At 44.1% G+C, this 45,348-nt stretch carries 41 protein-coding genes and 5 riboswitches (1 of these 46 cut by a window edge); of the genes, 16 read left to right on the top strand and 25 right to left on the bottom strand.

The annotated features are described in order from the left end of the window. Positions 1–295: 295 nt before the first annotated feature. From KNQ11_RS13150 to KNQ11_RS13120, 6 genes are all read right to left on the bottom strand, one after another. The gene (locus tag KNQ11_RS13150; protein WP_214772223.1) at positions 296–1,207 is read right to left on the bottom strand and encodes a proline dehydrogenase family protein; all 912 of its coding nucleotides are present in this window, start codon (positions 1,205–1,207) and stop codon (positions 296–298) included. A gap of 83 nt (positions 1,208–1,290) precedes the next feature. Further along, positions 1,291–2,595, bottom strand: coding sequence for an NCS2 family permease (locus KNQ11_RS13145; RefSeq protein ID WP_214772221.1), 1,305 nt, complete (start codon positions 2,593–2,595; stop codon positions 1,291–1,293). 135 nt (positions 2,596–2,730) lie between these two features. Then, positions 2,731–2,832: riboswitch (purine riboswitch) on the bottom strand. A gap of 231 nt (positions 2,833–3,063) precedes the next feature. Continuing rightward, positions 3,064–4,068: a YsnF/AvaK domain-containing protein gene (locus KNQ11_RS13140; RefSeq protein ID WP_214772213.1), complete on the bottom strand. Its 1,005-nt coding sequence runs from the start codon at positions 4,066–4,068 to the stop codon at positions 3,064–3,066. 279 nt (positions 4,069–4,347) lie between these two features. After that, a riboswitch (purine riboswitch) is annotated at positions 4,348–4,449 on the bottom strand. Between the two features lie 122 nt (positions 4,450–4,571). Next, the gene (locus tag KNQ11_RS13135) at positions 4,572–5,123 is read right to left on the bottom strand and encodes a hypothetical protein (protein WP_214772211.1); all 552 of its coding nucleotides are present in this window, start codon (positions 5,121–5,123) and stop codon (positions 4,572–4,574) included. A 506-nt stretch (positions 5,124–5,629) separates the two neighbouring features. Further along, complete coding sequence (locus tag KNQ11_RS13125) at positions 5,630–6,388, bottom strand: abortive infection family protein (protein ID WP_214772209.1); 759 nt, start codon at positions 6,386–6,388, stop codon at positions 5,630–5,632. Between the two features lie 344 nt (positions 6,389–6,732). Then, complete coding sequence (locus tag KNQ11_RS13120) at positions 6,733–7,314, bottom strand: recombinase family protein (RefSeq protein WP_133208373.1); 582 nt, start codon at positions 7,312–7,314, stop codon at positions 6,733–6,735. 233 nt (positions 7,315–7,547) lie between these two features. Between KNQ11_RS13120 and KNQ11_RS13115 the strand changes: the two genes are divergently transcribed. Further along, entirely contained in the window at positions 7,548–7,754 is a 207-nt protein-coding gene (locus tag KNQ11_RS13115; RefSeq protein WP_214772207.1) for a hypothetical protein, read from the top strand. Between the two features lie 2 nt (positions 7,755–7,756). Here KNQ11_RS13115 and KNQ11_RS13110 read toward each other — a convergent pair whose 3' ends face one another. From KNQ11_RS13110 to mtnK, 16 genes are all read right to left on the bottom strand, one after another. Further along, positions 7,757–9,112: a restriction endonuclease subunit S gene (locus KNQ11_RS13110; protein WP_214772205.1), complete on the bottom strand. Its 1,356-nt coding sequence runs from the start codon at positions 9,110–9,112 to the stop codon at positions 7,757–7,759. Further along, on the bottom strand, positions 9,109–10,536 hold the full coding sequence (locus KNQ11_RS13105) for a type I restriction-modification system subunit M (RefSeq protein ID WP_214772203.1): 1,428 nt from the start codon (positions 10,534–10,536) through the stop codon (positions 9,109–9,111). Before KNQ11_RS13105 ends, KNQ11_RS13110 begins: the two co-directional genes overlap by 4 nt. A gap of 123 nt (positions 10,537–10,659) precedes the next feature. Then, positions 10,660–13,869 (bottom strand): type I restriction-modification system endonuclease, encoded by a 3,210-nt coding sequence (gene hsdR, locus KNQ11_RS13100; protein ID WP_214772201.1) that lies wholly within the window; start codon positions 13,867–13,869, stop codon positions 10,660–10,662. A gap of 147 nt (positions 13,870–14,016) precedes the next feature. Continuing rightward, the gene (locus KNQ11_RS13095; RefSeq protein ID WP_214772199.1) at positions 14,017–15,396 is read right to left on the bottom strand and encodes a hypothetical protein; all 1,380 of its coding nucleotides are present in this window, start codon (positions 15,394–15,396) and stop codon (positions 14,017–14,019) included. Positions 15,397–15,652: 256 nt separating this feature from the next. Then, positions 15,653–16,165 (bottom strand): GIY-YIG nuclease family protein, encoded by a 513-nt coding sequence (locus KNQ11_RS13090; RefSeq protein ID WP_133208367.1) that lies wholly within the window; start codon positions 16,163–16,165, stop codon positions 15,653–15,655. A 585-nt stretch (positions 16,166–16,750) separates the two neighbouring features. Beyond that, positions 16,751–17,350: a GIY-YIG nuclease family protein gene (locus KNQ11_RS13085; protein WP_214772197.1), complete on the bottom strand. Its 600-nt coding sequence runs from the start codon at positions 17,348–17,350 to the stop codon at positions 16,751–16,753. 65 nt (positions 17,351–17,415) lie between these two features. Next, complete coding sequence (locus KNQ11_RS13080) at positions 17,416–18,348, bottom strand: tyrosine-type recombinase/integrase (RefSeq protein WP_133208365.1); 933 nt, start codon at positions 18,346–18,348, stop codon at positions 17,416–17,418. A 158-nt stretch (positions 18,349–18,506) separates the two neighbouring features. Next, positions 18,507–20,027, bottom strand: a complete 1,521-nt coding sequence (gene guaA, locus KNQ11_RS13075) for a glutamine-hydrolyzing GMP synthase (RefSeq protein WP_214772219.1) — start codon at positions 20,025–20,027, stop codon at positions 18,507–18,509. A gap of 129 nt (positions 20,028–20,156) precedes the next feature. After that, positions 20,157–20,258: riboswitch (purine riboswitch) on the bottom strand. 40 nt (positions 20,259–20,298) lie between these two features. Further along, positions 20,299–22,371: a transglutaminase TgpA family protein gene (locus KNQ11_RS13070; RefSeq protein WP_214772195.1), complete on the bottom strand. Its 2,073-nt coding sequence runs from the start codon at positions 22,369–22,371 to the stop codon at positions 20,299–20,301. Beyond that, positions 22,368–23,450, bottom strand: coding sequence for a DUF58 domain-containing protein (locus KNQ11_RS13065; protein ID WP_023467046.1), 1,083 nt, complete (start codon positions 23,448–23,450; stop codon positions 22,368–22,370). Before KNQ11_RS13065 ends, KNQ11_RS13070 begins: the two co-directional genes overlap by 4 nt. Beyond that, positions 23,447–24,403 carry an AAA family ATPase gene (locus tag KNQ11_RS13060; RefSeq protein WP_023467045.1) on the bottom strand — a complete coding sequence of 319 codons (957 nt, stop codon included), beginning with the start codon at positions 24,401–24,403 and terminating at the stop codon, positions 23,447–23,449. The genes KNQ11_RS13065 and KNQ11_RS13060 overlap by 4 nt, the downstream gene beginning before the upstream one ends. Before the next feature lie 365 nt (positions 24,404–24,768). Continuing rightward, positions 24,769–25,773: an ABC transporter permease gene (locus KNQ11_RS13055; protein WP_029340729.1), complete on the bottom strand. Its 1,005-nt coding sequence runs from the start codon at positions 25,771–25,773 to the stop codon at positions 24,769–24,771. Beyond that, the gene (locus tag KNQ11_RS13050) at positions 25,770–27,278 is read right to left on the bottom strand and encodes a sugar ABC transporter ATP-binding protein (protein WP_214772193.1); all 1,509 of its coding nucleotides are present in this window, start codon (positions 27,276–27,278) and stop codon (positions 25,770–25,772) included. The genes KNQ11_RS13055 and KNQ11_RS13050 overlap by 4 nt, the downstream gene beginning before the upstream one ends. Further along, positions 27,275–28,357 (bottom strand): sugar ABC transporter substrate-binding protein, encoded by a 1,083-nt coding sequence (locus tag KNQ11_RS13045; RefSeq protein ID WP_029340727.1) that lies wholly within the window; start codon positions 28,355–28,357, stop codon positions 27,275–27,277. Before KNQ11_RS13045 ends, KNQ11_RS13050 begins: the two co-directional genes overlap by 4 nt. An 11-nt stretch (positions 28,358–28,368) precedes the next feature. Then, positions 28,369–29,418: an S-methyl-5-thioribose-1-phosphate isomerase gene (gene mtnA, locus KNQ11_RS13040; RefSeq protein WP_214772191.1), complete on the bottom strand. Its 1,050-nt coding sequence runs from the start codon at positions 29,416–29,418 to the stop codon at positions 28,369–28,371. Next, on the bottom strand, positions 29,415–30,581 hold the full coding sequence (gene mtnK / locus KNQ11_RS13035; RefSeq protein WP_058265590.1) for an S-methyl-5-thioribose kinase: 1,167 nt from the start codon (positions 30,579–30,581) through the stop codon (positions 29,415–29,417). Before mtnK ends, mtnA begins: the two co-directional genes overlap by 4 nt. A 78-nt stretch (positions 30,582–30,659) precedes the next feature. Further along, positions 30,660–30,763, bottom strand: a riboswitch (SAM riboswitch). Between the two features lie 205 nt (positions 30,764–30,968). After that, positions 30,969–31,070, top strand: a riboswitch (SAM riboswitch). Between the two features lie 70 nt (positions 31,071–31,140). Here mtnK and KNQ11_RS13030 point away from each other — a divergent pair. The 6 genes from KNQ11_RS13030 (at position 31,141) to KNQ11_RS13005 (ending at position 35,586) form a co-directional block, all read left to right on the top strand. Next, a complete protein-coding gene (locus tag KNQ11_RS13030; protein ID WP_058703763.1) occupies positions 31,141–32,331 on the top strand; it encodes a 2,3-diketo-5-methylthiopentyl-1-phosphate enolase in 1,191 nt (396 codons plus the stop codon). Further along, entirely contained in the window at positions 32,328–32,987 is a 660-nt protein-coding gene (locus KNQ11_RS13025) for a 2-hydroxy-3-keto-5-methylthiopentenyl-1-phosphate phosphatase (protein WP_058714037.1), read from the top strand. Before KNQ11_RS13030 ends, KNQ11_RS13025 begins: the two co-directional genes overlap by 4 nt. Further along, the gene (locus KNQ11_RS13020; RefSeq protein ID WP_023467033.1) at positions 32,984–33,604 is read left to right on the top strand and encodes a methylthioribulose 1-phosphate dehydratase; all 621 of its coding nucleotides are present in this window, start codon (positions 32,984–32,986) and stop codon (positions 33,602–33,604) included. The genes KNQ11_RS13025 and KNQ11_RS13020 overlap by 4 nt, the downstream gene beginning before the upstream one ends. A 16-nt stretch (positions 33,605–33,620) precedes the next feature. Further along, positions 33,621–34,157 carry a 1,2-dihydroxy-3-keto-5-methylthiopentene dioxygenase gene (locus KNQ11_RS13015; RefSeq protein ID WP_214772189.1) on the top strand — a complete coding sequence of 179 codons (537 nt, stop codon included), beginning with the start codon at positions 33,621–33,623 and terminating at the stop codon, positions 34,155–34,157. Positions 34,158–34,281: 124 nt separating this feature from the next. Further along, a complete protein-coding gene (locus KNQ11_RS13010; protein WP_149426785.1) occupies positions 34,282–34,770 on the top strand; it encodes an arsinothricin resistance N-acetyltransferase ArsN1 family A in 489 nt (162 codons plus the stop codon). Positions 34,771–34,830: 60 nt separating this feature from the next. After that, the gene (locus tag KNQ11_RS13005; RefSeq protein WP_149426784.1) at positions 34,831–35,586 is read left to right on the top strand and encodes an MBL fold metallo-hydrolase; all 756 of its coding nucleotides are present in this window, start codon (positions 34,831–34,833) and stop codon (positions 35,584–35,586) included. A gap of 67 nt (positions 35,587–35,653) precedes the next feature. Here the strand turns inward: KNQ11_RS13005 and KNQ11_RS13000 are convergent, their stop codons facing one another. Continuing rightward, positions 35,654–36,292 (bottom strand): pentapeptide repeat-containing protein, encoded by a 639-nt coding sequence (locus tag KNQ11_RS13000; protein ID WP_149426783.1) that lies wholly within the window; start codon positions 36,290–36,292, stop codon positions 35,654–35,656. 176 nt (positions 36,293–36,468) lie between these two features. On the opposite strand from KNQ11_RS13000, the gene KNQ11_RS12995 reads away from it, so the two are divergent. The 8 genes from KNQ11_RS12995 (at position 36,469) to KNQ11_RS12960 (ending at position 43,021) form a co-directional block, all read left to right on the top strand. Further along, positions 36,469–37,791 (top strand): Y-family DNA polymerase, encoded by a 1,323-nt coding sequence (locus KNQ11_RS12995; protein ID WP_149426782.1) that lies wholly within the window; start codon positions 36,469–36,471, stop codon positions 37,789–37,791. Then, positions 37,775–38,104 (top strand): YolD-like family protein, encoded by a 330-nt coding sequence (locus KNQ11_RS12990; protein WP_023467027.1) that lies wholly within the window; start codon positions 37,775–37,777, stop codon positions 38,102–38,104. The genes KNQ11_RS12995 and KNQ11_RS12990 overlap by 17 nt, the downstream gene beginning before the upstream one ends. Before the next feature lie 51 nt (positions 38,105–38,155). Further along, entirely contained in the window at positions 38,156–38,968 is an 813-nt protein-coding gene (locus KNQ11_RS12985; protein WP_023467025.1) for a ZIP family metal transporter, read from the top strand. Between the two features lie 357 nt (positions 38,969–39,325). Continuing rightward, complete coding sequence (locus tag KNQ11_RS12980) at positions 39,326–40,162, top strand: undecaprenyl-diphosphate phosphatase (RefSeq protein WP_149426781.1); 837 nt, start codon at positions 39,326–39,328, stop codon at positions 40,160–40,162. 107 nt (positions 40,163–40,269) lie between these two features. After that, positions 40,270–40,863: a LemA family protein gene (locus KNQ11_RS12975; RefSeq protein ID WP_214772187.1), complete on the top strand. Its 594-nt coding sequence runs from the start codon at positions 40,270–40,272 to the stop codon at positions 40,861–40,863. Then, positions 40,860–41,597: a TPM domain-containing protein gene (locus tag KNQ11_RS12970; RefSeq protein ID WP_149426780.1), complete on the top strand. Its 738-nt coding sequence runs from the start codon at positions 40,860–40,862 to the stop codon at positions 41,595–41,597. The genes KNQ11_RS12975 and KNQ11_RS12970 overlap by 4 nt, the downstream gene beginning before the upstream one ends. An 18-nt stretch (positions 41,598–41,615) precedes the next feature. After that, positions 41,616–41,879, top strand: coding sequence for a DUF1294 domain-containing protein (locus tag KNQ11_RS12965; RefSeq protein ID WP_023467021.1), 264 nt, complete (start codon positions 41,616–41,618; stop codon positions 41,877–41,879). A 179-nt stretch (positions 41,880–42,058) separates the two neighbouring features. Beyond that, positions 42,059–43,021 (top strand): EAL domain-containing protein, encoded by a 963-nt coding sequence (locus KNQ11_RS12960; RefSeq protein ID WP_055970200.1) that lies wholly within the window; start codon positions 42,059–42,061, stop codon positions 43,019–43,021. Between the two features lie 54 nt (positions 43,022–43,075). Here KNQ11_RS12960 and KNQ11_RS12955 read toward each other — a convergent pair whose 3' ends face one another. Then, entirely contained in the window at positions 43,076–44,101 is a 1,026-nt protein-coding gene (locus KNQ11_RS12955; RefSeq protein WP_149426778.1) for an iron-containing alcohol dehydrogenase, read from the bottom strand. A 132-nt stretch (positions 44,102–44,233) separates the two neighbouring features. Between KNQ11_RS12955 and KNQ11_RS12950 the strand changes: the two genes are divergently transcribed. After that, positions 44,234–45,049, top strand: coding sequence for an aldo/keto reductase (locus KNQ11_RS12950; RefSeq protein ID WP_214772186.1), 816 nt, complete (start codon positions 44,234–44,236; stop codon positions 45,047–45,049). 111 nt (positions 45,050–45,160) lie between these two features. On the opposite strand, the gene KNQ11_RS12945 is transcribed toward KNQ11_RS12950, so the two are convergent. Next, on the bottom strand, positions 45,161–45,348 hold the 3' portion of the coding sequence (locus tag KNQ11_RS12945) for a general stress protein (RefSeq protein ID WP_133208351.1). The gene runs 556 nt beyond the window's last position; the window shows 188 of its 744 coding nt (coding positions 557–744); its start codon lies beyond the right edge, outside the window; its stop codon occupies positions 45,161–45,163.

Below are 45,348 nucleotides of genomic sequence, written 5' to 3'. Positions count from 1 at the left end.
ACCGAAGTCACGATTGACGAAGCTTGCGCTTCATTCGTTTTTGTATTCCGTAGAATACGATTTTTGCCTCATCGTTCAGTTTTCAAAGTTCGTCTGCCACCTTAGCGACTTTAATAGATTAACAGGTTGTTTTGATTATGTCAACCATGCTTTTTAAAAAACTTTTCAGCCCCAACGAACCGTTTATAAAAGGCGTCTCGCTGGAACATTTATTAATATAACAACAAAATTCGACAAACACAAGCATTATTTTAAAAAAACTTTGCAAAGAGTTTAAATCCTCTTCGCAAAGTCTTTACCTTCTTAACATGGCTCCTACTGTAAACGCGATATTCGCTGGGCGTTCTGCTAACCGTCTCATCAAATACGTATACCAGTCCACACCATGCGGAACGTAGATGACGACACGATAACCTTGTCGAACTAACTCTTGTTGTCGTTTCGGTCGCATGCCTTGAAGCATTTGAAATTCAAACCGTGATGGATCAATCTGTTTCATTTGAGTAAAGTCGATGATTTGCTGAATGATCTGTTCATCATGTGTCGCGATTTGCGTGTAGTTCCCATTTAACAAATTGACTTTTACTAATTGAAGGTACGTCTCATCGACGGTCTTCTTCGGTTGAATATAGAGTTCATCGTCTCCATCGTATGCCCCTTTGACGACACGTACTGTTGCCTGAAGACGTTCTAGATCAAAACGACTACGGAATACATTTGCCTGTAGCGCAATCCCAACGTTTGGATAATGTTCATGTACGCGTTCGAAGACTCGGACGATCGACTCGACCATCATCGCTTCTTCCATGTTGACTGTCACGCGCATCTTTTGTTGATCTGCAACCTCTGCAATCCGTCTCAACTGTTGATAGGCGATATCCGGATCGATTCTTAATCCGATCGATGTTAGCTTTAGAGATACTTGTGCATCTAGATCATGTTCTTTGATTTGCCCGATGACTTTAATACATTCATTTGCGATGTCTACCGCGTCCTGCTCCGTCTCAATGAACTCTCCTAAACAATCTACTGTCGCGGCTCGTCCATCTTGATTAAATTGTTTCACGGTATCGAGTGTCTCTTCTGCGCCCTGTCCTCCGACGAATAACGTTCCACCAAGCGGTAATCCAACTTTTCTCGCTAATTGAATCAGTAACCTATTCTCAGCCAAGTATTCGAATACAGGTCCAGTAATCTGCTGTAACATCTGAATCACCCTCTCTCTTCTCCCTTACCCTCTCCCAATAAAAAAACGTCTTTCTTCTATATAGAAGAAAGACGCAGTTTGGATTAATGCAACCAGATGAAGTAACCGAGGAATCCGAGTGATAATACATACATGATCGGATGCACTTCTTTTGCTCGTCCTTTCGCGATCATCGTGACCGGGTAGAAGAGGAAACCGAATGCAATCCCTGTTGCGATTGAATACGTTAACGGCATCATGATGACGGTCAAGAACGCGGGAACCGCATACTCGAATTTTTTCCAATCGATCTGGAGCAGTGAAGCTGCCATCAATACACCGACGATGATTAATGCAGGTGCCGTGACCGGCGCTGTGATGATTGCAAGTAATGGTGAGAAGAATAAAGCAAGACCGAAGAACAATGCTGTGACGATTGCCGTCATACCTGAACGACCACCTGCTGCAACCCCTGCACTGGATTCAACGTAAGAAACCGTTGTTGATGTTCCGAGAATCGAACCTGCTACCGTCGCTGTTGAGTCAGCGATTAATGCGCGACCAGCACGCGGTACTTTATTTTCTTTAATCAGACCAGCTTGGTTTGCTACTGCAACCAACGTACCTGCTGTATCGAAAAAATCAACGAAGAAGAAAGTTAGGATGACGATCATCATTTGAACCGTGAAGATTTCATCGAAGTGAAGGAATGCCTGTCCAAATGTTGGCGCAATACTCGGTGGTGCTGAAACAATCTCACCAAGACTTGTTGGGACTGGAATCAAACCGAAGATCATTCCAGCAATCGCCGTCACGATCATTCCGAAGAAGATTGCGCCTTTGACACCACGTGTCATTAAGATCGCCGATACGACAAGACCAAATACCGCGAGAAGTGTTGTTCCTTTACTTAAATCACCGAGTGAGACGAGTGTCGCTTCATTCGCAACGACGAGACCACCTGTTTTTAAACCGATGAACGCGATGAACAATCCGATACCTGCTGCAACAGCCATTTTCAACGGCTCTGGAATTGCGTTGATGATGACCTCACGAATACCTGAAGCCGTCAATACCATGAAAACAAGACCTGAGACGAGAACGCCTGAGAGTGCAGTTTGCCACGGAATACCCATTCCGATAACGACGCTATAGGCGAAGAAAGCATTTAGTCCCATTCCTGGTGCGAGCGCGATCGGATAGTTTGCCAGTAACCCCATCGTGATGGAACCGATGATCGCAACGAGTGCTGTGGCACCGAAGACTGCTCCTGCGTCCATTCCTGCTTCGGCTAATGTATTCGGGTTAACGAATAAGATATACGCCATCGCGAAGAATGTCGTCATGCCGGCGATGAACTCTGTACGCATGTTCGTACCAAGCCCATTGAAATCAAAGAAACGCGCAATCGCATTTTCTTTTGCTTTCGGTTGGTGTGGCTGTTTCAATTGTGTGCTCATGATTGCCTTCCTTCCAAATAAGCCGTCTCCTTGAAAACAAAAAACGGCCCTTACCTAAGCGGTAAAAGCCGTTTCAATAAGCGCACGATGCTGCGTGTGCGCCGTAGTAGGAACCTTTACGGTGTTCCTGTAGAGACTTCCGGGCCCTATCCCCAGAATTATACGGCATTATTTATGTTTTTTTAGTGGTATGAAAATAAGAACAGACACATCGTAGCATGGTCAAATTCATGGGTCAACCATAAAAACGAAATTTAACTACTTAATTTATCCGAACGTTCGTCTTTGGAAGCGTTTTTTTAAGAGCTATCTTTGAGCTGCAGTAAAAAGACCTAATGGATGAGACAACTGTTATTCTTTTTAAATTCCTTAAAAAAAGGGGATAGCTGTTCGCTATCCCCTCTCTTATATGATCCATTACAGTCGTTTATGATCGTCACGATCTACGTCCGTTCTTGTATCCGTACCTTCATCAATATCTGCTTCCTCGCGTCGGACCGTTTCAGATACAGTTTCTGTATCTCGCACTTTACGTTTTCCGACAACAATTTCTTCAGAGACTACATCTTCTTTTGATACTACTACTTTTTCTTCTGAAAGCGGTACGTGGATGGAGTCGTTTTCATCTACAAATGCATCTGTTCCCGACGCATTTTGATCCACTTTACGTCGTTCCACGTAAACTTCTTCCCGCTCTACCGGTACTTCGATCGATTGTTGATCTTCGACTACGTGTTTGCTGACGTTTACTTCCCCGGTCTGCACTTTTTCTTTATCTACATTTAACCGTTCTTCATGCAGGCGAAGACTCTCTTCTTCTGTATCACTGTTCGTTCCAGTAACGCCAGTACGATCTACATCAGACTGATCGATGCTTGAAGTATCGTCATAGTCTCGGCTTCGATTTGCACCTAGAGTGTTGTCGTAGCCTAGGTCTCGATTTATACCGGAAAGAGAACCATTATCAGAAAGATGGTCGTTGTGATCCCGATTTGCTTCGACTCCAGTGCGATCATATTGATTATTGTTTACTCCAGAAGTTTGGTTGTAGCTTTGATTATGCTTTTCGTAAGAATCGCCGTAGTCGCTGTCTACATATAAAACCAACTTGCCGCTTTCTACCTGACGACGGTATTCTTCTGATTCATCATGCGATAAGCCCATTCCGCGGAATGCTTCTGTAGAAGAGTCGTCTGAAAAGGCAGCCATGAATTTCCCCATAAATCCTTGGTGCTCTTGTTCACCGGCAGTGTCTACATTGACGTTTGTCTGATTCTCTACCATAGAGAAGGAATGTTTATCTTGAGCCACGACATACATATCTCTTTCGTCATATCCCTGCGCTTTTAATTCGTTTACTTTACTCAGTACTTCCGCTTGGGTATTAAATACTTGGATAAATGTATCTTCTTTTCTCGTCATGATCTCTTCCTCCTTTTTAATAAATGCCACAAAAAATAATAATTAGCTCTTGAAAATCAATCTTATATGCCAATAGTTTGAATTTCCCCTACTTTTTTTCTGATTAAACCTGAATTTTTCGTACATCTTTTTTAATTACTGAAGCCTTTTTGGAATGTATTGATCCTGTTTACTAGAGCATGCTCATTATTAAAATTTTTCCTGTTTAAAACGTTTTAGTCATGCTACACAACAAGAAAAGACCCTTACCTAAGAAGTAAAAGCCGTTTCAATAAACGTACGATGTTGTATGTGCACAGTAGTAGAAATCATTACGGTGTTCCTGTAAAGCCTTCCAAACCCTAATCCCAGAATTATACGGCATTATTTTTTAGTAGGATGAAAAATAAAGAAAGACACATCATAGCACGGTCAAATTTATGACTAAACCATAAAAACAAAACTTAACTACTCACTTCATCCGAAGGTTCGGAATTAAAAGTTTTTTTGATGACTATTCGTTACTATTTCAAATCAAGTCTAATGTTAAACACCATACTTTTAAAGTATTCGGATAATAGTCTTTCACCTTTAAATCGATCTTCTAGAACCTGTTGTATATGTTGTGATTCATTTTCAAGTAGTCCATGAGTATTAAGGAAAGATCCGAAATAAGAATATGTATAGATCGGTTCATCTGGATACAATTCATAAGCACGTCGTAACATGGATATACCTTTTTCTTCCCACTCGTCATCCTCTCCAAAATAATAAGGAGTCATCGAAATCATATAACCAAAACACCATAGAAAATCCTCATGGTTCATAAAATGACGTAAACCATCATGCGTAACTTCCTTTAGTAAAGATTCCAAGTCTTCAATATCTATATCTTTCTCTGTAATTTCTAATGGTCCATGTTCAAAGGTGACGTACCAACAAAAAAAGCCAAGTCGAATAACTGTTTTAATATCTTCAGGATGTTGTCTCCAAGATTTTAAAAGATATACTTTGGCTTCATTCCATTTCTTTTGTTTTTCTAGTCGATCCACTTCAGCCCATGTCCAATCTATCATGAGAGCGTGCCTCCTATCCGTTTAATGATTTATTATATATTTCAGCAAAAGCTAACAGAACATCTTGATACATCTTAATTGAATCTCTCGAATAAATTGGTTTTGTCTAATGTCATCTAACAGTTCGATACGATTAGTTACAAAAAAAGCTCACTTCCATTCATAAATCATGTGAATAGAAGTGAGCTTCATTTTAAAATCGAATTGTTGAAGGTGAGACAGACTTCCTTTCATCTCTCCCCTTTAACACGTTGGTAGGACAGGTTTCATGAGACGATTTTTTTCTCAGCAAGTCCAGTACTTATTCCCACTCAATCGTTGAAGGTGGTTTCGACGTCACATCGTACAGGACGCTTCAAAAAACGTTGGTATTAAAGGGTTTATCAATATATTTAAGTTATGAATCCACTGAATTTATCGCATTATTTATTTATATAATTGTAGCAGGTGAAGGGCTTATTTTCAAACAATAATACAGAAAAAACTACAATTTTACGGGGTAGTAATTACTTACTTTCTCGCCCCTTCTTTTCTTCCCATGAAGAGATTAAAAACTCAGCTGTAGATCCAGCTATATTAACTGCAAACTGAGCATGCCTAGATGAAGGAGATGGGACTTTACGACTTCTGCCATGTGCGTCACTCAGTTTATTTCTTAATGATCCGAGACCTTTTACTACAGATACACACCCCGATAGAATTTCTTTAAATATTTGTTCCGTATGTTCACTAGGCGCTAGGTTAAGTAGTTCTTGAACTCCTTTATAGAGTTGTGGTAATTCGGCTTTATCATTATATTCATATTCAGCCTCATCCATAATATGTTTACATGTTGCCTCTAGCAAAGTCCTCGCAATAGTGATTGCTCCATCAGGATCTGTCGTCCGCCTTACTAAAGCTTTTTGCCAAACTTGTTGAACATATTCGTAATCGATATGCCCATCTATAGTGTCAGAAACAACACTATCTACTGGAGAAGTAGTAATTATACTTTCTTCTATTATAGTCAGAGCATGATTAAACTCATCACGTAAATAATCACGTCTTCCTTGATATGTAGGTGATTGATTTTTAATATGACCCCAAAACTCTGTTAACGAGCGACAATCCCTCAAAAATTTTGGTAAATAACTATTTATATAGGTATTTCTTATTAACTCCTGACGTAAATCTTTGTATTCAGCATCATCAGCATCTTCTCCAGTTGCATGAGAAACGAGTAAATATTTTAATTTTTCTACTTTAATATATAGCCCGTCATTCATCGTAGCATCCCCTCTCGATTCCATATTTAACAACAAGCCGTTCATAGTAACTTATACAATTTATAATTACGAAGAAGATGATTTCTAAGCAATAAAGCAACACCATAATATTTGTATCGTGTGGATGTACCTACCTATGCGATTATAAGAGTTATTTCGACTTTTGTAAGTGACAATAACCCCCCCTTCCATTAGAATTTTAAGTCTGTATAAAATAAGCAATGATTCTTTTAAATAGCTACATTCAATCAATGTCTTTAGAGTAAAGATCTTTCACACTTAAGTTGTTTAAACAAATTAAACTAATCGAGTAATTAACTAGAGACTCTGCTCTCAGATTGAAATCACTGAGTCAATTCTGAACTTTCTTTAATAATTTTATAGACAGTCGCTCTTCCGATTCCATATTCTTTGGCAATATCGCTTGCACTTTCTCCAGCTTCAAAGAGGGTGCGTACACGCTTTTTCACTTTTTCATCTATAGTAGGTCTACCGCCAATTCTCCCTCGCTTACGAGCTGCAGCTAGTCCAGCTTTTGTACGTTGCTGAATAATATCACGCTCAAACTCAGCAAAGACAGCCAACATACCAAACATAGCTTTCCCAGTTGGAGTGGATGTATCAAATGCATCACTGATTGATACAAAATCAACTTGTTTCTCTTTTAGTTGCTCAGTTAATTCGTATAACTCTTTAGTGCTTCTGGCTAGCCGATCTAGTTTATAGACAACGAAAAGATCTCCTTGAGTAGCAGCTTTCATTGCATTCAATAGCTCGACCCTCTCACTCTTTCGACTTGATACTTTCTCAACATACATCACCAACCGCAGTCCTTTTTCCTCCGCATACTTCTCAATAGCTCTTTCTTGCATATCTAAGTTCTGATCTTCCGTACTCACACGACAATATCCGATGATTCGATGCATTCATTTAACCTCTATTCTTTTTTCTCATATGTTTTATATACAAACTACATTAGACGAGTTTATAGACAAAAACAACAAAAAAGAGAGAGCATAAATGTTAATTTATACTCTCTCGGTATTTCGTCTATAAAACGACGGTTTAACAGAATTTTTTCTCTAAAAGAATTAAAATGAAATTTATCTTTATATGCTACTATTAGATAAAATTAATTGTAGTGAAAGGAAATGATACCATGAATGATATCAAAGAGTATTGCCCTTACTGTAATGCTGACCTTCAAGGAGAACCAATTCCAGAAGAATCACAAAAGTTTTATGGAGCAACTCATTTCACACGAAAAATCGGAATTACAAGTATTGAGTTTGATAGTATTCGTAAATGGCAATGTCCAGACTGTCAAAGAGAATGGAACCGAAAGTCCAATAAAACAATGAAATGATATTAATTCATCTGTTGCTGAAATGAACTTGTTAAGAACTCAATAGCATTATCTTCCGCTAAAATGTTTGTTCCTAATTCTCCTTTGAAAGCTTTTAAAAGTACAGATTGTTTCATCTGATGTAGTTGACTGATGTTATCCTTCAAATGAGATAATATATTTTCTTCCTTAACAAAGATTTTTCCAAGTAAATTCGTAATTTGTTCCATTTCTTTTTTAGGAGGCAACGGGATTTTTATTTTCCCTAAACTCAATTGACTTATAGTATTTTGTCCTGCAGATGAAACTATCATTCCTTTTAGTTGATCACGAACTAAGGAGCTTTCAAATAAATATTTCAAATAAGAGGCACTTATTAGCTTTTTATCAAAAGTCGCACGAATCAAATGATCAGAAAACGCTGCATCATGTGACAAATTAAAGTGAATAGCTTTTCCAACCAAATCAAAACTACCGTTGACTCTTATGAATAATATATCATCTAAGTCAAGACAATATTTTCTATACTCTTCTTCAGAAAGTTTTATCTCTCTTAAATTTGAATCATTAAACTTAGTTCCTTTAATATCTGAAAGTCTTAGAACAGGAATTGATTTCCCATTCTCACCCTTTCTCTTTGATAATCCATTTTGCATTTGTAAAATTTCTCTTAATTCAACGATTCTCCAATTAAGGGGTAGATCAGAAGAATTTATTTTATTTGTTTCTCTACTATCTTCCCCATATATTTCACTTCTCCACTCACTAGTAAGATCACCACTAAATGCTCTATTAAAAATAGCTGATCTTCGTAATTTAGAAGATTCTTCAGTTTTCTCAATTAATAACTTAGCTTCATCAATTTTTTTTAGAAAGTTCTCAACTTTTCCAACAATTCGTTTTTGTTCTTCTAAGGGAGGAACTGGTAATACACTATCCCTAAGGTATTTAAAATGTCTACTATAACCTTTGTTTGGTAGATTAATTGTTTTCAATAAATAGTAAAAGTACTTTGGATAAAGGTGTTCCAAGGGTTTTAATAGTTTTGTTCCATCTGCTCCTTGGGCAAAATTAAAATCTATCCATTTTATACATCTTGTATGATCACCAAAAACAATAACTGGTAATTCACCTGTATATTTATGTTCTTGATTATTAGTAAATCCAGAAATTAATCTCATCCCTTGATCAATTACTGGTATTTCCCCTTCTTCTTCATAATTTGCTTGTTTAATAGCAGTTGCTCGATTACTATTTGTCTTTATCACACTATCAAATCTCATCCATACCCAATTTTCAGGTACTTCATATGGCTGTTCTTCATCTGATATTATAGATTCTTTTAAAATTTTCTCAATGGTCTTCTTTTTTTTACTCACTGCTTGACCACCTCTTCTTCAATAGAACGTAACTCATTAGCAACCTCATTCAATAAATTCATAGCTTTCTGAAGCTTTAAAATTGCTTCTTCTGCTGACTCAATAGGATTTGGTAAATCTTCATACAAAGACATTGAATCATCTGCAATCAACCCAATATCCAGATTCTCATTATTTTTAACGACATCTTCTCGAGTAAATTTATTCCAACGCTCATCTTTAACTTCCGAACGATCTTCTGATACATAAGCCTTCATGAAGTTTTCAAAGTGTGCCATAGTCAACTGGTTTCGCTTGCCGAATGAACTCATATTTGTACGCAGATCATAAACCCAAATATCTTTCGTATTATCCTGATCAGTTTTCCCTCTAGTAAAAAATAAAACATTTGTTTTAACGCCTTGTGCATAAAAAATACCTGTTGGCAAACGTAAAATGGTATGCAAGTTACACTTATTCATTAAGTCCTGACGAATTTGTGCTCCTATCCCACCTTCAAACAAAACATTATCAGGTAGAACAACTGCAGCCCTCGCTTCCCCACTATCATTTAATCCATTGTAAATAAGTTGTAAGAAGTTTAATTGTTTATTAGAAGTTCCAAATGTTAAGTCATCCCTAGTAGCCCGTTCTCCCCCTTTTTTTGTCCCAAATGGTGGGTTGGTAAGAATAACATCAAAATTCTTCATCCATTTCCCATTACTTGATAAGGTATCACCATGCTCTAAACGTCCTTCAATATCATGTAAGAGTGCATTCATCAAGGCTAAACGATGCGTGTCTTTTACAAGCTCCATTCCAGAAAAAGCTTCTTTTTTTTGAAACTCAATTTCTTCAATATTTAAATCAAAGTGATTATCTGTTTTTTCTTTTATATGCCGATCTGCAGCAATCATAAAACCAAATGTTCCTGCTGCAGGATCAGCACAACGTTCCCCTACTTTAGGATCAATCAATTGCACCATTACATCAATTAATGGTCGAGGTGTGAAGTATTGACCTGCACCTGACTTTGTTTCACTTGCATTTTTCTCAAGAAGTCCTTCATACAAGTCGCCTAATCCTTCTTCTTTAGCATTGTACCAATCGAGCGCATCGATAGATTTAATAATTTTTTCTAAGTTCTTAGGCTCTTCAATACTGGTAGAAGCATCACTGTAAACAAGTCGCAATTTATCATTTTCGTTGCTACCTAATTCAAGAAGAAGCTTTTGATAAAACTGTTTTAATGGAAGCCCTTCTTTTTCTACAAGCTCATTCCAACGATATTCTTCTGGAATTATTGCTTCAGTCTCTTGTTCTTTCATCATTTTTAAGAACAATAAATAAGTTAGTTCTGTTACATACTGTTGATAATTGATTCCGTCATCTCGTAATACGTTACATAGATTCCATAGTTTTTTTACGATTTCCTGGTTTGTCATGTTGTTCCTCCAATGTATTTCTATTTATCTGTTTTCTTATTAAATATCAATTAATAAGTAGTCAATTTTATAATTATAACTCAAAAAATACCGCTATATTGAATTAGCGGCATTTTAATTTAATTATCCTACATACAAGTTATCATTGATTGTTGAAACAATCGGATCAATCAAATCACCAAATTCTCTTTTCAGCGTTTTATATCCTCCGCTGCTTTTAAAGGGCTCTTCAATAAATGCAGCTTCCGGAGTAGGAGCTAAGACAGGGACTAATAGTAGTTGTTTTTCGATCCGTTCTAGCCAGTTCTTTTGTCTCGGTGTCCAATCATGAAGAGAATAGACTTTTTGCATTGCATATTTGATTCTTGTTTCATGATCAACTAATGCTACACCAAGAGCAGCCTGACGAATAAAACTAATAATGTCCGCAGCAATTTCCTCATTTTTCGTTTGCTTCCATGCAATTTGTAAATGAGACTGCTTAAAGCCTTTTGTTTCTAAAATCGTAATCAACTCTCGTAAGTCTTTACGAGTTAAGTCTTTTGGTCGAGTACAAACTAGTTGCAAAGCGGGGATTTCGTTTATGTTGGCTTTAATAAATTGTACGAATCCATCTAAATAATCTTCTGGGCGCTCATTACCTTCTCCATAGCCTCTGGTTACATGCGTAACCTTATCCTCTTTATCAGAAATGTAACGCTTTTCTCCTTTGATTCTATACTCTCCCATGTATTCAAATAGAATCGAATATTGACTAGCTTCTTCAGGAGAATAGTTCTTTACTTCACTAATCCATTCATCGACACTTTTCCCTTGAGATAGCTCTTCAAATTTCTTTTTGTCTGTCTCAGTTAGTTTTTGTTTACGTCGCTGTAACTTAGCTGTCAGTTGTTCTCCGTAAAAGCTTGCTTCGTCTTTTGTTTTAGCATGCGCTAGACGATCATGAAGTTCTTGTATGCTTTGAATTTGGTTCTTTACGACGGGCTTCATTTCCGTGTAACTTTGTAGTTTGTCATAAATCCCTACTGCATCATAGATATTAAAATGCGTTTTATTGATGTCAGGGCAAAGGCGTGTGGCACGTCCAAGCATCTGATCATACAAGATACGTGATTGTACACGTCGCATGAAGACGACATTAGTAATAGCAGGCACGTCGATTCCTGTAGTCAAAAGGTCAACAGTAACCGCTACGTTCGGCAAGCGTTCGTTTTTAAATCGCTTAATTGATTCAAGGGGTTTATAAATTGAACCCGTAATCTTGACGATTGCATCGTCTTCCACTTCATCACCTAACTCTTTGAATGCTTCTTTTAGCAATCGTACAATCAAATCTGCATGTTGATCCGTAGCAGCAAAGATTAATGTTTTTTCTTTTCCCATTGGATCAATATACTGAGCGAGTGTATTTAAAATCGCTCGGTTGAATGGCTCAGTAATTACTCGCTTATTGAATTGCTCGACTTCGAAATGAACATTATCTTCTACTTTTTCAAGTTGAATTTCATTGTTATCCACATCATAGACTTCAACTTCATCATCTTTTTCAAACGTGATTCCTAAAGTAGATAGCTCTGTTGCAAAAACATATGGTGGTTCATGGTCAGTCAAGAAACCATCGAGCACAGCTTCACTATAGGAATATTTAAAGATTGGCATTCCAAATATCTCTGTTGTGTGAAGAGCAGGTGTTGCTGTGAGACCCAAGCAAGCTGCATCAAAGTAATCAATTACCCGTCGATACTGACTAATATAGTCATTTTGATCTTGGAACAACAACTCTTCGTCAGACATTTCACGATCACTGGTATAACCTCGGTGCGCCTCATCAACAATAATAAAGTCATATTGACCGACACTTGGTATCCGCTTGTCTTCACTGTAAAACAGTCGATGTACCATACCTTGCACTGTTGCAATGTGTACTCGAGTTGCAATCTCCGGAGACATGTCTTCTAATGATTTAACATCATAGATACTTGAGAAAGGAAGCCCTTCGATTTCTGTATCTTTTAATGCATTTTCTGTTTGAACACCGAGAGATTTTCGATCAACTAAGAATAAGATACGTCGACTTTTTTTAGCTTTAATTAAGCGATACATAAGTGCAATCGCAGTTCGAGTTTTCCCTGTTCCGGTTGCCATAGCAATGAGCATTTTTCGTTGTCCCTCTTGCATAGCTTGCTCAGCCGCTAATACTGCATTCTGCTGATAAGAACGTAGACCAAACTTAGTAATATCTTCTTCTTTCAACTGTTCATTAGCAGCTTCATCATCCTGACTCAGAAGAAGTTGCAAGTCTTCTGGAGAATGCCAACCTTCTAATGGACGTGCATGCTCTGTCGGTTTTCGAGCATCCCAAAACCAGATTCCTGACTCTTCTTTTAACTGGCGTAAAAATGGTCTGCCATTTGTAGCATAAAGAAACGGTACTTTATATTGACCGTTGGCAGACAGCAATTGTTCATTCCCCATCGAAGTAGCATTTCTAGCATACGTTTTCGTTTGGCTATCTAAAACAGCAGGTATGTTCTTATGCTTTGCTTTCGCTTCTACCAAACCAACTAGTTGTAATCCAATAAAGAGCGCATAATCCACTCTTCCTCTTCCAACTTTCCACTCAGCAATTGCCATATTTCGATTCTTCTGCGGAATCGTTCCTTTTGTATAGGAGTTTAAATTATTCGTATCTACTTCCCAGCCTGCCAAGCGCAGTTTTTCGTCTATAATTGTTCGTGTTTCTGATTCTGATAATCGCTGATTATGAACAAAACTACGTGATATTTTTTTGCGTTCTCTCTTTATTTCTGGACTTTCTAAATTTGAATCTTTACGAATGCTCTTTAGTTCATCCTCTAACTTTTTAACTTTAAAATCGTATTCTTTTTGCAACTCATAAATCTTGTTTTCTTCTTCCTGTTCGACGGGTTCAATGTATTCTGGTGCTTGGAAGTTCCAATCGTTGTACACTTCCATAAACCATATCGATATACGATAAGTTAAATGGAGCATTGCTTTCGCTTCTGCAACTTGTCCATAGTCTGCGCCATGCACTGCCTGATTTCCTTTTCGACGCAACGCATGGAAGATTTCTATTAACTCAGGAGCTAGTAGCTCTTCTCTTCTTAGTAAGTTAATTCGTTCAATTTGCTTTTTATTATCAGGTTCTTCTAAATTCTCAAGTGCTAAAATGTATTTAGTCATTGTCTCTGCAAATAAACGCAGCTTCATCAACGTTGTATGTGGATCAATGTAAACGTTCCGTTCTGCTGATTCACCTAAATTAGCGAGAACATCCCATTTACCAAGAAAGAATGCAAAATTACTTTTCATGATTACCACCACTTTATATAGTATTTTTCACTATTATACCATCATGGTGTATGTATTTTACAATTCAACCATTTTCTAAAATAATGCAAAGAAGAGTATCAATCACGCATTGAACATAATCGACACTCTTTCACTATATTGTTCTTTTCATTCAGCAATACTGTATGAAAGATGAGTTTTATTAATTATATTTTTTCTTTCTTCTGTCTTCGCACGTATAGCTTTAAATTGTGCTAAAGGATCAATTTTCGGTCTGTTTTTAGGTACATCTATCTTCATTTCACCAATTTCTATAGTAATCATTTCTTCAATCTCTTCCGGCACTTTAGTAATTTCTTCTGATTCATAGACAAGATTTTCATGAATACTAGACCCTCTTTGTGTAACGACCGAAATTTTGGGATTCATTGATTTTTCTTTTTCAAGCACGTTTCGGCTTGATTTCAGTACGTTATAACACCCAAAATACTTTAGCAAACATTCCCACATTAAGGCATACTGCTTATTTAGTTTTAAAAAATTAACCCTACTGAATTTAGAATAATTTTTGACTGTACTTTCTTCACGTTTTTTAGCGAGCGATAAAGAACGTTCACTATACAGTTCCTTATACTTTTCTAATTCTATATCAAAATATATACCAGTTAATCTATGAAAGAATGGAGAATCTTCTTTTTCTTGTTTTTGATCAAGAAACTCTATAAGGTTCATTCCTTTATTATTAATTGAACAATAATGAGCATCGTAATAGTACTTCAAGCCTAATTGATCTTTTAACTCCTTAACTAAGTCTTGGTTATATGCTTTGACTTCTTTTTTATCTTTTTTAACAAATACATCTTGAGCACTTATATTATATAAATAAAGCAATTCTTGTCTAATAGTATCGATTTTTATGACTTCATCTTTTTTTAGTCTTCTGTGTATATCGTTTACTGTATGCCCCCATCGTTGCTTTTGATAAACAATAACCCCCTCTTTATTTAACTTACGAAACACCGATACTAAATTTGACTTTAAATTCCCTAAAAACACTTGAATAAAGTCATCTACCATCTCATTTTCTAATTTATCATTTTCATAATTATAAATATTTTTCTTAAAGTACTCTTTTATTTTGTGCAAATCACTTTCTTTGGTCCCATAAACCATTTTTAAAAGTGTTTCATCAATGATACCAATACTACTTAACCATTTATTTGCACTCATCGGTTTTATAGTATTATGTTGCTGCACTAAAAAACTTAATACAATTGATTTTAATTCAGATTCTCCAACTAATTGTCCACTACCATTATTTGAACGTCTATCTATTCGATCAGCCTTTTTAGAACGCTTTCCTACACATGTAAAAACTCTTTTCGAGCCTCTTCCTGCAGATGTGCATGACTCCCAATACTCCATTACCGATTTCATGATTATTTCTGTTTCTTTCCCAGATAAATTCCCATTCTTTTTAAGTGCTTGCTTTTGTGCATCACTTCCATATTTTTTAACTAACTCTTTTAGGGTAAATGTTTTCAACACTTTAATTCCTTTCTTATGAATTTATTAATATTTCTAAGCATTTACTACATCTCACTTTTAGCATGATTTGATAAAATCGTCTCTTATATTCAATAGACCTTAGTTTAACTTGGCTTTCGAAGTATTTTTTCTGTACCAAATCGAGTCTATAAATATATATTATTATTAGGTCGATTCGGTACAGAAACTGCGATTTGATTCAGTATATTTTTTATACATTATCCTGACTTTTTACATTCAAATTTTTGTACTAGTATTACAATTTGTTTTTCGGATTCAGTGTTTGTCTCTTTTGTGATTGTTTACAATGATTGGTTAAGTTTTTATAATCCGCTAATGCCTCATCGATATGATCATAAGGAACCCTTTTATTCCAACCCTCGTACAAATAATGTCTCATCTCACTAAATGTCCACTGTCTGTTTGATTCTGTAACAATTCTGCCAATAACTTTTTGAACTGAATGACGTTCTCTTCTCGGGTTCTCAATTTCATTGAACTCAGGGATATTTTTTTGAATGAGTAATGTCTCCGTTATTTTTAATAGTTCTTTTTCCATCAAAACAAATAGTACTTCAATCTCATCAGGGTTTGTTTCAATCAAATTTAACAGTCTACTGTTAACATGCTGCTTGGTACCTTTTTTTAAATAACCACCATTGAATCTCCACCATAAATCTTTACTTTGTCCTACGTACTTTAACTTTTTATTAACGTGGAAAAAATATAATCCGCTCTCTTGAGACAACTGCTTTTGATATTTTTTCACCTCGCTAAACTTGACCATAAAACTTTTTTTCGAATTAATTTTGATGTTAAACAATGATATTTGAAATTAGTGTACGCCTTCACCCTCGACAATATACTATTGTCCGACACTACGAAAATCGGCAATTTCTTCCCTCGCCTTCTAGTATTTTTTTATCAGTTATTCTGATATCCTGATCATATCAAATCGAGTTTTCCCGATATGAGGCAGATTCGTCAGTAAAAGCCTACTCTTTTTCGTGAAAATCGCCACCAAGAACTTTTTTTGATTTTTTGAAAATTTTTTTTTGAATCACCATTCAATTAATTTAATATGTCTCGTAAAAAGCTTTATTCAACCTATTGTTTCTTCATATATAGCCTCTTTAAATTAATTTCTTATGCTTCTCGTATCGAAACTTTCAGGCGCATTTTTCGTGTGCTTAGGAGTGCTGATCTTGACGAAAGATGAATGTAGATAACGAGATAAACAGATAACATTGTATAGATTGAATTTCTTATCAGTCCTTCTCACGAAAAAGCCGCCAGAGATTTTTCACTCCAGCGGACTTTTGTCGTTTTCATAGACTATTTAGTTTTATCTAAATCAATCATCATTAAAGATAGCATTATGCCGTTCTCTTGCTATGCAATGGAAACAAGTACAAACCGAATCATCAAGACACGGCTCATCGATGAAGCCGACTTCTCTAACAGAACCGTATTTTGTAAATCTTCCGTCTGATTCATACTCTCGATGAATTCGCTTGATTCGGAAAGAACGTAAATACTCCTCAATACTAGTAGTAATTATTAAGTCAAATTTGTCCCTTGCTACTGCTTTAACAGTTTCTTCTGACCAAGACCAGTAAAAGTATCTCCAGTGCGTTCCTAGCCCATCAGGAAGGTTTTTCGGGGGTCTTAGATACCAAATTAGAAGATACTCTAAAATTAATAAGCCTCGATTGTTAATAGATTGATTTGGTATGAACACGTCCATGAAAGTGACTTCATCCGTTAACTTTTTGCCGCTGTATGAATGATGCGACTGTATTCTCGATTTCCAGTTCTCTTTTGTATCGTCTATATCTTTGCATGTTCCTACGTACTCAATATCGCCATTAGCATTCCGAAATACATATACACCAGAAAGCCCCCTTAGCGAACTCAGCTCGAAGCCAAATGTATGTGTCTGCTTTTTGCCCATGTAATGATCTTCCTTTCTCATTTCTTTTAATTGTTTTTCAGATATATGCAAGTTACTAACTGAACTTATTTGATTTTGAAATCATTAAGTGGACTGTACATTCTACCAATTTCTAAAATGCTGTCCTGTTCCAGTCCTCTCAAGTATTTAGACGTCATCTGCGTATCAAAGTGTCCCATCAAACGACTTAAACTATAAATGTCTATTCCATTACGCAATTGCTTTTGAGCAAAGTAATGACGGCAATCATGTGGTGAACAACGTACTTCCTTACGTACTCCAGCATTCTTGCAGTGAGCTTTCAAGATTTTGTTTATACTGGAGCGATGTAACTGTGTAGCGGATTGATCTAACAAATAGTACTCTTCCATCTCATCTGATTCTTTACATCGAAACCGCTCTTTTTTTAACACTTCGTAGCGACGCATATACTTGCGCATCGTTTTGCTAATGTACACAAGACGCTGCTGTGATCCCTTGCCATGGATTAGTATCGCTTTAGATGAGACATCCTTGTTTTTAATGCCAATCAACTCTGAAACTCGGACACCTGTATCAAACAGCATGATGAGAATAAGCTTATCTCGGACATTAGAATAGGTTTCTTCCTCAACATCAGTGATGATTCGTTTTACTTCGTCATCATTGAACGTTATAATTACTCGCTTTTCCTCCTTCAAACTTTTGATTCGTCGCATCGGATTAGCGAGATCCTCGATGAACTCTTCCTCTACCAAATAGTTAAAGAAAACTCTTAACGTTGCGATATTGTTATTGATCGTAATCGCTTTTTCTTGTCCCAGTTGCTGACGATACTGAATATACCGTTTAACGTGTATAGCTCGTATATCCTCGACTTCCTCCACTCCTAAATCTCCTTGCATAAAGTCCTGCCACCTCATCAATCGCCAGATGCACATGTCAATATATCGTGGTCTCCTCCCTTGAATTTGTTGGTTCAATTTAAAGTCATCCAACAGTTCCATGATTTTGGTCACGAAAAAAGCCCCCTTTCATTCACAAATAATGCGAACAAAAGAGAGCTTCATTTTTAAATATAATTGTTGAAGGTGAAACAATCTTCTTTTCACCTGTCCCCTTTAAAACGTTGGTACGACAGGCTTCATGAGACGAATCCTATCAGTAAGCCCACTTATTACTCCCACTCAATCGTTGAAGGTGGTTTCGACGTCACATCGTACAGGACGCGGTTAACGTGCTGGACTTCGTTGACGATTCGGACCGAGATCTTCTCAAGCACGTCCCATGGGATACGTGCCCAGTCTGATGTCATTCCGTCAATTGACGTGACAGCGCGGATTCCGACCGCATAGTCGTATGTCCGCTCATCGCCCATGACACCAACCGATCGGATTGGAGGAAGGACTGTGAAGTACTGCCAGATTTCGCGCTCGAGTCCTGCTTTTTTGATTTCATCGCGAAGAATGAAATCAGATTCACGGACGATTTCGAGTTTCTCATCTGTGATTTCACCGAGGACACGAATTCCGAGACCTGGTCCTGGGAACGGCTGACGCCACACGATTTCATCAGAAAGACCGAGTTCTTTCCCAAGTTCACGGACTTCATCCTTGAACAACGTGTTGATCGGTTCGATCAATTCAAACTGCATGTCTTCCGGCAATCCACCGACGTTGTGGTGTGATTTAATTGTTTGTGCCGTATCCGTACCGCTCTCGATGATATCCGTGTAGAGCGTACCTTGGGCAAGGAAGTCCATGTCCGTCAGCTTCGAAGCTTCTTCGTCGAAGACGTAGACAAACTCGTTGCCGATGATTTTACGTTTCTGCTCTGGATCAGAGATACCACGGAGTTTGTCGAGGAAACGGTCCTGGGCATCAATCTTGATGACGTTCATGTGGAAGTGATCCGCGAATGTCTTCATGACGCTTTCCGCTTCACCCTTACGCAGTAAACCGTGATCGACGAACATACATGTCAATTGATCACCGATTGCTTTGTGGATCAAGGCTGCGACGACAGACGAGTCGACACCACCAGAAAGTGCACAGAGGACTTTTTTATCGCCGACTTGTTCTTGAATCTTCGCTACTTCAATTTCGATGAAGTTCTCCATCGACCAGTCGCCTGCACATTTACAGACTTCAAAGAGGAAGTTCTTGAGCAATTCTTTTCCGAAGACCGTATGGTTCACTTCCGGGTGATACTGCACACCGTACATTTTCAATTCTTCGTTCTTGATTGAAGCGATCGGACATGACACGTTCGTTCCATCGACGACGAATCCGTTTGGCACAGAAGTAACGAGGTCGCTGTGGCTCATCCAGACCGTTTGTTCAAGCGGTAGGTTCGCATACATCGGTGACGGGTCTTGTAACGTCAATGTGGCTTTTCCATATTCACGATGTCCCGCACGTTCTACTGTTCCGCCGAAATGTTGTGACATGAGCTGCATGCCGTAACAGATCCCGAAGATTGGAATACCGAGGTCGAAGATTTCTGGGTCACACCGGTACGCATCCTCTGCGTAGACGCTACGTGGGCCACCCGAGAAGATGATACCAGCAGGTGCGATTTCTTTTACTTCTGCTGCAGTGATTTTATGCGAATGCAACTCACTGTAGACACCAAGGTCCCGAATACGACGTGTGATCAATTGATTGTACTGTCCTCCAAAATCGAGGACGAGAATCATTTCCTGGTCCAAATGTGCTTCCAAATCTGTTCCCGCCTTTCTGATTTCATGCGTACCCTATGAAAAAAGCCCACTCTTCGCCCATGGATAAAATGGAAAAAGAGCAGGCCGCTTCACAAAAAAATGTATACGAAGGGTCTGCTCCTTCATAGTCAGGTCGTTTAAGGTGACCCGGTAGAGACTCTCGCGCCATATTCGCGAGTATATACAAAGGAGATTGCATGTGTGTGATTTACGTTGTTCCCATTGTAACTGTATCGTTTCGTAAATATCAACCCTCTACATGACGAATGATATTTTCGAAATATTCACGTTTTTTCTCAACCGATAGTGATTCTCCACCATAGACCATCCGTTCGTAAGCATCCGTCAACGGTCGCATCGCATACGTCTCGTAGTACCCATCGACTTCGTGAGCGAGTTCCGCAAGCGTCCGACCATCTTGATAATGGAATCCTTTTTTATCAAGACGTCGTAAGAGGTACCGGTACATCCGGCGGAATCCTTCCGGTCGCTCGATTTGTCTCCGGAAGAAGAGAATCGCGAGTGTTCGAATGATTGGTTTTCGGAACAAGTACAAGAATAAGAGAGCAAGTGCCGTCAGGAAGATTGGCCAAAATGGAATTGACTTCTGCTCCGTCTGTCCAGCGCTAGTCGTCTGTTCTTCATCAAGAAGATTTTCTTGCGGACGATTTGGCGTCGTTGTCTCCGTATTATCTTCTGTCTCACGTTGCGGATTTGCTTGTTCCGTCTCATTATCCGTTTCCCGATCGATCGTGTATTGTCCTGCTCCATCGAAACTGACTGTTGGCTCAAGCGGTACCCAGCCTGGTCCTTCGATATACACTTCGACCCACGAGTGCGCATTTTTATTCCGCACTGTATAACTCGTCACGGCAGCTCCGATGACGTCGGATTCGCCTCCCGTGAACCCTTTCACCCAGCGTGCGGGTAACCCGGCTGCCCGTAGCAAAACAGCAGCCGACGTCGAGAAGTTATCACAGTATCCGAGCTTCGTCTCGAATAGGAATTGATCGACGTAATCTTGATTTTCTCCTGGTACGGCAACTTCCTCCGTATTGTATTCAAAGTTCTCTTCTTCGAAATAATTTTCAATCGCCCGTGCTTTGTCCCACGGTGTCTCCTCACCCTCAACGATTTGTTCCGCTAAATCACGGACACGCTGTGGTAAACCATCCGGCAGTTGGAGATACCGCTCTGTTTCATTCTCCGATAAATTGACGGGTTCATCTGTCTGGAGTTGTTCTTCCGTAAAGAGCGGATACGAGTAGTCAATTTGATAATTGCGTTGACGATCCGCCTCGTCTAGATACGATATTTTTTGATTCTCTGGATCAACCAGTACATTTTGTCGTTGTTGATCGACCGAGACCCGGACGTTATCTCCGTTATATGGCACGAACGGTAATTCACGTGCCATCTCAAACGTCGCTGTTTCCTCACGTGTCTTGACTTCTCGCCCGAAGTGCGAGAAGAAACCCCGTCCATCGATTTCCGGATTCGATTCCGACAGCACCCAGCCTTTGCCGGTATAAATGTCTTTCGTCTCGACTCGCCAGTATCGGTTCCCTTCACTTTCGACCTGGAAGACTTCCCGATCGTCCATCTGGAACGGTCCTCCGAGTTGCTCGTCATTGTTACCGTAGCCAACCTTTTGAATCGCATTCGTCGGCTCTCCTTCACCTTCAAGCCCGGACGTCAAATCGTACCAACTATCTTGCCATGTCGCATTGATGACAGGACTTTGGACAGCAGCGACGATGACGGCACCCATGATGAATAAGGCACTCAGCGGACGAACGTAAGAAGCGCGTGGTCGTTCGTTGACTTCCGTCGCATAGAGCAATAGCAAGGATAAGATGATTGGATAGAGAATGAATGTCTCTCCCGAGTAATCCGTCCATGTATCACAATAGGCGATGAACCCGATGACTCCGAAGGCAAGCCCGAAGACGAACCCACGATTCGGGAACGTCCGACGCGCGAGATATGCGATCAAAAAACTAATCAATCCGATCGAGAGCGCGAAAGCGGGTCGTCCTGGTAATTCACCATTGATGACGCTCTGAATATCTGAACTGATTTCCGTAAAGATGCCCCATGGTGCTGCTCCCGGCGTCAAAATCAGATAGAACGACAGCAGTAATCCACCGAGACTTCCGAGTAAAAAGTAACGCCGCGATAGATGCGACAACAGCAACGGCAGAAACAGCATAGGTAAGAAGGACCAAAGATGTTCGAACGTCGTCAGTTCGAGAAGTGGTGGCATGAAACAAGTTAGAACGGCTGCCGCGATAGCGTTCCAAATTAAGCGTCGCATCATCGCACTCCCCTCCGTTCTGGTGTATAGACATGAACGGTGGCTTCTTGATTAATCTTCGAAATCCATAGTTCATTGTTCGATTCAAGATCCGGTGTGATGAAAAGGACGTTGCCACTCAATCGAAGTGCTTTTGACGAATACTCCCATGACTCGATGAACGTCCGTGTCCGACTCGGCTGCGCCGTCATCAGGTAATGCGTCAGTTTCGCTCCTTCAAGCGGTAACGACAACGATTGAACAGCATGTCCGACGAGGTGAATGCGGTAGCTCAGCCGTCGTTTGTTCAACTGATCCGTCGCTTCTGCCAGCATCGAGATGACGCGTTCGAAAGCTTCACCCGCTTCCGTCCCCTCATCAAAGACGATCGTCGTCTCCCGTTCCTGCTCTCGCTCGAACGTCTTCGTCATTAAGCCTTGGCGTTTTGCCGTCGCTTTCCAGTCGATCTGATTCATCCGGTCACCACTGACGTATTCCCGGACCCCGACGACAGTAAAGGACGACTGACGAAGATCAAGCGACACAGGGGAGATTCCTCCATCGCCGCGATCCTCCTCATGCGGAAGTTGAACGGCAAGGCGTGCCGGTTCGATCGCAAGATACGTCTCGACCGGAAACATCCGCTTCCGTTTGAACAGACCGAACGGATCTGTAATTTCAACGATACAGCCAGGAATCTGGTACACTCCTCGACGAATCGATGGAATCGTGTAGTCGATGTGCTCTGTCTTTCGGTAGTGGGCACGGAGCGGACGACTGATATCGAGTTTTTCTTCGCTGAGTTCGTTTGGAATCGCCTCCGTCACCTCGACGGCTCCGACAAGGAACGGGAAACGTCGGCGAACCCGCAAGGAAACCGGGATATCCGTTCCGGCAACGAGCATCTTATTTGAGACTTCGCGTGTCGCCAGTGCCTGCGTGACAGGCCAAACGAGGAAGAGTGTCCAGTAGACGGTCAAACCAGCCATGACATAAAACAGCAAGGAAGCGACATTTCCGCCATCGACGCGCGCATATGTCCATAAGGCAACCGTCGTCAAAAGGAGTACAGCGTAACGCCAACCAATTTGCCACTTCGTCATAGGGACTCCACGTCTTGTTGGATGGGTACAGCAACCTCTTTTTTGATTTGTTCTAAAATCCGTTCCGACGATTGACCGTGATAACGCGCGTCCGCTGTCAAAATCAAGCGGTGTGACAGGACCGGAATCAAGAGATGTTTGACATCATCCGGTAAGACGAAACTGCGTCCTTCCATGTATGCCCATGCTTGCGCGACTTTCATCAAAGCGATCGAAGAACGGGGACTCGCGCCGAGATAAAGTGAACCGTTCGTCCGGGTCGCTTGGACGAGATGGACGATATATTTTTTGACGGGCTGTGAGACATGGACGTTCTTGACTTCTTCTTTCATCTGGAGCAATTGCTCGCGACCAATCACAGCTTCGAGTGTCTCGATCGGTTCATCCCGTTCAAAACGCGTGAGCAACTTCATTTCTTGATGGAAATCAGGATAACCCATTTTGACTTTGACGAGGAAACGGTCAAGTTGTGCTTCTGGTAACGGGTACGTTCCTTCATGTTCAATCGGGTTTTGTGTCGCCATGACGAAAAAGGGATTCGGAAGCGTATGAATCTCACCATCGACGGTGACGTTCGCTTCCGCCATTCCCTCGAGTAAGGCAGATTGAGTTTTTGGTGATGTTCGGTTGATCTCATCGGCTAAGACGATGTTCCCCATTAAAGGACCCGGTCTATATTCGAATTGGCTAGTTTTCTGGTTATACATCGATACACCCGTCAAATCTGACGGAAGTAGGTCTGGCGTGAACTGAACACGTTTGAAGGTCAACCCGATCGATCGGCTGAACGCACGGACGAGCATCGTCTTCCCGACTCCCGGTACGTCTTCTAATAGGACGTGACCGCCCGCTAGTAGTGCTGCCAATGATTGTGTGATGACATCTTCCTTACCGATGATGACTTTCTCTACGTTGTCGATAATCGCTTGAATCTCCTTAGTGTATGTTCGCATTGTCAGGCCCCTTGCTCTCGTAGTAGTTGAATTTTCTGACTTTTTATATCATCTCATATTCCGCTACGCTTTTAAAGAAATACGAGCAGTTTCTAGCACATGAAAAAGGGGGAACGCCGTAGCGTTTCCCCCTTATTTGTTTCAGGAACGAACACATGCCGTGATCCGTTCTTGAACCGTGCAGTTGCACGTAAAACACGAATACATCCGTGTCAATGGACAACGTTTGTCAAGTCCGGTGATCCTCTTCTTTCAGAAGCGACATGCGATCGTTCCCTCTACATTGGTAATCATTCATGTGCATCACCATCCTTTCATATATTGAATATTACCGAATATGTTATAAACGAAACGTCGAATTTTAATTATTTTTTTCGATACCGCGCATAGGTCGTCGCGAGTGCGACCGCAAGGACCAGCCCTTTGATGATATTTAACGAATAGTATGGAACAGACAGCATGACGAGACCATTTTCAAGAATCCCGACGAGACAAGCCCCAACGAGTGTGCCAAGCGCATTCGGCTTCCCTTGTCCTGCGAACGACGAGCCGATGAATGCGGCTGCGACCGCTGGCATCAGATAACCGGAACCGGCATTGATTTGTGACGATCCGACTTGTGACGCAAGCAAAATCCCACCGACCGCCGCAAGTAACCCAGCAATCAGATACGCGAGTGCCCGGTAGCGGTTGACACGAATTCCTGTCAGTCGTGCGGCTTCCGGATTCCCGCCGATGATATAGAGAAAACGACCGTGTCGCGTATGGCTTAAGAAGACGTGTGTCACAGCGACGACGACGAGCATGATGACGATGATCCAAGGTGCCTGGCTGATTTTCGCGAATGCCTCCGGAATCGTGCCGACTGTTGGTGTACCGTCCAAGCGCGGCATTCCGGCACTGATTGAACCACCACCGGTATACGTCATCGCGACACCTTCGACGATAAACATCGTCGCAAGCGTCGCAAACAAATCCGGAATCTTAAACCAGACGATGAGTAAGATGTTCACCAGAGCAACGCTAAGAGATAAGAGAAGTGCTAAACCAATCGAGACACCGAGCGGTAGACTGTACCAGACGAAGAACGAGACGACGAAAGAACTCGCAAGCGTCGCGGTTGACCCGACCGATAAATCAAATCCATTGACCGTCAAAGAAACGGTCAAGCCGATCGCGATAATCGTCACGATGGAGATACTTCGTAAAATATTAATCAAATTCGTCCCTTGTAGGAATGTTGGAGCCGTCGTCGCAAAAAACAGGACGAGGGCAAGGATCGCGAGGACGATCCCCCAGTCGTTCAAGAATCCGAGGACAGGACGTAAACCCTTCCCTCGGTTCGTTTGTTTTGATACTACCTCATTCATCGTTGCCCTCCTCCTGTCGCATACCACAACAAGGTTTCTTCTGATGTGTCCGCCGTCTTCGTTTCATGGACGATCCGTCCATCGAACATGACGTAGATTCGGTCCGTGACGGTCAAAAGTTCATCCCATTCACTCGTCGCGTAAAGGATCCCTTTTTGTTGTTGCGCGAGTCCGTCAATCAGACGATAGATATCTTGTTTGGCTCCGACGTCGACACCTTTTGTCGGTTCGTCCAAGACGAGTACAGAAACATCGGTCAGTAACCATTTTCCGATGGCGACTTTTTGTTGATTCCCACCGGATAGTTGACCTACTTCCTGTTTCACGTCTGCCACTTTAATGCCCAGCTCCTTGACCCATTGCGATGCCTGATTTGCTTCTTTGCGACGATCCATCAGCCCCCAGCGGTTGACGAAATCATGAGCTGCCGCTGCTGTTAGATTTTCTGCGACAGAATCGGCAACGAGGATCCCTTCTTTTCGTCGTTCTTCTGGAACGAGACCGATCCCCGCTTGAATCGCAGCTTGTGGATTGCGAAGGCGATGGGCTTTTCCACCTATCCGAACCTCCCCTTCCTGAAAAGGACGATCACCGAACAATGCTTTGCATAATTCCGTTTTACCGGCACCGACAAGACCCGCGATACCAACGACTTCACCTGCTTGAACCGTCAAGGAGATATCGTGGACGTCCGCATTCGTGGCACTCTCGACCGTCAGTACGTTTGTCGCTTTTACCCGTGACGTTTTCGCGACAGACGTAAGCTTACGCCCGAGCATCTGCTCAACGACAGCTTCCTTCGTGATGTCTGCCAAAAGATGTCGCGAGATGAGTTGACCGTCGCGCATGACCGAGATGGAGTCGCAAATGTCATACAATTCTTGTAGACGGTGGGAAATGAAAATGATCCCAAGCCCCCGTTCTGCTAAACGACGTACGACCGAAAAGAGATGGCTTGTTTCCGCCTGACTGAGAGGTGCCGTTGGTTCATCTAAAATCAAAAAACGGCGTTCTTGGACGAGGGCGCGGGCAATCAATACGAGTTGCTTTTCAGCAAGCCGCAACTCCTCGACACGTGTCTTGACGGAAATATCCGCCTGTAATGTTGCTAACGCTTCTTTGGCACGCTGTATGTAACGGCGTTGGGATACGAAGCCAGTCATCGTTCCGTCCGTCAACAGATCGAGACAGATATTCTCAGCGACCGTCAAATACGGGACAAGCGCCACATCGACCTCTTGTTGGACAAGGTCGATTCCAATCTGTTTCGCATCAAGCGGTGACGTGATGGACAACTCCTTCCCGTCGAGACGGATCGTTCCTTCGTCCGCCGTTTCCGCTCCGGATAAGACTTTCATCAACGTCGACTTACCGGCACCATTCGCACCGACAAGCGCGTGGATTTCACCGGATTTCACTTCAAACGAGACTTGTTTTAAGGCTTGCACTCCTGGAAACGCCAGTGAAATCCCAGTCATCTTCAAGTGATGATTGGTAGACGTCATTGTTTTTTATGGACGTCACGCAACCGGTCCATCCACGGTTCATTGAATTTGTCCGATGTACTCCATCCTTTGATGATCGTATCGAGATTGTACATCGTCGTATCCTGCTTCAACGCCTTCTGCTCCACGAGTTTCGCGTCGAGATCAAAGCTATCCGGTGTCTTCTCGCCAGCGATTTTCTTAGCCAGTAATCGCATGTCCGTTTGTCCAATCAAGAATGGATCCACCGCACTCGTCGAGACCCAGTTACTGCCTTTTTCACGCATCAGGTTGATATCCTGATTCGAGACATCGATCGAGATTAGCGGGATTTCTTGACGTTTATTATCCTTGAGCGATTTGTAAGCCCCTTTTGCGACTTCGTCCCACGCTCCCCAAACCGCATCAATGCTTCCTTTCGGATATTTCGCGAGAATCGCATTCATCTTCGTTGCGATATCCCCTTGGACATCTTGGAAATTTGTCGGTCCAACCGTCTCAAGCGTTTTGATCTTACCGTCTGCTTCGTACGTCTTATAGATTTCCTGACGACGATCGAGCGGGGCAAAACCTGGTCCGAACCAAAGTTTGATGACACGGACTGGCTTTTTGTCCGTCACCTTCGTCACTTCATCAAGCGATAGCTTCGCGAGTTGATGATCGTTTTGGAACGTTTCCGTCACACCTTTTAACGCCGTTCCTTTTTTCTTCGTGACCGTATCGAACGTCACGACCTTCAGCCCTTTGTCGACCGCTGGTTTAATCATGTCATAGGCGTAGTCTTCCTTACCGTGCGAGATGATGAGCCCGTCATAATCTTGCTGAATCGCTTGCGCGACAAGCTCCTTGAACTTGACGTCGTTACCTTCCGAAATGAACGTGCTGACTTTAAAGCCAAGCGCTTCGCCTTCACTTCGTGCGCCATCAAGGAATTGTTTCGTATGGTCGTCCGATGCTAGGTTGCGGATGACGGCGATCTTGACGTCCGATTGAACCCCTTTTGGTACATCCTTGACGACCTTCGTCGTCGTGGCTTCTCCATTCGCACAAGCCGCTAGTAACAGTGCCGGTGCTAGGACGGCGTAAGCTAGTTTTTTCATGACATATCTCCTTATCCGAGGGGTTGAAGCCCTGTTAATTGTTCAATCGTTTCTTCATTCGGTTGCGTGATGACACCAAGTTCGGTAATGATGCCCGTGATCAATGTGTGTGGTGTGACATCAAACGCCGGGTTGAAGACAGCGACGCCTTCCGGTGCTGTCGCAATACCTTGGACAGTCGTCACTTCCTGCGGATCACGTTCTTCGATTTCGATCGCGTCTCCGGAAACGAGCGAGAAGTCGAACGTCGAGAGCGGTGCTGCGACGTAAAACGGAATACCAAAAGCTTGCGCGAGCAATGCCAATTGGAACGTCCCGATTTTATTCGCGGTATCTCCGTTTCGTGTAATGCGGTCGGCACCGACGATGATCGCATCGATCTGTTTTTCTTTCAGCGTATGGGCGACCATGTTGTCCGTAATTAACGTGACATCGATGCCGGCACGTTGCAGCTCCCATGTCGTCAATCGTGCTCCCTGCAGTAACGGTCGCGTCTCACTCGCAAAAACGGATAATTCGATGCCGCGTTCTTTTGCGATGTAGAACGGCGCAAGTGCCGTTCCATAAGCAGCGGTCGCAATCGATCCAGCATTACAAATCGTTAGGATCCGGTCGCCTGACTGGAACAATTCCAGTGCATGAATCCCGATTTGACGTGACGTCTGCGCATCCTGGTCGTATAAGGCGACCGTCCGTTTTTCCAACCGTTCGCGAATCTCTTCTACCGACGTCCCGTCTTGAATGATTGGATTCAATTGATCGAGGACATTTCGCAAGTTGACGGCCGTCGGTCGTGTCGCGAGTAACGTCGCCGATGTCTCAAGCAAGGCTTGCTTGTAGACCGGTAGCTCTGCTTCAAAGCGGTACGCTTCTTGAACGAGCACGAATCCACCGAATAAGCTGATCGCAGGCGCGCCCCGGACACGTAGTTGTTTAATCGCCTCAACCGCTTGCGCGAGATCAGCAATGACTTCATAGTGCTCTTCTTGCGGTAGACGTGTCTGATCGAGAATCGTCAAGACACGGTCTTCGTAACGAATACTTTGGACGAATGTAGTCATCGGCTGAGTTCCTCCGTTACGTCAAAGTTTCGTAAATCATCGAATGTCCGGCATTCTGTACGGCGTTTGATTAACGCCGCTCCTAGACGAAGAGCGTGACGTTTCCGCTCTAAGCGTTCCGTCGTTGAATCGATTGATTCTAAATCAGCGACCGGTGCAAGACCAATCGTCCGCCGAATCAATTCGCAACCGGCAAAGCCAAGGGCATCCTGCAAGATCGTGCTCAGTACATCATCGACGAGTCCTGATGCCTGGAACGGTTCGACGGCTTCCCGTTCCCATAATGCACGGAACGTTGAAGCGAACGTCAGCCAGAACGTATCGATATCCTTGATTCGGGCGTCACGTCGTGTAGGGTAATCCGGATATGCCGCGAAGAATAGATGCGCAATGAACTGTCCGACATCGAATCCGAATGGACCATAAAAGGCGAATTCTGGATCGATGACTTTCGTTTCCGTCGCCGAGGCGAAGATGCTTCCTGTATGTAGATCGCCGTGCAGCAATGCATCTCCTTTCGTGATGAAGAGCGCTTCGAGTTTTGCGACTTCGCGTTTTAACTCATCGTCTGCCCATAGACGTGCCACCTCTTCTTCGAGTCCGGCTTCAATCTCGTTCGTCTCCGCGTCATGAAACGGATCCGTGAAGATTAATTTTTCCGTGATGTCGCACAAGTCTGGATTGTAGTACGTTCGGGCGACACGTTTCTTTTCAACCGGACCAAGCGCAAAGTCCGATGTATGGAATAACGTCCGAGCGAGATAAGAACCGATATGTTCCGCAAGCAACGGATACTGTTCACCTGCGAGTAAACCGCTTCGAACGATCGTCAGATGTGAAAGATCTTCCATGACCGTATACGCCTCTTCATGACTAGCATGAAAAACACGTGGCACGAACGGTACGGCATGCCGTGCGAATTCACGGAGTGCGGATTGTTCGATCCACGCTCGTTCGAGCGATAACGGCCAGCTCTCCCCGACGACCTTCGCATATGGTAATGCTTGTTTTAAAATCAAGCGATGTTCGCCTTCTCGAATCCGAAAGACGAGGTTGAGGTTCCCGTCGCCAATCTCTTCTGCTTCGACGGCTCCATCGCCGATCAGTCCTAATGTCCGAACACGGTCAATCGCGTCCTGTTCTGTGAATGCTTTATATGTCATCTTAGTTTCCCCCTATGTGATACACGAAAAAGCGCCTCTTTTCGTCATCGAAAAGAGGCGCAGAAAAGTCACTGCGTCCTCTTATCTCTCAGACGAAACGTCTGTTGGATGTAGCACCGTGCCCAGTGGTCGGTTGCTGCGGCGTCATCGGGCCAATTCCCTCTGCCAACTCGCGATAAGAGTCGTATGTAGTTGTCGTGTGTGATATTGATTTGAATCTTACGCAATCGACTTCCTCGCTGTCAAATCGAAATCAAGCAGAAACGGACATCATTTTTAAGTCATCTATAGAAAGAGTATTTTCAAAAAAATAAATTTTCTAAAAATAGTTTGACAAGTGGCGATTCTCATGTAAAAATTGCAATTAGATTTCACAATTTCATCCAATTCTTATCAAGAGCAGACGGAGGGACAAGCCCTACGATGTCGCAGCAACCGACCTTTTGGCACGGTGCTAATTCTTGCAGCTACTAAGCTGACAGATAAGAGTCCACGTTCGAATTATTCATGGTCTCCTGTCGCTGACGAGAGACCATTTTTTTGTTGAAGGAGGAAAGACATGGCTTATATCACTGCTACTTATCAATTGACTGCCCGTGATCGACTCGAGCAACGCGCTGAACAACTCGCGCTTGGTCTGACAGTCGGTTCTTGGACGGAACTGAATCATCTCGAACAACAACAACTCGCCTCGTTCAAAGGGGAAGTCGTACATACCGAAGAGCGCGATGGCAAAGGATATATCACGATTCGTTATCCGGAACATAACGTGTCGCGCGACTTTTCTGCGATTCTGACGACCGTCTTCGGGAAACTCTCACTCGACGGTGAAATCAAACTAACAGAATTGCTATTACCCGATACATTTACGTCGGACTTTCCAGGTGCGAAATTCGGGATCGAAGGGGTCCGCTCCTTGATTGGTGTCGAAGATCGCCCATTATTAATGAGCATCTTCAAAGGAGTCATCGGACGGGATTTATCGTTCCTTCGTGATCAACTCGAAGGACAACTCGCTGGTGGGATTGACCTCGTCAAAGACGATGAGATCCTATACGACAATCCGTTGACACCGACGATTGACCGGGCACGAATCGGACGTGAGGTCATCGATGCTCACTTCCACCGGACCGGTAAACGTGCGTTATATGCGATCACACTCAGCGGTCCCGTCTTTACGCTCAAGGATCAAGCCAAGCGATTGATTGATGCTGGAGCGACTGCTTTCTTGCTGAATACCTTCACATACGGACTCGATGTCTTACGCGAACTGGCAAGTGATCCGGAAATCAACGTTCCGATCTTCAATCATCCGGCATATAGCGGTGCGTTGATCGCTAGCCCGAATCACGGAGTCGCAGCCCCTGTCTTACTCGGCACATTACCGCGTGCTGCTGGAGCAGACTTGACGCTATTCCCGTCTCCTTACGGCAATGTCGCTTTGCCAAAGGATGTCGCTCGTGGCATCGCGGTCGAAGCGACCCGTCTCGGGCAGACGAAATCGATCTTCCCGGTTCCTTCAGCCGGTATTCATCCTGGACTCGTCGCTCAACTCGTACGGGACTTCGGGATCGATTCCGTCATCAACGCCGGTGGCGGCGTACATGGTCATCCGCAAGGTGCTGCGGCTGGCGTCATTGCTTTCCGTCAGGCACTCGATGCGGCACTCGCAAATGAATCCCTATCGACGGCAGCATCGCGTCATGAAGAATTACGAATTGCCCTCGACGCTTGGGGGATCAAGTCATGACCGTACGGATTCTTTGTGACTTCGACGGGACGGTGACGACACAGGATAACATCATCGCACTCATGCAGGCATTTGCGCCAGCGAGTGACTTCGAACCGTTGAAACACGGTGTACTCGACCGGACGTTATCGATTCAGAGTGGTGTCGGGCAAATGTTCGCACTTCTGCCGTCTGACGGAAAAACAGCCTATCTTGACTTTTTGTTGGAGCGTGCCGTCATTCGCGACGGATTTTCGGAGTTACTGCAGTACAGTCGTCGTCAAGGCATCGATTTTTCGATCGTCAGCGGTGGAATGGACTTTTTCGTCGAACCAATCTTAGCGCCATTCCTCGACCAAGAACAGATTTACTGTAACGTCGCTGATTTCAGTGGTCCATTCGTCCATATCGATTGGCCAAACGCCTGCGATGCCCATTGTACGAACGGGTGCGGCTGTTGTAAAACGTCCGTTGCCCGGACACTACGTAAAGACGGTGACGTCATCATCGTCATCGGCGACTCGGTGACGGACTTCGAACTCGCAAAACAAGCGGATCGTGTCTATGCCCGTGATTATCTGATCACGTTGTGTGAAGAGAATGATATCGCCTATACACCGTTTGAGACGTTCCACGATATCGTTCATGATTTAACACGAGCGGAGGTGACAACATGACATTCATGCGACGGTATGAAGAGCTACGCGCCATCAAACAAGAGCTTGCGGCGCGCGATTGGTTCCCTGGTACGAGTGGCAATCTCGCCATCCGGACATCCGGTGTCCCGGTTGAATTCCTTGTGACAGCAAGCGGAAAAGATAAACGGCAAACGACTCCTGACGACTTCGTTCATGTCGATGCGACCGGTCAATTGATCGGTGAGCAATCCGGGCGTCCTTCCGCCGAGACATTACTCCATGTCGAAGTGTTCAATCGAACGGACGCCGGTTGTTCCCTACATGTCCATACGATTGCGAACAATGTGATTTCGGAACTCTATGGCGATCAAGGCAGTATCACCTTTTCCGGTCAAGAAATCATCAAGGCACTCGGACACTGGGAAGAGGATGCGACGGTCACGGTACCGATCATTCCGAATCATGCGGACATCCCGACGCTTGCCGCTGCTTTTGCACCGCATGTCACAGCAGACAGTGGTGCCGTCCTGATCCGCAATCACGGGATCACGGTCTGGGCACCGACCGCCTTTGAAGCAAAGAAACACCTCGAAGCCTTCGAGTTTTTATTCAATTACACGTTGACGTTGCAATCATGCCGTCAATCCATTCATTAAAAGGAGGAATCATCTCATGGCAACAGTCTTATTCCAAGAAACAAACACACGGTATACGGATCAAACGGAAGTCACTGACTTCCTCGCGTCACGCGGCGTTCTTTACGAACAGTGGGACGTTTCGAAACTTCCAGCGCCTCTCGTTGAGAACTTCACACTGACGGATGCAGACAAACAAACGATTCTCGATACGTTCGCTCCCGAAATCAAAGACGTATCAGAACGTCGTGGGTATCAGACAGCTGATATCATCTCACTTTCGGATACGACACCGAACCTTGATGAGTTGCTCGTCAACTTCCAGAAAGAACATCATCACACGGATGATGAAGTTCGTTTCATCGTCAGCGGTCATGGCGTCTTCGCGATCAAAGACGAAGAAGTCGGCTACTATAACATCGAACTCAATCCTGGTGATTTAATCTCCGTTCCTGTTAACACACGCCACTACTTTACGCTTCAAGACGATCGTAAAGTCGTTGCTGTTCGGATCTTCGTCACGACAGACGGCTGGGTTCCGATTTACGAGAATGAGACGTCAACGGTCTCTTAAGATCGATAAAAGCGCTGTTTTCCTTCATATGAATGGAATCAGCGCTTTTCTTATCGCACAAACATATCACTACATTGATACGTAACCGATATAATAAAGGAAAAGCGATGAGGAAGTGAGCGTCATGCATATTCGTCCCGTAATGGAACACGACTTACCAGCGATTCTCGCCATCTATAACGAAGGTATCGAAGATCGGATCGCAACGCTTGAGACCGACCAAAAGGACTTATCCTTCATGACCCAGTGGTATGCGGAACGCACCGATCGATATGCTGGATATGTCGCTGAAGATGACACAGGTGTCCTCGGCTTCATTTCCCTCGATCCGTATAATCCGCGTCCTGTCTACGCATCCGTCGGTGAGATTTCGGTTTATATCACTCGGACACATCGTGGACAAGGGATTGGCACACGTTTGCTCGAAACGATTGAACAACATGCCCGTGATCATCATATGCATAAGCTGATCCTCTTTACCTTCCCGTTCAATAAAATCGGACAAAAACTCTATATCCGCTCCGGGTTCCGGATCGTCGGAACGTTTAAGGAACAAGGACAGTTGAACGGCGAATATGTCGACGTCATGGCGATGGAGAAACGCTTGCGATAGGATTCATTGAATGCCAGACAGGGAATAGTCAATCCGAGTCATTGAGAGAGGATGAACCTAATGGATATTCAACAAATTCGTAATGCAACACTCGTTGTCACGTATGCCAATCAAGTCTTACTAATTGATCCGTTCCTCGGCGAAAAAGGCAGCTTGCCTCCCTTCGGTCAAACACCAAATGCCGTCGCCAATCCACTCGTCGACTTACCGGTCGATGTCAACACACTGCTCGATCCTGACGCTGTCTTTGTCACACACCTGCATGCCGATCATTTCGACGATTCTGCAAAACAACTTCTACCCAAGCATTTGCCACTCTATGCGCAGCAAGAAGAAGACGCGCAGCAAATCCGAGAAGCCGGCTTCACGAACGTCTCTTCCTTCGATTCCGGTGTAACGATCGGTGATATCCAGGTCCATCGAACAGGTGGACAGCATGGTGTCGGTGAAATCGGCGAACGGATGGGACGTGTGTCTGGGCTCGTCCTCACCCATCCGGACGAACCGACACTTTATATCGCAGGTGATACGATCTGGTGTGACGAGGTCGCGCATGCGATCGAACAACATACGCCCGATATCATCGTCGTCAACAGTGGCGCCGCCCAGTTCTTGACCGGAGAGCCGATCACGATGTCACAGCGTGATCTCCTTGCGGTTCATGAAGCGGCGGCGGAAGCGACGATCATCGTCTCGCACCTCGAGTCCGTCAACCACTGTCTCTTGCGACGTGATATGATTGCTGACTTTTTAACTGCTTTCCATCTCTCTGCCCATTTCCTGATTCCGGAGGATGGCGAAACGATGTCATTTTAAGAACAGTAACTTTCATTAAAAAGAAGCCCTTGTTTCGAATATCCATCGAAACAAGGGCTTCTTTTTGTTATGGGATGACGAGACCTAACAAACGAGCAAAGGCAACTGCTTGCTCTTCCGTAATGACAGCACCTGGTAAAAATCGCGGATCGATCGTAATACCAGAGAGTTCCGTCTGCCGGAGGTCAAGACCTTTTAACGGTGTTTCAATCCATTGGCTATCCGTAAGTCGGACCGCTTCGAGTTTCCACTGGGTCGGCTTCACTTCGAAGAACTGTGCTTCTTTCATCGTCGTTTCGCTCCAGTGTTGATGACGGACCGTACTGCGAATGAACTGTACGTAATCCGCAAGCCCTTCCTGAATCGTTAAATGGTCCAGCGTACAATCTTCGAACTGAACACCCGTCATCCGGCATCCGACGAAGGACACACGGTGAAAACGAGTTTCTTGGAAGTGACATCCGGTTAAGTCGCATTGCTCAAAACGAATATCTTCGAACGAACCACGGTCAAAGGTAAGATTCGCGAACGAGACATTTTGAAAACACACTTGATAGGCATCGATGCGTTCTGTCAGTTCACTCGGCATCGACTCTTTCTCATAACGCGCTCCTTTCAGATACGGATCATCGATTTCGACTTGATCGAACGTCTCTGACTGAAGCGTCTTCGGTAATTCTGGTAAACGGATAACGGTCTCTTTCAATGAAGGTTCCCCCTTTTTTCTCTCCCTTAGTGTACCAAACTCCTTTTATATGAGGAGAAATCGTTCGAATTCCCCTTTTTTCAACAGTTTTTATTTTGAGACACTTTGAGACCGTGCTATAGTCAAGGAAAATCAAAATAAGAACATACGTTCTTTTGTGTAAAGGAGTGATTCAGATGTTTCCTTCCGTCGTTTTACCACAAGATAAACGGATTTTTTGCGTCGACAGTGTGTCCTTCTACGCCAGCTGTGAATGCCAGTATCGCAATCTCCCCCCCTTGACGACACGCCTAGCGGTCGTCTCCGATTTAAAACGAAGCGGGTCCGTCATTCTCGCTGCCACCCCTGCCTTAAAAGCACTTGGAATCAAGACAGCCGGTCGATTATATGAAATCGAGCAATTGCCATACGCTGTTCGTCGTACGATTCGACTTGTCGAACCACGTATGCTCGCTTATATGAAGACGTCGATTCGTGTCCTGGATGTCCTGCACCAATTCGCCCCACCTGAAGCCATCCGCGTCTATTCAATTGACGAAAGTTTCATTGACATGACCGGAACCGATCGCCTATTTGGTTCCGACCTGCAAGCTGCCCTCAAAATTAAAGAAGCAATCCTGAAACAGACCGGCATCCACGTCCGGATCGGGATTGGTCCAAATAACGTCATCGCGAAACTGACGCTTGATTTAATCGGGAAAAAAGAAGGCATCGCGCGATGTGGATATGCTGATGTCGCACGACGTCTTCATGATTTTCCGATTCGGAAGATGTGGGGGGTCGGACACCGTATGGAACAACATCTGCAGATGATGGGGATTGAAACAATCGGTGATCTTGCCATGCGCCCTGTCGAAGAGTTGCACGAACGATTCGGTGTCATCGGTGCCGAACTATGGCACCACGCTTGGGGACTCGACGCGTCACCGACACTTCTTGCGCCTCGTCATCTGTTCGAGAAAGCCCCTCAACGGACGATCGGACACGGTGTGACCTTAATGCAGGACTATTATCAGTTCGAACGCATTCGGAATGTGCTCAATGAACTCGTGCAGGATGTTGCCGCACGTTGTCGCTTTTCGAATCAAGTCGGCTGGACCGTTCACATCGGCGTCCGCTATTCTCGAAACGTCGTCCGAAGTGGTTTCTCCCGTCAAGTGCGGTTGCCTTATCCGACATCCGATGAACGAATCATTCTGCGTCACGTCTTACAATTGTTCGAACCGAATTGGCTCGACGGAGAACCTGTTCGTTTTTTATCCGTCGCAGTGGGGCATTTGACTGCCGATCAAGGCACCTTACAGTTGTCTTTGTTCGAGGATAATGCGCGGCTCTGGAAACGACGACGGTTATTAAAAGCAATGGATGTCGTCAACCTCCGCTACGGAAAAGGAACGATTCGCCTCGCTGTCTCGTTTCTTGATACGAGTGTCGCCAAACGTCGTCTTCGTTTCGTCGGCGGTCATCCGGGAGGTGATCTTCATGACAGCGTATCGTGATCGAGGAAATTTAAAATGGATTCCTTTTCTCATGCCGGAACATTTGCAACTGTTGCGGGAATATTATGTCCAGATGCATCAGCTCGACTTGCCTGAAATTGATGAACAGTTGCAAGAATCATGGCACTTTCTGCTTCAAGAAGCTTTAATAGAAGGAAACGAACTTGAAATCACGTATTATAAGGAAAGTAGCTACGTGACGGTCGTCGGTTTCGTGGAACGACTAGAACCCGAACGTTCCGTTCTCTTTCTGCGCGGACGTGAAGTCATTGAAATTCCCTTCACACGAATCGTCCGGATCGAAAACGGGTAAGCTCTCATACAGATGGATGCTTTAAATCGTCCCCGGAAAGAAGGAATAGTCATGTTGGATTGGTTTACTTCCCTCCCCGTCGTCGTGCAAGCATTGCTTGCCGGAATGATGACGTGGGGGTTAACCGCACTTGGTGCGGCACTCGTCTTCGTCTTTACGACGATTGAAAAACGCGTCATGAACATGATGCTCGGTTTTGCTGCCGGCGTCATGATTGCCGCGTCGTTTTGGTCGCTGCTTGCTCCTGCGATCGAGTTCACGGAGCAGGATGGAGGAATCGCCTGGATTCCTGCCGCCATCGGTTTTCTCGCTGGTGGATTTTTCGTCCGTCTCCTCGACTTCGTTACGCCGCATTTGCACTTATCTGCACCACTTGAGACAGCGGAAGGTCCTTCGACAGGACTCAAGAAAACGACGTTACTATTTCTTGCGATCACGTTGCACAATATTCCCGAAGGTCTTGCGATTGGTGTCGCTTTTGGCGCCGCTGCCTTAAACATGGACGGGGCGACCGTCGCCGGTGCCTTGACGCTCGCACTCGGTATTGGGATACAAAACATGCCGGAGGGAGCTGCCCTATCGATTCCACTACGCGGTGAAGGAATGTCGCGTCGGCGCGCCTTTCATTACGGTCAATTGTCAGCAATCGTCGAACCGATTGCCGCGATGGTCGGAGCAGCCGCGGTCTTCTTCGTTCAACCGCTTCTACCGTATGCGTTATCGTTTGCTGCCGGAGCGATGATTTTCGTCGTCGTCGAAGAATTGATTCCGGAATCACAAGCAGAAAACGGATCCGATTTAGCAACGCTTGGTCTGATGGTCGGGTTTACGGTCATGATGATTCTTGACGTCGCTTTAGGATGATCCCGTTTCAAAACGAGTAGTGGACGATACTGTCTCCTGCTCGTTTTTCTGTTTGTAGATCCAGACATATTCCAGTGAAACCAATCGATTTGAAGTTTTTCTGACCTTGTGTCCTAACAGAAAGATTCCCTTTTCCTTCATGCCGTTTTAGTATGAATGAAAATGACCGGATTTCCTGATCTATCCGATGATACCTAAATCCATCTATTATCTTATCCAAACGAATTTAAATCGGACAACGCGTCTTACACATACGATCGTCTCTCAGACCTGCGCCCGATATTCCAATTAGTTCTATCTCACAAGAATAAAACATGATATGTTTTTAACTAGCACATCATATAGAAGGAGATTATCATGACAATCATTGAACTTTTAAAAGCGCTCTTACTCGGTTTCGTCGAAGGGATGACGGAATTTGCACCGGTCTCTTCCACAGGTCACATGATCATCGTCGATGACATGTGGTTGCAAACGACCGATTTTCTCGGTAAATATTCGGCGAACACCTTTAAAATCGTCATTCAGCTCGGATCGATTCTTGCGGTCGTCGTCGTCTTTTGGAAACGCCTCTTCAGCTTGATCGGTTTGTATAAGATTGAAGGCGAACACGACGCATCAGGGACACACAAATTAAAGCTACGTCACGTCTTGATCGGTCTTCTACCAGCAGCTGTTCTCGGATTGTTATTCGAAGATTTCATCGATGAGAACCTCTTCTCGATTGAAACGGTCATCATCGGTCTTGCTGTTGGTGCCCTCTTGATGATCGCAGCCGATAAATTCGGACCAAAGGAACCAAAAACGACATCGCTTGATCAGATTACATATCGCCAAGCAGCACTCGTCGGTCTGTTCCAATGTATTTCACTCTGGCCTGGCTTCTCCCGCTCAGGTTCAACGATTTCCGGAGGGGTCTTCCTCGGGATGAATCACCGGACGGCAGCCGACTTCACGTTCATCATGGCTGTACCGATCATGTTCGGTGCTAGTTTCCTTTCGCTCGTTAAGAACTGGGAGAACATTCAACCGAACCACTTCGCATTCTATGCTGTCGGTTTCGTTGCGTCGTTCGTGTTTGCCCTCTTATCGATTCGCTTCTTCTTGAAGCTGATCAACAAGATCAAACTCGTTCCGTTCGCCATCTACCGTCTTGTCTTAGCAGCTATCTTAGCTGTCATCGTCTACATGTAAGTTCAAACCGTTAGCTATTTTAGCTGACGGTTTTTCATTTTTTTGAAACTAATTCATTCGCTTAAGGGTATATAGGGATGAGACATAATTAAAGGAGTGAATGCCACATGGCACGCAGAAGTCGGAGTACATCAAAACTCCCATTAATCATCGGAGTCGTTATTGTTGCCGTGATTGCCTTTTTAGCAATCGGACAATACAATAGCCTCGTCAATGTAGAAGAAGATGTATCGAATAAATGGTCGCAAGTCGACAACCAAATCAAACGTCGTGCGGATTTGATTCCGAACCTCGTTGAAACCGTTAAAGGTGTCGCGGGTCAAGAAGAAAAAGTCTACGGTAAAGTCGCAGAAGCCCAAGCTGGTCTTGCACGTGCTGCGTCAACCGAGCAACGAATTGAAGCTGACCAACAAGTCACGTCTTCGCTTCGCGGATTGATTGCCTTGCAGACGACTTACCCGGAACTTAAATCAAGCGAACGGTTCCAATCCTTGATGGACACGCTGGAAGGAACAGAAAATCGTCTCGGGATCGCCCGCAAGGATTACAATGATGCTGTAACCCTCTACAACAAAAAACGTCGGAGTTTCCCAACGACACTCTACGCATCCGCCTTCGGATTCGAGAAAAAACCATATTACGAGATTTCAGACAGCGACCGGGAAAATCCGACCGTCGACTTTAACAGTGATTCGAAATGATTCGGCGGTGGACGCGACTTCTATTGAGCGCGTTCCTCGTCTTCTTCCTCTTCGTTCCAACAGCTAGTGCCGTTTCAGAACGAACGGGAGCAGCCTTCTTCATTCAGGATGATGCTCAGCTGCTCACCCCTTCGGAAGAAGCCGAACTCGCGCAACTCGGTCAGGAACTCGAACAATATACGACGGCACAAGTCGTTCTCAAGACGGTTCCCGATTTAAAGGGACAGGATTTAAGCTCTTACGCCAATGAAACGTTCCGGCGCCAAGGCATCGGTCAAGAAGGAAAAGACAATGGTGTTCTTGTCGTCGTCGCTCCGAACGAAAAGGATCGCCAATTCCGGATCGAGGTCGGTTATAAACTCGAAGGGATTTTGACAGACATCACAGCCGGACGTATTCTCGATCAGTATGCGGTTCCTTACAAGGAAAACAGTGAGTATGGAAAAGCAGCCTCCGAAACATATAAAGCGGTCGTCAGTGTCATCTCAAAGGATCAATCGCTTGAGTCACAGGATCCTCCGAAAACACAAAATGACGACGGACTTCCGCTTTGGACGAAGATTCTGATCGGTGCTGGATTACTGATCTTATTGTTCCTCGATATGAAGTTCACCGGTGGTATGTTCTTCTTCGCGATTTTGAACATCTTCTCCGCGATCATGCGTGGTGGCGGTGGAAATGGTGGCAGTCGTGGTGGTGGCGGAAGTTCCGGCGGTGGTGGTGCCGAACGGTAGAAAAGGAGTCGTTTTTTCATGAGGATCATCTTAGGGTATTATCTCCTCCTGACACTCATCGGATTTGTCTCGATGTGGCAGGATAAACGTCGAGCGCAACAACATGCTTACCGGACACCCGAAGCGACACTATTGACGATTGCTTTCCTCGGTGGTGCGCTCGGTTCTTGGATCGGTATGTACACAGTCCGGCACAAGACACGGAAAGCGAAGTTCCAATGGCTCGTTCCAATAGCCGCTATCTTGCATCTCGCTTTCTGGTTTGTTTACACTTCACAATGAAAGAATGTGACCGATAGAGAAGAGAACGTACGGAAATGTGTCCGTCGTTCCTTCTCTTTTTTGTATGAGGTCAATGATTATGAAGAACAGGTTTAATTTCTTTTTCTCTTAGGGTAAAGAATTTAACCAATTTAATAAATACATCTTTTTTTGATGTACTGAGAGGTGGACATCCCTTTATGTGGCATCCTTGCGCCGAATGTACGACATCAATCCGTTTCGTTGAAGCGGGAGCACTCCATATTCAATCACCAACGCCAGAAATCTATTCCTATCAATCGTTTGAACAGCTCGAACAGCTACTAACATCGCTCTTACGTGTAGCGGATTATCCGGTGTCATGTCGCGCCACACAATCGCGTTATGTGACAGCACCCATCCTAGCTTCAGCACTTCTAGAACAACTGAAGCATCGATCCGCGATTGATTTCATCCAGCATGGAGTCATGACAAGCCATTTACAACCGATTTATGATATCCAGCGCAACGTGCTCGTCGCGAACGAAGCCTTATTGCGAGCAGCAGATGATAACACGCCGATCTCGCCTGGTGTCTTGTTTTCGACGGCCTCGAAGATGGGACTTCATTCCCGTCTTGATCAGCGGGCGCGTGAAGAAGCCATCCGTGCGACGCATCATATCGGTGGCACAACAAAAACGTTCATCAACTTTCTCCCTTCGACGATCTATAATCCGGAGTACTGCCTGCGCCATACGTTTGAGATCGTCGAACGTTATCAAGTCGATCCGAGTCGGCTCGTCTTCGAAGTCGTCGAAACGGAAAAAATTGAAGACGTCAACCATTTGAAACACGTCTTCGAACAGTATAAGAAGCAAGGCATTCAAGTAGCACTGGACGATGTAGGCGCTGGTTTCTCGACACTCGATATGTTGTCCTTGCTTCAACCGGATTATATTAAAATTGATCGTTCCTTCATCGATCACTGCGATACGAACTCAGAAAACGAAGCCTTTTTACGAAAAGCCCGTCATCTGACACGAGAAATGGGGATTCAAATCTTAGCGGAAGGCATCGAACGGCAAGAAGAACTCGATCTTTGCCGCGAACTCGGCTTCGATCTTGGTCAAGGATACCTACTCGGTCGCCCTGCTCCTTATGCTCGCTTTGCGAAAGCACAATAAAAATACGCACATGGACCGTTTGATGATTATTCGGCACATGTGCGTCTTTTTATGTTAAGTCGTCGAAACGAAAACCATCTCGTTCCGTGTAATAGCATCCACTAGTTGTTCCATTGACACGATCGGACGCAACAGACGACACAATTCCTCTTTCGATGTCCGTAAAGCAAGTGTTTCGACGACATCGAGCGATAATGCGAAGTCTGCGAGTGCCGTCGGCTGTTCTTGTGCAAGAAGATAGTCACGCAACTCTGCATAATCATCATCATGTCCGAGTAACTTCTCTTGAACGAGTAGTCCGTAACCGACCTTACTCCCGTGCAAGAACGCATGCGTTTCTGGATGAGGCGATAACGCGTTATGCACTGCGTGTCCGATTGCACCACGCGTCGCCGCGTCACCAAAACCACCAATGCTTCCGGCTAACGGAATGACGGTTTCGACGAGATGTTGCATTTCAACGGGATACTCACGAAAACGCGTTTCCGTTATATTCGTCGACAAGATAAGATCCTTACAACGTTCAGCTGTCCGAAGCGCCATCTCGATGACGGGATCTTCAGCCGATGATCCGCTTAAGGCACGTGCTTCATACCACTTCGCTAGCGTATCGACGAGCCCCGCTACAAAATAATCATACGGACTCGCTGCGATGATCCGATGATCGAGTAAAAGGGCTTCAATCACGACGGGGAACGTATCAAATCGGATATACTGTCCCTCTTCGTTATACATGACACTGAGCGGAGTCCACGGAGCACAGTTCGAGACGATCGTCGGAATGATGATGATCGGGCGTCTCAATTGAAACGCGACCTGTTTTGCCGTATCGATGACACTCCCGCCTCCGAGCGCGAGAATCACATCGTACGGAGCACATACTTGTTTGAAAGCTTCCACCTGTTGATCCGTACAATGCCCTTCAAATAAAAGACGTGGTAATGCTGGTAAAGCAAAAGCAGCTGCTTCATAGGCTTGACGTCCATGAATCAGGACTGCTGAACGATTACCTATCACTTCTTTAAGTTGATCGAGCGCGTTTTCCTCATGTATGTATTGTAAAACAGCTTGTCGAATCACAGAATCGCCTCCTAATATTTGTTATCGCTCAGTATACGCAAAAGAACTTGCTTCGGCAATCATTCGATTTTCATAGAAGGAGAGCGTACACTAGAAAAGACAACAGTTCACTACAAAGGAGTCGATGAATCGATGCAACAGATCACGTTAAACAACGGCATCAGCATGCCCCAACTCGGATATGGTGTCTTTAAAGTACCGGAAGAAGAAGTATATGAAGCGGTCAGCGAAGCATTCCGCGCCGGGTATCGTTCAATCGATACAGCGATGATTTACGAAAATGAAGAAGGTGTCGGTCGTGCGCTGCGTGATTCGGGCATTCCCCGAGAAGAGATCTTTCTGACGACGAAAGTCTGGAATTCCGATCACGGCTACGAAGAGACACTTGCCGCTTTCGAGACGAGTCTGCAAAAGCTTGGTGTCGATTACGTCGATTTGTACCTGATTCATTGGCCGATGCCAAAAGAAGATCGTTATGTCGAGACATGGCGGGCGCTCGAACATCTCTATGCAGAAGGAAAGACGCGTGCCATCGGTGTTTCGAACTTCCATATTCCTCATTTGGAACGAATTTTAGCCGAAGGATCGATCGTTCCTGCCGTCAATCAGATTGAACTCCATCCGTTCCTTAGCCAAGAAGCGATCCGAGACTTTTGTCGCAAGCACGGTATCGTCGTTGAAGCTTGGAGTCCGTTGATGAAAGGACGCGACGCGTTGACGCATCCGGTCATCGTCGATATCGCCGATCGTCATCAGAAAACGCCGGCTCAAGTCGTCCTCCGTTGGCACTTGCAACACGACATCGTCGCGATTCCGAAATCCGTCACGCCAAGCCGCATTCGCGAAAATCTTGATGTCTTCGACTTCAGCTTATCAGACGTTGATATGCAAGCGATTGATCAATTGAACGCCAACGTGCGTACAGGATCAAATCCGGATCATAAATAAGACGAGACGATTCTCGTCTAATCTCCATACAAAAAGAAGGTACCTTTCGGAATTGATCCGGAAGGTACCTTCTTTGATGATGACCCTGATGCGTGATTCTAATCTATTATTTTAGCGGTCTAAATTATTTCCATGATCTTGCTTGGCGATGTCATCCGATTGATGTTTCGATTGACGACGTTCTTCGCCGTCTTGCGTTGCATCATGTTCTTTTTCCTCGCGTTCTGTTTCCGGCCGGCGGAAATCGTCATCCCGACGCATCGCGATGTCCGGTTCCCGGTTACCGTCGAGTTTTTTTG

It is taken from the genome of Exiguobacterium sp. s39 (genome assembly GCF_018618925.1).
Taxonomy (GTDB): Bacteria; Bacillota; Bacilli; order Exiguobacteriales; family Exiguobacteriaceae; genus Exiguobacterium_A; species Exiguobacterium_A abrahamii.
The sequence above is the reverse complement of the archived record's forward strand: the minus strand, read 5'-3'. Positions and strand labels throughout refer to the sequence as shown.

Excerpts from the sequence above, each read along its gene's own strand:
- KNQ11_RS13050 (WP_214772193.1), bottom strand. The coding sequence starts at position 27,278 with ATGACGTCTACCAATCATCACTTGAAGATGACTGGGATTTCACTGGCG.
- KNQ11_RS13015 (WP_214772189.1), top strand. The coding sequence starts at position 33,621 with ATGGCAACAGTCTTATTCCAAGAAACAAACACACGGTATACGGATCAA.
- KNQ11_RS13150 (WP_214772223.1), bottom strand. The coding sequence starts at position 1,207 with ATGTTACAGCAGATTACTGGACCTGTATTCGAATACTTGGCTGAGAAT.
- KNQ11_RS13060 (WP_023467045.1), bottom strand. The coding sequence starts at position 24,403 with ATGCGAACATACACTAAGGAGATTCAAGCGATTATCGACAACGTAGAG.
- guaA (WP_214772219.1), bottom strand. The coding sequence starts at position 20,027 with ATGATTCTCGTCCTCGATTTTGGAGGACAGTACAATCAATTGATCACA.
- KNQ11_RS12980 (WP_149426781.1), top strand. The coding sequence starts at position 39,326 with ATGACAATCATTGAACTTTTAAAAGCGCTCTTACTCGGTTTCGTCGAA.
- KNQ11_RS12950 (WP_214772186.1), top strand. The coding sequence starts at position 44,234 with ATGCAACAGATCACGTTAAACAACGGCATCAGCATGCCCCAACTCGGA.
- KNQ11_RS12990 (WP_023467027.1), top strand. The coding sequence starts at position 37,775 with ATGACAGCGTATCGTGATCGAGGAAATTTAAAATGGATTCCTTTTCTC.
- KNQ11_RS13030 (WP_058703763.1), top strand. The coding sequence starts at position 31,141 with ATGGCTTATATCACTGCTACTTATCAATTGACTGCCCGTGATCGACTC.
- KNQ11_RS12995 (WP_149426782.1), top strand. The coding sequence starts at position 36,469 with ATGTTTCCTTCCGTCGTTTTACCACAAGATAAACGGATTTTTTGCGTC.
- KNQ11_RS13140 (WP_214772213.1), bottom strand. The coding sequence starts at position 4,068 with ATGACGAGAAAAGAAGATACATTTATCCAAGTATTTAATACCCAAGCG.
- KNQ11_RS13020 (WP_023467033.1), top strand. The coding sequence starts at position 32,984 with ATGACATTCATGCGACGGTATGAAGAGCTACGCGCCATCAAACAAGAG.
- KNQ11_RS13005 (WP_149426784.1), top strand. The coding sequence starts at position 34,831 with ATGGATATTCAACAAATTCGTAATGCAACACTCGTTGTCACGTATGCC.
- KNQ11_RS13085 (WP_214772197.1), bottom strand. The coding sequence starts at position 17,350 with ATGGGCAAAAAGCAGACACATACATTTGGCTTCGAGCTGAGTTCGCTA.
- KNQ11_RS13055 (WP_029340729.1), bottom strand. The coding sequence starts at position 25,773 with ATGAATGAGGTAGTATCAAAACAAACGAACCGAGGGAAGGGTTTACGT.
- KNQ11_RS13065 (WP_023467046.1), bottom strand. The coding sequence starts at position 23,450 with ATGACGAAGTGGCAAATTGGTTGGCGTTACGCTGTACTCCTTTTGACG.
- KNQ11_RS13115 (WP_214772207.1), top strand. The coding sequence starts at position 7,548 with ATGAATGATATCAAAGAGTATTGCCCTTACTGTAATGCTGACCTTCAA.
- hsdR (WP_214772201.1), bottom strand. The coding sequence starts at position 13,869 with ATGAAAAGTAATTTTGCATTCTTTCTTGGTAAATGGGATGTTCTCGCT.
- KNQ11_RS12960 (WP_055970200.1), top strand. The coding sequence starts at position 42,059 with ATGTGGCATCCTTGCGCCGAATGTACGACATCAATCCGTTTCGTTGAA.
- KNQ11_RS12965 (WP_023467021.1), top strand. The coding sequence starts at position 41,616 with ATGAGGATCATCTTAGGGTATTATCTCCTCCTGACACTCATCGGATTT.
- KNQ11_RS12975 (WP_214772187.1), top strand. The coding sequence starts at position 40,270 with ATGGCACGCAGAAGTCGGAGTACATCAAAACTCCCATTAATCATCGGA.
- KNQ11_RS13010 (WP_149426785.1), top strand. The coding sequence starts at position 34,282 with ATGCATATTCGTCCCGTAATGGAACACGACTTACCAGCGATTCTCGCC.
- KNQ11_RS13105 (WP_214772203.1), bottom strand. The coding sequence starts at position 10,536 with ATGACAAACCAGGAAATCGTAAAAAAACTATGGAATCTATGTAACGTA.
- KNQ11_RS13120 (WP_133208373.1), bottom strand. The coding sequence starts at position 7,314 with ATGCATCGAATCATCGGATATTGTCGTGTGAGTACGGAAGATCAGAAC.
- KNQ11_RS13125 (WP_214772209.1), bottom strand. The coding sequence starts at position 6,388 with ATGAATGACGGGCTATATATTAAAGTAGAAAAATTAAAATATTTACTC.
- KNQ11_RS13070 (WP_214772195.1), bottom strand. The coding sequence starts at position 22,371 with ATGATGCGACGCTTAATTTGGAACGCTATCGCGGCAGCCGTTCTAACT.
- KNQ11_RS13025 (WP_058714037.1), top strand. The coding sequence starts at position 32,328 with ATGACCGTACGGATTCTTTGTGACTTCGACGGGACGGTGACGACACAG.
- KNQ11_RS12970 (WP_149426780.1), top strand. The coding sequence starts at position 40,860 with ATGATTCGGCGGTGGACGCGACTTCTATTGAGCGCGTTCCTCGTCTTC.
- KNQ11_RS13045 (WP_029340727.1), bottom strand. The coding sequence starts at position 28,357 with ATGAAAAAACTAGCTTACGCCGTCCTAGCACCGGCACTGTTACTAGCG.
- KNQ11_RS13135 (WP_214772211.1), bottom strand. The coding sequence starts at position 5,123 with ATGATAGATTGGACATGGGCTGAAGTGGATCGACTAGAAAAACAAAAG.
- KNQ11_RS12985 (WP_023467025.1), top strand. The coding sequence starts at position 38,156 with ATGTTGGATTGGTTTACTTCCCTCCCCGTCGTCGTGCAAGCATTGCTT.
- mtnK (WP_058265590.1), bottom strand. The coding sequence starts at position 30,581 with ATGACATATAAAGCATTCACAGAACAGGACGCGATTGACCGTGTTCGG.
- mtnA (WP_214772191.1), bottom strand. The coding sequence starts at position 29,418 with ATGACTACATTCGTCCAAAGTATTCGTTACGAAGACCGTGTCTTGACG.